We start from the raw sequence: 48,697 nt of genomic DNA, 5'->3' as shown, positions 1-48,697 counted from the left end.
AGATGTTTAAAGGGGTTTCGTGGGGTCGGAGATGTTTATAAGGGCAAGGCCCGTGAACCGGCCCGTAAACCGTTTTGGCGATCCCCCCTCGCATCCCATATCCTGCTGACGCGTCCCGACGGCCGAAGATTCGCCCGGCGGGCCACCCAGCCCTCATCGTCTAGTGGCCCAGGACGCCGCCCTTTCAAGGCGGTAGCACGGGTTCGAATCCCGTTGGGGGCACATACGTCGTCTGCGTCGTCCCGCAGACCATGCGCGTTGGCAGTGCGGCCGGTTCACCGGCGGCGCTGCCTTCCGTGTTTTCCGGGCCGGAACCGGCGCCTCCCCCTCACAGGCCCGCAGGTCACGCGTGCGTGGCACCGCCCGGGGTCTGATACGCTGGTCCAGCGAGATCGGCCCGCCAGTGCGTGTCCGACCGGTCACCGAGAATCACCGACCGGGAGACGTCCACCAACGATCCGTTCCTCGCACAGCGCGGCGGAATCCCGTTGGGAGCACGCACAAACGTGTGGGAGACTGTCTCTCGCGCAGAGCGCAACGCAAGGTCCTGTGGAGCAGTTTGGAGTGCTCGCCACCCTGTCAAGGTGGAGGCCGCGGGTTCAAATCCCGTCAGGACCGCGCTGGCTGGGTAGCTCAGTTGGTACGAGCGATCGCCTGAAAAGCGATAGGTCGCCGGTTCGACCCCGGCCCCAGCCACCAGCAACCCCCGTCGAGTTCCTCGGCGGGGGTTTCGTGTTCCCGGCGGCCGGCCCTCCCGGCGGGCCCCGCAACCGACCCCACGCGCGGGGGAGTCACGCCGGCCGTGTCGGTGCCGTCGCGAACACCACCCGCACCACCGTCGCCCACCGGGCCGCCGGGCCGGTCCTCCGGGGCGGGGATCGCCGGGGGTAATGCGTTCGCCCGGGGGGCGCGGCGGATGCGATGCTGGAACGCGTATGTCTACGCAGCCCCCCTCCCCCGCATTCGGCGAGCTCGGCGCACGGCTGGCCGAGCTCACCCTGCGCGACGCGCAGCGCCTCGGCCGTCGCCTGGACGGCGCACGCCGCATCCGCAAGCCCGAGGCCCGCTCGGCCGTGCTGACCGAGATCGGGGCGGAGATCGACAAGGCCGCGCTGAAGGCCGACGCGCGGCGCACCGCCATACCCGCGATCAGCTACCCCGAGCAGCTGCCGGTCAGCCAGAAGAAGGACGACATCCTCGAGGCGATCCGCGACCACCAGGTCGTGATCGTGGCGGGCGAGACCGGCTCCGGCAAGACGACGCAGATCCCCAAGATCTGCCTGGAGCTGGGCCGCGGCGTCCGCGGCCTGATCGGTCACACGCAGCCCCGCCGCATCGCCGCCCGCACGGTCGCCGAGCGTGTGGCGGAGGAGCTGCGCACCCCGCTGGGCGGGGCGGTCGGCTGGAAGGTCCGGTTCACCGACCAGGTCGGCGACGGCACGCTGGTCAAGCTGATGACGGACGGCATCATGCTGGCCGAGATCCAGACGGACCGGGATCTCCTCCAGTACGACACGATCATCATCGACGAGGCCCATGAGCGCAGCCTCAACATCGACTTCATCCTGGGCTACCTCGCCCAGCTGCTGCCCCGCCGGCCCGACCTCAAGGTCGTGATCACCTCCGCGACGATCGACCCCGAGCGCTTCTCCCGGCACTTCGGCGACGCGCCGATCGTCGAGGTCAGCGGGCGTACGTATCCCGTCGAGGTGCGCTACCGGCCGCTGCTGGCCGAAGGGGGCGGCGAAGCCGACGAGGCCGACCGCGACCAGATCACCGCGATCTGCGACGCGGTCGACGAGCTCCAGGCCGAGGGCCCGGGCGACATCCTGGTCTTCCTCTCCGGCGAGCGCGAGATCCGCGACACCGCCGACGCCCTGAACAAGAGGCAGCTGCGCCTCACCGAGGTCCTGCCGCTGTACGCGCGGCTGTCCTCCGCCGAGCAGCACAGGGTGTTCCAGCGCGGCACGGGCCGCCGCATCGTGCTGGCCACCAACGTCGCGGAGACCTCGCTCACCGTCCCCGGCATCCGGTACGTGATCGACACGGGCATGGCCCGCATCTCCCGCTACAGCCACCGCACCAAGGTGCAGCGGCTGCCGATCGAGCCGATCAGCCAGGCCAGCGCCAACCAGCGCAAGGGCCGCTGCGGCCGCCTCGCGGACGGCATCTGCGTCCGGCTGTACTCCGAGGACGACTTCCTGTCCCGCCCGGAGTTCACCGACGCCGAGATCCTCCGCACCAACCTGGCCTCCGTCATCCTGCAGATGACCGCCGCGGGCCTGGGCGACATCGCCCGCTTCCCCTTCATCGACCCGCCGGACGCCCGGAACATCAAGGACGGCGTCCAGCTGCTCCAGGAACTGGGCGCGCTGGACGGCCAGAAGCTCACCCAGACCGGCCGCAAGCTCTCCCAGCTGCCGGTGGACCCGCGGCTGGCCCGCATGGTGCTGGAGGCGGAACGCAACGGCGTGGTCCGCGAGGTCATGGTGATCGCGGCCGCCCTGTCGATCCAGGACCCGCGCGAACGCCCCCAGGACAAGCAGCAGCAGGCCGACGAGAAGCACCGCCGCTTCGCCGACGAGACCAGCGACTTCATGGCGCTGCTCAACCTGTGGCGGTACGTGCGCGAGCAGCAGAAGGCGCTGTCCTCCTCCGCCTTCCGCCGGATGTGCCGCACGGAGTTCCTCAACTACCTGCGCATCCGCGAGTGGCAGGACATCTACAGCCAGCTGCGCACAGTCGCCAAGACGATGGGCATCCACCTCGCCGAGGGCGACCACGAGGTCAACCTCCAGCACGTGCACCAGTCGCTGCTGGCGGGCCTGCTGTCGCACGTCGGCCTGAAGGACACCGACAGCAAGAACGAGTACCTGGGCGCCCGCAGCGCCAAGTTCGCGGTCTTCCCCGGCTCCTCGCTCTTCAAGAAGCCGCCGCGGTGGATCATGTCGGCCGAACTGGTGGAGACCTCGCGGCTGTGGGCGCGGGTCAACGCCCGCATCGAGCCGGAGTGGATCGAGCCGCTCGCCCAGCACCTGGTGAAACGGTCCTACAGCGAACCGCACTGGGAGAAGGACCAGGCCGCGGTCATGGCCTTCGAGAAGGTGACGCTGTACGGCGTGCCGGTCGTGGCCGACCGCAAGGTCAACTACGGCAAGATCGACCCGGAGACCAGCCGGGAGCTGTTCATCCGCAACGCGCTGGTCGAGGGTGACTGGCGCACCCACCACCAGTTCTTCCACGACAACCGCAAACTGCTCGCGGAGGTCGAGGAGCTGGAGCACCGGGCGCGGCGCCGCGACATCCTCGTGGACGACGAGACGCTCTTCGACTTCTACGACCGCGTGGTGCCGGAACACGTCGTCTCCGGCGCGCACTTCGACTCGTGGTGGAAGCAACAGCGCAAGGAGCAGCCGGAGCTGCTCAACTTCGAGCACTCCATGCTGATCAACGAGAACGCCGAGGCCGTCACCAAGGACGACTACCCCGACTCCTGGCGCCAGGGGAAGCTCAAGTTCCGTGTGACGTACCAATTCGAGCCGGGCGCGGACGCGGACGGCGTGACGGTCCACGTCCCGCTGCAGGTGCTCAACCAGGTCACCCCGGACGGCTTCGACTGGCAGATCCCGGGCCTGCGCGAGGAGGTCGTCACCGAGCTGATCCGCTCGCTGCCCAAGGCGATCCGCCGCCACTACGTGCCGGCGCCGAACTACGCGAAGGCCTTCCTGGACCGCGTCGTCCCCGTGCAGGACCCTCTTCCCGAGACCCTCGCGCGGGAGCTGCAGCGGATGGTGGGCGTGCCCGTCACCGCCGAGGACTTCGACCTCGCCAAGGTCCCGGACCATCTGAAGATCACCTTCCGGGTGACCGACGAGCGCCGCCGCAAGCTGGCCGAGGACAAGGACCTGGAGGCGCTCAAGCTGCAGTTGCGGCCGAAGACCAAGGCCGCGATCAGCAAGGCCTTCGACGCCGCGGGCTCCATCGGCATCGAGCGGCGCACGGGCCTGAAGCAGTGGACGGTAGGCGCCCTGCCGCGCACCTTCGAGACGCGGCGGTCCGGGCAGCCGGTCAAGGCGTACCCGGCGCTGGTCGACGAGGGCGAGAGCGTGGGCGTACAGCTCTTCGACACCGAGGCCGAGCAGGCCGCGGCGATGTGGCGCGGCACCCGCCGGCTGATCCTGCTGAACGTGCCCACGAACCCGGCGAAGTTCGCCGCGGACCGGCTGTCCAACCAGGACAAGCTCGCGCTGTCGCGCAGCCCGCACGGCTCGGTGACCGCCCTGTTCGACGACTGCGTCACCGCGGCCGCCGACCGGCTCATGGCCGAGCACGGCGGCCCGGCCTGGGACGAGGAGTCGTTCCGGAAGCTGTACGACTCGGTGCGGGCCGACCTCGTCGAGCTGACCGTCAGGACGGTCGCCCAGGTGCGCCAGGTGCTGGCCGCCTGGCAGGCCTGTGAGCGCCGCCTGAAGGCCGCCCAGAGCCTCGCCCTGGTGGCCAACCTCGCGGACGTCAAGGAACAGCTGGGAGCCCTCGTGGGGCCCGGTTTCGTGACCGCCACGGGGGTGCGCCGGCTGCCGGACCTGCTCCGCTACCTGGTGGCCGTCGACCGGCGGCTGCAGCAGATGCCCACGGGCGTCCAGCGCGACACCACGCGCATGGAGAAGGTCCGCGAGATCCAGACCGAGTACGCCGAGCTGCTGGCCGCCCAGCCGGCCGGGCGCCCGGTCCCCGAACGGGTGCGCGACATCCGGTGGATGATCGAGGAACTGCGGGTCAGCTACTTCGCGCACGCCCTCGGGACGGCGTTCCCCGTCTCGGACAAACGCATCTTCAAGGCCCTCGACGAAGCCTGGGGCTGATCGGGTTCGCAATCACCCTCTGACCTGCTGTACAGTCTTCCTCGCGGCCAGGGAACGACGGCCGCGAAACCTGGTCCTGTGGAGCAGTTTGGAGTGCTCGCCACCCTGTCAAGGTGGAGGCCGCGGGTTCAAATCCCGTCAGGACCGCAGTGAAAGCAAGGCCCGCGTCCAGCGAAGGACGCGCGGGCCTTCTTGCTGTGCGCGGGCCTTCTTGCTGTGCGCGGGCCTTCTTGCTGTGCGCGGGCCTTCTTGCTGTGCGCGGGCCTTCTTGCTGTGCGCGGGCCTTCTTGCTGTGCGCGGGACGGACGGCGTGGCCGGGACGCGGTTGCGGAGGGTGCGGGTCCCCTGGTTCCGGCCGTTCCCGCGTGGTACGCCTGGCACATGAGCGCGACGCCGAGGGACCCGGGCCCGCCGCCCCGGGACGTGACGCGGGCGCTGCTGCGCGCGCACCTGGCGGCCGCAGCGGGGGGCGGACGGCGGCACCTGACCCGGCACTGCCCGGTGTGCCACCGGCTGATGCGGCTGACGTTGCGGCGCACCGCCGTCCCACTACCGCACGAGTCCGGAGGGGAACAAGACTCCGGCATGTGACGGGAGTCACGTGAAGAGTTCCGGCTCTGAGGGAACTTGGGGGCTCCTGTGGGACCGTCAATTTAATATGTGCAATTGCACTCATGACAGAGGGCCCAGTCCTCACAAGACGGACACACCACACGCACAAAAAAGATCGCACCGGAGCCGGCGGACTCCGGTGCGATCGACGTTTCCTACGGGCGTCCCTGATGGGGGCAGGGACCCTTCGGAGCGGGCGTTGCGGCGGGTTGGGGGCCCCGCGTGGACGCCCGTTTGTTCAGGTCAGGCCTCGCTGCGCTGCTGCGGAATGCCCGCGAGCAGTGCACGGACCTCCGCCTCGCGGTAGCGGCGGTGCCCGCCGAGCGTGCGGATGGACGTGAGCTTGCCAGCCTTGGCCCAGCGCGTGACCGTCTTCGGGTCCACGCGGAACATCGTGGCAACCTCAGCGGGGGTCAGCAGCGGCTCGGCATCAGGGGTGCGAGCGGTCATGAGCGGCCTCCTCGAGAGAACCGAACCAACACGGTTCTTTCCTCTAAATTCTGCACCTTGACCCGCGTTGCCCGAAATGGCGGACGCGGGCCGAGTCGGTAATAGGACGAACGGCTTGTCCTTGGCACTACAACTACACCATCTGTCCAGCCGTGTCGGCCAAACCGATGGATTTGCCCTCTGAGGTGTCTAAGCTCGACGGAAGCCGATGGACCGGGCCATAACGGACAGTCACGCTTGAGTGACGATCAGTCACAGCCAACCCACGAGCCACAGCCCCACCTCAAGGGGATGCAATCCCGGACATTCCACCCAGAGCGAGTGGAAAGAGGTCCTTCCGGACCCGATGTCCCATATTGTCATGGGGGGTGGGGATGAGGGCAAGACCCCTAAACGTGCTTTAGGTCACGCTTAGGCCAAAGGTACCGGTCGGCCGGACTCAGGACCAAAGTCCCTCCCCCACGACCGGCTCCCGACGGACCCTCAACTCGCGTACAGCAGTTCCCTGACGGCCCGCCAACGGTCGCTGAGCCGCTCGTAAGCCTCCCCGGCCCGGGTGCTGTCCCCGTCCCGCAGCGCGGCCAGCGCCTCCGCCACGTCGGCGGCGGACCGGTCCCCCGCGAGGGAGTCCGGGGCGATGGCGTGGACGAGCCCGCCGTAGTCGAGTTCGACCAAGGAGCGCGGGTGGAACTCCTCCAGCCAACGCCCTACATCTACCAGGCCGTCGATCAGGGGTCCCTCTTCGAGTGAATCCTTGAGCACCCGCAGCGCCCGGGCCGTCCGCCGGCGGGCCTGCACCATGGGGGTCCGGTAACGCATCACCGGCTGCTTGGACTCGCCCGCGCCCGCGGGTTCGTACTCACGCTCGGAATCGTCGAACAGCACAAACCAGCGCACCGGGACGTGCCACGTGGCCCCGCGGATCCAGGGCCGCGCATCGGCGTTCTCGGGCTTCTCCGCCCGCCACGCCGTGAAGTCGGCCTCCGCCTGCTCGCGCACGACCGGCGGCAGCACGGCGTCCACCACGGGGGCGGGGAACTCCTCGACCAGTTCGGACAGGGCCAGCCAGCCGCGCAACCGGGTGCGCCAGGGGCAGACGTGGGTCACGCCGTCCACGACGGCGACGAAGGCGTCCCCGCTCTCGCGCACCGGGACGGCGACGGGCGGCACGGACAGCAGACCGGCCAGCGACTGGCGCAGTTCGTCCTGTGCGGACCGCTGAGCGCCCTGGGAGGCATACCGGTACCAGTAGCCGCGATCGGGCTCCGGGAAGGCCGCCAGCGGCTCGTACACCCGCAGATACGCCGCGTACGGGACCAGCACCGATGACAAGCCCACACCCGCTCCCTCGTGACGGCTTCCGCCCTGGCATCGTCCCACGTCGCTTCCGGCACGGGGAGTGATCCACGACACTGGGAGGATGTTCACGGCCGGGTGGTTCTAGTCTTCTGCCAACCGGCCCTCCCCCACCCACCCGGAGGGCGACCTCTGGACATTCGGGAGTCACCACAGTGACCGACGTACGTCAGACACCCGGCATCGTCACCACGCTGTTCCGATCGGAGCAGGGCGGTCACGAGCAGGTCGTCTTGTGCCAGGACCGCGCCAGCGGCCTCAAGGCCGTCATCGCGATCCACTCCACCGCCCTGGGCCCGGCCCTCGGCGGCACCCGCTTCCACGCGTACTCCTCCGACGAGGCGGCGGTCGAGGACGCGCTCAACCTCGCCCGCGGCATGTCGTACAAGAACGCGCTCGCCGGCCTCGACCTCGGCGGCGGCAAGGCCGTCATCATCGGCGACCCGGACATGGACAAGTCCGAGGAGCTGCTGCTGGCCTACGGCCGCTTCGTGGCCTCGCTCGGCGGCCGCTACGTCACGGCCTGCGACGTCGGCACCTACGTGGCCGACATGGACGTGGTCTCCCGCACCGCCCCGCAGTGGACCACCGGCCGTTCGCCCGAGAACGGCGGCGCCGGCGACTCCTCCGTCCTGACCGCCTGGGGCGTCTTCCAGGGCATGCGCGCCTCCGCCCAGGCCAAGTGGGGCGACCCCACGCTGCGCGGCCGCAGGGTCGGCGTGGCCGGTGTCGGCAAGGTCGGCCACCACCTGGTGGAGCACCTACTCAAGGACGGCGCCGAGGTCGTGATCACCGATGTTCGCGGCGAGGCCGTCGACCGGATCACCTCCCGTCACCCTCAGGTAACCGCCGTCTCCGACGCTGACGTCCTGGTCCGGACACCGCTGGACGTGTACGCCCCCTGCGCGCTCGGCGGCGCCCTCGACGACGACTCGGTGCCGGCCCTCACCGCCTCGATCGTCTGCGGCGCGGCCAACAACCAACTCGCCCACCCCGGCGTCGAGAAGGACCTGGCCGACCGCGGGATCCTCTACGCGCCGGACTACGTCGTGAACGCGGGCGGCGTGATCCAGGTCGCGGACGAGCTGCACGGCTTCGACTTCGAGCGGGCCCGCGCCAAGGCGACGAAGATCTTCGACACCACGCTCGCGATCTTCGAGCGCGCCGCGGCCGACGGCATCCCGCCGGCCGCCGCCGCCGACCGCCTGGCCGAGCAGCGCATGGCCGAGCGCACCCCGGCGGAGAGCTGGCTGCGCCCGTGAGCCATGGGGCCGCGGCGGTGCCGCGGCCCCTCCGGCACGCCCCCGTCCGCCCGTGGACGGGGGCGTGTCGTCCATCACAAAGCGGACACCCGCGGGGTGCCGCCGACGTACGGTGTCCGCGCGTCCTCACGAGTCGGGGCGGCTCCCTGCGGGCCTCCGTGACGAGGGCCGCAGGCTGGACATCCGACCGTTACCACGCCCCGGCAGCCAGACCGCGGCGGAAGAAGGTAAAATCGCGATTGACCAGCCAGGACGGGGCCATCGCGGGCCCCTGCTCCGACGCGCGTCGTGCGGGCGACGTACCGTGCGGCCTCGGAAGCAGGTACCGTTGAAGTCCTACGGACCGGGACTCTCATGTGAGGGCCCGTTCCACATCGTGAACGCGTGTCAAGACTCGGGGCCGTCGAGCCCCACCGTTGAGGGGGTCGAGCCAATGGGGCGCGGCCGGGCCAAGGCCAAGCAGACGAAGGTCGCCCGCCAGCTGAAGTACAACAGCGGCGGAACGGACCTTTCACGTCTGGCCGAAGAGCTGGGCGCATCGTCGACACTGCCGGTCAATCCGGAGGTACAGGAAGACGACGATGACGACGAGCTGGAAGACGACCCGTACGCACGGTACGCGGATCTCTACGGCGACGACGAGGACGACGACGAGGACGACGAGTCCCAGTCCTCCTCACAACGCCGTCGTGCTTGACGCAACACATTCCGTTCCAGCTTGACCACTGACCCGGTCCGGGCGCCGCCCGGACCGGGCTTCGTGCTGCCCCGCGCCGGTCAGCCCGCGTAGTCCCCGGTGAGCTCGACGGCCTCGGCGTGCTCGCCGCGCTCCACGACCTCGCCGGCCACCCAGGCGTCCAGGCCCCGGTCGGCCAGCGTGGTCAGCGCCGCGTCCACCGAGCCCTCGGGCACCACGGCGACCATGCCGACGCCCATGTTCAAGGTCTTCTCCAGCTCCAGCCGCTCCACGCCGCCGAGCTCGCCGACCGTGCCGAACACCGCGCCGGGCGTCCACGTCGAGCGGTCCACCGTGGCGTGCAGGTGGTCCGGGACGACCCGGGCCAGGTTGCTGGCCAGCCCGCCGCCGGTGACGTGCGAGAAGCCGTGCACCTCGGTGGTACGGGTCAGCGCCAGGCAGTCCAGCGAGTAGATCCGGGTCGGCTCCAGCAGCTCCTCGCCGAGGGTCCGGCCGAACTCCGGGACCTCCCGGTCCAGCGCCCAGCCGGCCCGCTCGAACAGCACGTGCCGGACGAGCGAGTACCCGTTGGAGTGAAGACCGGAGGACGCCATGGCGATCACGACGTCACCCTTACGGATGCGATCCGCGCCCAGCAGCCGGTCGGCCTCGACCACGCCCGTACCGGCGCCGGCGACGTCGAACTCGTCCTCGCCCAGCAGGCCCGGGTGCTCGGCCGTCTCGCCGCCGACCAGGGCGCAGCCGGCGAGCACGCAGCCCTCGGCGATGCCCTTGACGATGGCCGCGACGCGGTCCGGGAAGACCTTGCCGACGCAGATGTAGTCGGTCATGAAGAGCGGCTCGGCACCGCACACGACCAGGTCGTCGACGACCATGCCGACCAGGTCGTGGCCGATGGTGTCGTAGACGCCCATGCGGCGGGCGATGTCGACCTTGGTGCCCACGCCGTCGGTGGCGGAGGCCAGCAGGGGCCGCTCGTAACGCTTGAGCGCGGAGGCGTCGAAGAGCCCGGCGAAGCCGCCGAGACCGCCCACGACCTCCGGGCGGGTGGCCTTCTTCACCCATTCCTTCATCAGCTCGACCGCGCGGTCGCCCGCCTCGATGTCGACTCCCGCCGCGGCGTAGCTGGCACCGGTGTTCTCGGACATGGCTGTGTTGTGTCCTTGCGTCGAATGCTTACGGGCGACGGAGCGCGTCGGCGGCGTCGGGGCCGCCGGCCAGCTCGGTCTCCAGAAGGTGCTTGCCGAGCAGCTCGGGGTCCGGCAGCTCCATCGGGTACTCGCCGTCGAAGCAGGCCCGGCAGAGGTTGGGCTTGGCGATCGTGGTCGCCTCGACCATCGCGTCCAGCGAGATGTACGACAGCGAGTCAGCGTCCAGGGACTTGCAGATCTCGTCGACCGACAGGCCGTTGGCGATCAGCTCGGCGCGGGTGGCGAAGTCGATGCCGAAGAAGCACGGCCACTTGATCGGCGGCGAGGAGATCCGGATGTGGACCTCGGCGGCGCCGGCCTCGCGGAGCATCCGGACCAGCGCGCGCTGGGTGTTGCCGCGGACGATCGAGTCGTCCACGACCACCAGGCGCTTGCCCCGGATGACCTCCTTGAGCGGGTTGAGCTTCAGGCGGATGCCCAGCTGCCGGATGGTCTGCGAGGGCTGGATGAAGGTCCGGCCCACGTACGAGTTCTTCACCAGGCCCGAGCCGTACGGGATGCCGCTCGCCTCGGCATAGCCGACCGCGGCCGGCGTGCCGGACTCCGGGGTCGGTATCACCAGATCGGCCTCGACGGGGGCCTCCTTGGCCAGCCGGCGGCCCATCTCGACCCGGGAGAGGTAGACGTTGCGGCCCGCGATGTCGGTGTCGGGGCGGGCGAGGTACACGTACTCGAAGACGCAGCCCTTGGGGCGGGCGTCGGCGAAGCGGGAGGCGCGCAGCCCGTTCTCGTCGACGGCGATCAGCTCGCCGGGCTCGATCTCGCGGATGAAGCTCGCGCCCACGATGTCCAGCGCGGCGGTCTCCGAGGCGACGACCCAGCCGCGCTCCAGGCGGCCCAGCACCAGCGGGCGGATGCCCTGCGGGTCACGGGCGGCGTAGAGCGTGTGCTCGTCCATGAAGACCAGGCTGAAGGCGCCCTTGACCTCGGGCAGCACCTGACGGGCGGCGTCCTCGACGGACAGCGGCTTGCCGTCCTCGTCCACCTGCCCGGCGAGCAGCGCCGTGACCAGGTCGGTGTCGTTGGTCGCGGCGACCCTGGTGGCCCGGCCGTTGCCCTGGGGCAGCGCGGCGACCATCTCGGCCAGCTCGACGGTGTTGACCAGGTTCCCGTTGTGGCCGAGGGCGATGGAGCCGTTGGCGGTGGCGCGGAAGGTGGGCTGGGCGTTCTCCCAGACCGAGGCGCCGGTGGTCGAGTAACGGGCATGCCCGACCGCGATGTGGCCCTGCAAGGAGCCGAGGGAGGTCTCGTCGAAGACCTGGGACACCAGGCCCATGTCCTTGAAGACCAGGATTTGGGAGCCGTTGCTCACTGCGATGCCCGCGGACTCCTGTCCGCGGTGCTGCAGGGCGTACAGCCCGAAATAGGTGAGTTTGGCGACCTCTTCGCCGGGGGCCCAGACACCGAAGACGCCGCAAGCGTCCTGGGGGCCCTTCTCGCCGGGGAGCAGGTCGTGGTTGAGTCGTCCGTCACCACGTGGCACGGCACCGAGTCTAGGGCAGGTTCCGGTGTCGTCCGAACGAGGGAACGCGACAAAAGTGCGTTCTATGCGCGTAAACCCATGGGGCACTTGGCCGTGTGACCTTGGTCGTGCTCTCGGTCGAAGCCTGCTCAGGGGCGCAGTCCGGGGTCACGGACCATGGCGGTGAGCTCGGCCGCGGCACGCGTCGCGGCCGACGGGCGGTGCCGCACCCGCTCCCATCCCGGAACGGCGACCGCGCCGAGCCGGAGGTCGTCCAGACCCGCGACGCGGCGGACGATCAGTTCCCCGTCCGCGGTGCGGACGACACGGGTGACCTCCGCCCAGGGCACGTGCCGGGTGCGCAGATGGCGACGGACCCGCAGACCGGTGGCGTCGGCGGTGATCCGCCAGGTGATCATGGACAGCGCCTTGTCGGCCAGCCACAGGCCGCCCAGGACCGGCAGCAACGCGCGCCACCAGGGCCCGCCGGAGAATCCGGAGCCCAGGAACACCACCGTGCCCACCAGGAGCAGCGCGCCCGCCGTGCGGTCGCCCGCACCGCCGTGCCAATGGACGGGGCCCGCGCCGGGCTTCAGGGCCGCAGCCGCCTCGGCGACCCTGGCCTCCGCTTCCCGGCGGTGCTCGGCGTGGTCGGGCGACCCGCTCCCGGACGACGGCGCCACCCACCGCCGCGCCGGCGACTCCGTGGCACCGACCAGGAGGTCGCCGGAAGCCGTGACGGCCGCCAGCACCAGTTCCGCGCCTTCCGCCGGGAGGCCGAAGAGCACGCCCTCGCCGCTGGCCCACGCGCCGGGTCCGGCCGCGCGGTAGGCCAGCACCGGTGCCCCGGCGGCATCGTCCACCGGCCGGATGACGGTCCTGCCGTCCTCGCGCCCCGCCAGCACCCGGAGCACGGGAACGGGTCCTCGGCGCACCGAGCGGGCCCGCAGCGCCGACAGCGCCCCCGACAGCAGCAGGGAGAGGCCGAGGCCGCCCGCCGTGAGCGTCAGGAGCTGCAGGCCCGTGCGGTCCTCGTACGGCTCCGCGGCGAGCCGCAGCCACTCCCCGTCGACGAGCACGGGCACCTCGGTGCCCCGGTCGTGGTCCTCCGGGAACGTCACCGCGACGCGGTGCCGCGTGCCGTCGCCGAAGCGGACGACGATGTGGTCCTCGGCACCGTTGCCGACGACGACCGCCGCGGCGCGGACGGCCGCCGCAGCGTGCGCCCGGTCCGCCCGGTCCCCGGACACGGCGGTCGCCGCGGTCACCGCCGCGACCACCAGGGCCGCCACGCCGACGGCGATCCGGAGCACGCCACGCCGCACCGGCCCGGCCCGCTGCGGCACCGGGAGCGCGACTGCCCCCGCCGCCTCCAGGGCCAGGGCCCGCTGGCGGCGGCGCACCCGCAGCCGCGCGAGGACCGCGGCCCAGCCCCAGCACAGCGCGGCCACGACCACGACGTCCACGCCGCGCTCCGCGGCGCCGCCGGTCCACAGGTCCGGCCGGGTCATCCACAGCAGCAACAGCGGCGCCGACAGCGCCGCAGCTTCGGGCAGGACGAACAACCACAGGGTGTGGACGAAGAAGCCGACGGTGCCGACCGCGTCAAACCACATCGGCCCGCAGGGCGCGGCCACCGTGCAGCCGTCGTCCGCCGCGAGGGCGATCGCCGCGATCACCGCCGCCACCAGCACCGGGGCGCACCACAGCGGGCGCGCCCAGCCGGGAAGCCGTACCGCGGCCCAGCGGTGGGCGTCGGTGGAGAGCCAGGGGCGGGCCGGTGTGCCGGCCGGGGCGTTCGTCGAGGTCACCGGCGCATTATGCGGACGCCGGGACCGCCTCAGCCCAGCAGGGGGAGGTACGGGGCGAGGTCGGCGCGCTCACCGCTCGCGGAGACCGCGGCGGAGTCCAGGGCGGCGGCCCAGGACGTGCGCCCGGTGGCGAGACGGATCCAGGTGAGCGGGTCCGTCTCGACGACGTTGGGCGGGGTGCCCCGGGTGTGGCGGGGCCCGGGCACGCACTGCACGGCCGCGTACGGCGGTACGCGGACCTCGACGGAGTTGCCGGGCACCGAGACCGCGAGGGTGTCCGCGAGGAGCCGTACGACGGCGGCGACGGCCTGCCGCTCCAGGGGGACGGGCACACCCGTCGCCGCGGCGAGGTCGTCGCTGTGGACGACCAGCTCGACGAGCCGGGTCACCAGGAAGTCCGTGGACCGCATCGCGCCGAGCGTGATCGCCACCAGGCGCTCGGGCGCCACCGCCTCGTCCAGCACCCCGGCCAGGCCGTGGGTGGCCTCCTCGAGGCGGGCGGCGGCGTCGGCGGTCTCCGCGGCGGCCTCACGGGTGTCGGCGTCCAGCGGGCCGGCGATGCGCGCCGTGGAGCGCGCCCACGCGGTGAGGTCGAGGTCCGCCTTGGCCGGGGCGGGCGCGGTCACCACCCGGGCGACGGCCTCCACCTGCCGGGCGATGTGCACCACCAGCGTGTGCACGTCCCACCCCGGCAGCCCGGCGGGCGCGGCCAGTTGAGCCGCCGTCAGTCCCCGTGCGGCCCCCAGGACATGGGCGAGCTGGGCGGTGAGCGCCGCGCGGGTCCTGGCGGGGTCGTAGGTGCGGGCCTTGCGGGCGGTGGACGGCATGCGTGCAGCCTACGCGCGGTGCCCGGCCCGCACCCCGACCCCGGGGGTCAGGCCTGGCGCGGGCGCTCGAAGGTGAGCAGCAGCCCCTGCACGGCGCCGGGGCCGATGCGGCCCTTGACGTCGGCGGAGGTGATCGCCTTGAGCTGCCAGCCGTCCTCGGCCTGCTTGTTGAGCGTCTTCTCCAGCTTGTCGTCGTCGATGGCGTCGCCTATCAGCGATTCGCGGAAGCTGACGACCTTGTACTCGTACATCGTTGACACCCCTTGTCGTACCGGTGGTTGCGGGACGCACAGTAGTACCGCCGGTCGCGGGCTACGCGGGGCGGACCGGTCCCGCCGCCCGGCAGACGAGGGTGCCGCCCTCGGTCTCGGCGGACAGCAGCACCAGTTCGGCGCCCTCGTACGGCGCCCCGAACAGCAGGGCGGGGCGCAGCGCGTCCTCCCGGGACCCGGACGGCGGCTCGGGCTCGGGGTCGACCGGACAGGAGAAGAGCGCCGTGCGGCCCGCGTGGTCGTCGGCCGCGAACACCCACGTCCGGGCGTCCTCGTCCACCCGGGTCAGCACGCGCAGCACCGGCTGCGCGCCGCGCCGCAGGGCGCCCGCCCGCACCCGGGCCACCAGGCCCACGGCGAGCAGTGCGCCGCCGGCCAGTGACAGCAGGCGGATCTGCGGTGGGATCGCGGCCGCGCACAGCACCCCGAACGCGATCGTGGCCGGCCCGCGGCGCAGCGGCGGGAGGGGCCCGGGGAGCGGAAGCCGTACGTCCTGGGCGGCGTTCGCGGCGAGCAGCCGCTGCCGGCGGTGGACGCCCGTACGGTGCCGGGCGCCGGCCCAGCACAGCAGCAGCGCGGCGACGGAGGGGAGCGCGGCCTGCGGTTCCACCCGCCAGACCAGGAGCGCGGCGAGCACCGGCGCCGACACGAGGGTCAGCCCGGGCAGTCTGAAGAGCCAGTACACCTGGACGGCGACCAGCCCGTAGTGCACCGTCCCGAACGCCCCCGGGGCCACCGCGGCCCCGACGGCGGCGGCCGCGGCCAGCGCCAGGGCGCCCCAGCGCGGGCGGGCCCACGCGGCGGGGCGGCAGGCCGCCCAGCGCGCTGCGTCAAGGCCGCGCCACAGGGGCGGTTCGCCGGGGGTGTCGCGCTCGCTCACGTCTGGAGTATGAGGCCGTCCCCAACGGAGCCGGTCACCGGCCCCCGGCGAAGCGCCCCCGCGCCTGGCGGCACGGGGGCGCTTCGGGAGGGCGCGCCCGAAGGGCGCGTCGGAAGGGCGGACGGATCAGCCCAGGAGGGCCGGGATCGTGCCCTCGTGAGCCGTACGGAGCTCGTCCAGCGGGATGCTGAACTCGCCCTGGAGCTCGACCGCGTCGCCGTCGACGACACCGATCCGCGTCGCGGGCAGACCGCGCGCACCGCACATGTCGGTGAAGCGGAGTTCCTCGCTGCGCGGCACCGAGACGACCGCCCGGCCCGCCGACTCCGAGAAGAGGAGCACGAACGGGTCGAGACCGTCCGGCACGACCAGGCGCGCGCCGTTGCCGCCGCGCAGGCAGGACTCGACGACGGCCTGGACGAGCCCGCCGTCCGACAGGTCGTGGGCCGCGTCGACCATGCCGTCGCGGGAGGCCGAGATGAGGATCTCACCGAGCAGCTTCTCCCGCTCCAGGTCCACCGCCGGCGGCAGTCCGCCGAGGTGGTCGTGGATCGCCTGGGACCAGGCGGAGCCGCCCAGCTCCTCCTTGGTGTCGCCCAGCAGGTAGAGCAGCTGGCCCTGGTCCTTGAAGGCGACCGGCGTGCGGCGCGTGACGTCGTCGATCACGCCCAGCACCGCCACGACGGGCGTCGGGTGGATGGCGACGTCACCGGTCTGGTTGTAGAGCGAGACGTTGCCGCCGGTGACCGGCGTGCCCAGCTCCAGGCAGCCGTCGGCGAGGCCGCGGCAGGCCTCGGCGAACTGCCACATCGCGGCCGGGTCCTCGGGCGAGCCGAAGTTGAGGCAGTCGGAGACCGCCAGGGGCTTGGCGCCGGTGGTGGCGACGTTGCGGTACGCCTCGGCGAGCGCGAGCTGGGCGCCCGTGTACGGGTCGAGCTTGGCGTAGCGGCCGTTGCCGTCGGTGGCCACCGCGACGCCGAGGTTGGTGTCCTCGTCGATGCGGATCATGCCGGAGTCCTCCGGCTGCGCCAGCACGGTGTTGCCCTGCACGAAGCGGTCGTACTGGTCGGTGATCCACGCCTTGGACGCCTGGTTCGGGTGCGCGACCATCGTCAGGACCTGGGCGCGCAGCTCCTCGCCGCCCGCCGGGCGCGGCAGCTTGTTGGCGTCGTCGGCCTGGAGCGCGTCCTGCCACGCGGGGCGGGCGTAGGGGCGCTCGTACACCGGGCCCTCGTGGGCGACGGTGCGCGGCGGGACGTCGACGATCTGCTCGCCGTGCCAGAAGATCTCCAGCCGGTCGCCGTCGGTGACCTCACCGATGACGGTGGCGATCACGTCCCACTTCTCGCAGATCTCCAGGAAGCGGTCGACGTACCGCGGCTCGACGATGGCGCACATGCGCTCCTGCGACTCGCTCATGAGGATCTCCTCCGGCGAGAGCGTCGCGTCGCGCAGCGGCACGGTGTCCAGCTCCACCCGCATGCCGCCGGAGCCGGCCGAGGCCAGCTCGGAGGTGGCGCAGGACAGGCCGGCGCCGCCGAGGTCCTGGATGCCGGCGACCAGCTTCTCCTTGAAGATCTCCAGGGTGCACTCGATGAGCAGCTTCTCCTGGAAGGGGTCGCCGACCTGGACGGCGGGGCGCTTGGCCGGGCCGGTGTCGGAGAAGGTCTCCGAGGCGAGCACGGAGACGCCGCCGATGCCGTCGCCACCGGTGCGGGCGCCGTAGAGGATGACCTTGTTGCCGGCGCCGGAGGCCTTGGCCAGGTGGATGTCCTCGTGCTTCATCACGCCGACGCACAGGGCGTTGACCAGCGGGTTGCCCTGGTAGCAGGGGTCGAAGACGACCTCGCCGCCGATGTTGGGCAGGCCCAGGCAGTTGCCGTAGCCGCCGACGCCCGCGACGACGCCCGGCAGGACGCGCTTGGTGTCGGGGTGGTCCGGCGCGCCGAAGCGCAGCGGGTCCATGACGGCGACCGGGCGGGCACCCATGGCGAGGATGTCGCGGACGATGCCGCCGACGCCGGTGGCCGCGCCCTGGTAGGGCTCGATGTACGAGGGGTGGTTGTGCGACTCGACCTTGAAGGTGACCGCGTAGCCCTGGCCGACGTCCACGACGCCGGCGTTCTCGCCGATGCCGACCAGCAGGGCGTCGTTGGCGGGGGCCTTCTCGCCGAACTGGCGCAGGTGGATCTTGCTGCTCTTGTACGAGCAGTGCTCGGACCACATGACGGAGTACATGGCGAGCTCGGCACCGGTGGGCCGGCGGCCGAGGATCTCCCGGATGCGCTCGTACTCGTCCTGCTTCAGGCCGAGTTCGGCCCACGGCTGCTCGGTGTCAGGAGTCCCGGTGGCGTGCTTGACGGAATCGAGTGTCATGACGCGTGAACCAGCTTCTTGAGGATCGAGGTGAAGAATCCGAGGCCGTCGGTGCGGCCGGTCCCGATCAGCGACTCGACCGCGTGCTCGGGGTGCGGCATGAGGCCGACGACATTGCCCGCGGCGTTGGTGATGCCGGCGATGTCCCGGAGCGAGCCATTGGGGTTCCAGTCCGCGTAGCGGAACACCACACGGCCCTCGGCCTCCAGCTGGTCGAGGACGTGCTCGTCGGCCACGTAGCGGCCGTCGATGTTCTTCAGCGGGATGCTGATCTCCTGGCCCTGCTCGTAATCGGCCGTCCAGGACGTCGAGTTGTTCTCGACACGCAGCTTCTGGTCCCTGCAGATGAAGTGCAGGTGATTGTTGCGCAGCATGGCACCCGGCAGCAGATGCGTCTCGGTGAGCACCTGGAAGCCGTTGCAGATACCCAGGACCGGAAGACCGTCCTTGGCGCCGGCGATGATCGACTCCATCACGGGCGAGAAGCGGGAAATCGCCCCGGCCCGGAGATAGTCGCCGTAACTGAATCCACCGGGCAGGACGACGGCGTCCACCTGGTGGAGATCCTTGTCACGGTGCCACAGCGGCACCGGCTCGGCGCCGGCGACGCGGACCGCGCGCTGGGTGTCCCGGTCGTCGAGCGTCCCGGGGAAGGTGACGACACCGATGCGTGCGGTCACGACTCCACCTTCACGGTGAAGTCCTCGATCACTGTGTTGGCGAGGAAGGTCTCGGCCATCTTGCGGATACGGGCGAGGGCGGCGTCGTCGACCGGCCCCTCCAGTTCGAGCTCAAAACGCTTGCCCTGGCGGACGTCGGCGATTCCCTCGAACCCGAGGCGCGGCAGCGCTCGCTGCACCGCCTGGCCCTGGGGGTCGAGGATCTCCGGCTTGAGCATGACGTCGACTACGACGCGTGCCACGGTCACTCCCGGTGGTGTGCTGCGGTGAGATGTCCCCACCGTACCCCGCCGAAAAATCTACGCGGGTAGATATTCCAGAATGGTCACGGAATATCCCCCCACCGGATTGCCCTCGGGACACCCGGAGGAATTGGCCGATCGGTTGCGGCGAAAAAATGCGGACCGGTAAATGGAAAAGCATTGACCCCGGCCCTGGGGCTTCGATACAACAACGGGGCCAACGCAGTCCCCAGGCCTTCTCCATTGAAAGGACCGGCATCCATGGCGCAGCGCGTAGTGGTCACGCTCTCCGACGACCTCGACGGCGGTGAAGCGGCGGAAACGGTCACTTTCGGCCTCGACGGGAAGTCGTACGAGATCGACCTGTCCGCCGGCAACGCCGAGAAGCTGCGGGAGGCCCTCGCGCCGTACGTCGAGGCAGGGCGCCGCCGCAACCGGCTCGGCAAGGCCTACAAGCACACCTCGCTCGCCCCCGACCCGGCCGCCGTGCGCGCCTGGGCGCTCTCCCAGGGCTTCGACGTGCCGCCGCGCGGCCGTATCCCCAAGAAGCTCTACGAGGCGTACGCCGAGGCCAGCTGATCCGCCGCCGGGCCCTTCCCGGACGGGCCGGGGCCCCGCCCGGGAATCACCCGGAAGAAGCGATTGGACAGCCACCCCCGTTGATCCGCTAGAGTCTGGAGCACGCCGAGGGCGGGCCGAAAGGCCGAGACCCCCGGGCCACGCGGGTGTAGTTCAGTAGCAGAACATCCCTCTTCCAGGGGGAAGGCGCAGTGTGCGATTCCTGTCACCCGCTCTGATTGCTCGACCGGTCCTGAGGATCGGGTAGGGTAGTCGCCGTGCGGACGTGGCTCAGTTGGTAGAGCATCACCTTGCCAAGGTGAGGGTCGCGAGTTCGAATCTCGTCGTCCGCTCTTTGAGGGAAGGCCCCGGTCGGATCACCGACCGGGGCCTTCTTCGTGCTCCCGGCACCGGTCGGTGTGACGGTGGCCACAGGGCGGAACGCCCGAACTCCCCTGACCGCGGGCGGCGATCGCCCCCGCCCGCCGCCCCTCCCGCGCCCCGGGACCCGCCCGCACCGGGCGCGGCGGCTCTGGGGCACGCCGTGGAACCGGAGTTGACCGGCCGGCCGGGAACGCCGGCGGGGACCGCCCGGAGGTCCGTGACCAGGCCCTCGTCGCTGCCGCGCCCCCGTCGCGTGCGCCGCGGGACACGACGCGGGGAACCCGCCGCGCCAGGGTGTGTGCCCAAGGCCCCCGGCGTTGGCTATAGTGGATGACGCACCGCACGGGAACGCGCGGAGCAGGCGGACGTAGCTCAGTTGGTAGAGCGCAACCTTGCCAAGGTTGAGGTCGCGAGTTCGAGCCTCGTCGTCCGCTCAAGAGAAGGCCCCGGTCGTGACGACCGGGGCCTTCGGTGTTCCTGGGACGGCTGGGCCGTCCGCCGTCGCCGCGGCTGCCGCACTGCCCGCCGGACGGAGGACCGGCGGGCGTGCGGGCCGTGGCGGACTACCAGCCGAGGCCGGTGAGCCGCTCGTACGCCTCGATGTACTTGGCGCGGGTCTGCTCCACCACGTGCTCCGGCAGGGGCGGCGGGGGCTGCTCGCTGCGGCGGTCCCAGCCGGACGCGGCGGAGGTCAGCCAGTCGCGGACGAACTGCTTGTCGTACGAGGGCTGGGCGTGGCCCGGCTCCCACAGCTCGGCGGGCCAGAAGCGCGACGAGTCCGGGGTCAGCACCTCGTCGGCGATGGTCAGCACCTCGCCGTCGAAGCCGAACTCGAACTTGGTGTCCGCCAGGAGGATGCCGCGCTCGCGGGCGATGTCCCGGGCCCGGCCGTAGACCGCGAGGGTGCTCTGGCGCAGCTGCGCCGCGGTGTCGGCACCGACCCGGCGGGCGACCTCCTCGTAGCTGACGTTCTCGTCGTGCTCGCCGACCTCGGCCTTGGTGGCCGGGGTGAAGATCGGCGCGGGCAGCTCGGAGCCGTCCACCAGGCCCTCGGGGAGGGTCACCCCGCACACCGTGCGGTCGGTGTCGTACTCGAGCAGGCCGGAGCCGGCCAGGTAGCCGCGCGCCACGCACTCGACGGGGATCATGTCCAGCGGCTTGCAGACCGTCGTCCGCCCCTCCCAGTCGGCGGGGGCGCCCTCGGGGAGCTCGGTGGACAGCACGTGGTGCGGCACCAGGTCGGCGATCTGGTCGAACCACCACAGCGACAACCGGGTCAGGACGCGGCCCTTGTCCGGGATCTCGGTGGGCAGCACCCAGTCGTACGCGGACATCCGGTCGCTGGCCACCATCACCAGCTCCCCTGCCTCGTTCTGGTACAGCTCGCGCACCTTGCCGGTGTGCAGGTGCACCAGGCCCGGCACTTGCGCGGGCTCGGGCTTGTGGACGAATCCGGACATGGGTCCTCCCCGATCGGCGGTTCGGTTCCCGATTCTCCCGTACGTGCGCCCGGCGGGCGCGACGCGGGGGTCAGCCGTGCTTGCAGATGTGGTCCAGGAGGTTGGCGGTGGCGCGCTGGACACGGGGGTCGACGTGGCCCGGACGGTCCAGCGCCGGGGACCAGGCGAAGGTGCCGGAGGCGAAGACCAGGGCCCCGCCGGGCGCCCGGTACAGCGAGGTCTCCTGGTGCGCTCTGCGGCCCGCCGAGTCCTCGTACGGGGAGTGGGCAAGCAGGATCCGCTCCATGTAGTCGGGCAGCGGCGTGCGCGGGAAGTAACGGTCCGCCTCGCCCGCGACCAGGCCGGGGATCTCGTCGCCCTCCTCGGCGCCGGTGGCCTCCCACAGCCAGTGGCCGGCGTTCCGCACCACCAGCGGGGACGGTTCGGGCACCCGGCCGGAGTACTGCACGCCGATCAGCAGTTGTTCGGGCTCACCCATGTCACGCCACAGGGCGCTGCGGCCCGGCGGGTGGCCGCGGCGCTTGCGGCAGCTGAGCAGCCGGTCGGGGTCGCCCGACGGGGAGGGGCCCAGCTCGGTCTGCCAGTACATGGTGTTGGCCGACAGGAAGACGAGCGAGGTGCCGCCGTCCCGGGCCGCCTCGACGGCGCGCCGCATGGGGACCGTCCAGTACTCGTCGTGACCGGGGAAGACCATGCCCCGGTAGCGCGAAGGATCGATCCGCCCCGCATGCAGGTCGCGCGCGTCGGCGTAGGCCAGGTCGTAGCCGTAGCGCTCGGCCCAGCGGATGAAGTCGTAGGCGTGGCCGACGTGCAGCGGGAGCCCGGCGCCCGCGTACGGGCGGTCGAAGGAGACGGTGACCGCGGCCTCCTCCTCGCCCAGCAGGCGGCCCTTCTCGTCCCAGGCGTGGTAGAGGCTGGCACCCGTGCGGCCGTCCTCGGGGTAGAGGTTGTACGCCTGCCAGGTGACGTCGGGCAGCAGCAGGAGCAGATCGGCCGGCCGGTCGTCGCGCACGGTGAACGGGATGTGGCTGCGGTAGCCGTCCTGCGTGGTGAGGACGGCGACGTAGGCGCCGGACTTCCAGTACGAGGGCACCTGCAGCCGCCAGGACTGCCACCAGTGGTGACAGGAGACGGTGCGCCCGGCGGCGAGCGGCGTCGGCTGCACGATCCCCGACAGCCGGGGGCTGGAGGTGAACTGGGCGGCGCCATCACCGCCGTAGTGCCCGATCCGGTAGACGTCGATGCCGTAGCTCTGCGGCGGGTCGACGGTGATGCGGAAGTCGATGGCGTCGCCGGGGGCCACGGAGGCGCCCGGCGCGAAGCCCTTGATCTGGCACCGCACGTCGTCCGCGGCGCGCGGGCCTGGCACGCGGGGCGTGCGCCCCACGGCGTCGCCCGGCAGACCCCCGGGCTCCCCGCGGCTGGCGGCCAGGTCGACGTACCACGGCACGACCTGGCCGGTGTCGTCCAGATACTGCACCGCGCCACGCAGCCACGGCACCGGGCCCTGCCCGAAGGGGTCGGTGACCCCGTGCGCCAGTGCCCCGGACTGCCAGCGGCGGACCTGCTCCTTCACCACGATGGTCCCCTCCTCGTCGTCCCCCGAGGTGGTGTGCGTGTGCGCACATCCAGCACATCACACAATGCGCTGCCTTGGTTACTGTTCGTGGTGCATTATCGCCAGGAATTCACGCCGGGGCGGACAAACCCCGCCATTTTTCCGTCAGATGAGCCGTATCGGCTTCTCGGGGCGTACGCCCACGGCACTGAGCCAGGAACGCAGCGGGGCGGCGTCGCCGTTCTCCACGAGCCGGAGCACGGGCCAGGCCAGGTCCCCCCGGCGCACCCCGCCGACCAGCAGGGCCGGCCCGTCCAGCCAGTCCAGGCCCGGGGTGGCACCGGCGGTGTCCACCGCGGCACAGCAGATCATCGCGGTCACATGGTCGGTGAGCAGCTCGCGGCCGGTCCGCGGCGGGAGCAGCTGGTAGACGGGCGTGAGGACGCCGCCGGACGGGACCTGGTCGGCGGACTCCTCCCGCGCGGCCGCCTCGCGCACGGCCTCCTCACGGGCGACGTGCCGGGTGATGCGGGCCGCCAGCTCCTCGCTGCCGCCCGCGGAGAGCCGCTCCAGCACCCGGGCCAGGGTCGCGCGCCCCGGCTCGGCGCAGTCGTCCACCGTGCTCCGCGAACCGCCGGAGGCCACGGATATGCGTCGGCTCCCGGCGACCCCCGCGGGCTCGTGCACCTCGTCCAGGACGGTCACCAGGCGGGAGGCGTCGCTGCGCCAGATGCGGTCCACGACCTCCTGCGGGTAGGTGTCCCAGCCGACCGGGGACCATTCGGGGCCGGGTCGCTGCGGACCGCCGTGGAACAGCCGGGCGGCGAGCAGCGAGGCCGCCTCGTCCATCGTGCCGGGCTCCTCCAGCAGGTCGCACGCCGGGCGCTCGCCCAGCCGGGACTCGAAGCCCTCGGCCAGCCGGTCCCGCCGGGACAGCTCGGTCAGGGCCGCCACCACGCCCGCGTCGAGCCGGGAGGGCCAGCGGCCCATGCGCCAGGCCGGCAGCGCCACCCGGGTCAGCAGCCGGTCCCAGCCCGCGTAGGCCAGACCCACCTGCTCCTGGGCGACGATGCGCAGCCCGTAGTCGACCGCCTGGGCCCGCTCGGAGGCGGAGGCGGCCACCGCGCGCTCCATCTCCGCCGCGTGCGCCCGGCAGCCGCGCAGCAGCAGCTTGGCGACCCAGCCCAGGAACCCGTACGCGGGACGGCGCAGGAACCCGACGACCGAGGGCTCCTGCGGGGCGGTGGCCACGCCGACGGCGGCGTCCAGGCCGCGCACGAAGCGGCGGGCGGCCGCGATGTCCGGATCCGCGGCCGGGCCCGTGCCCGCCACGACCGGGGCGAGCAGGGCGCGCAGCTCGGCGACGCGCATCCACCACATGAACGGCGAGCCGATCACCAGCGTGGGCGCCTCGGACACCGCGCGGCGCCGCTGCCGATGGGTGCGGTCCTCCAGCCAGCTGTCGCAGTCCGGAGTCAGTTCTATCGCCGAGGGGGCGGGCACCTGCAGGCGGACGGCCAGGTCACGCACCATGCGGTACAGGTCGGGGGCCGACGCCTCGGAGACGGCCACGGTCGGGCTCTCGGCCGGCCTGGCCCGTACGATCACCGCCGCGACACCGGCCGCGAGCAGCAGCACGAGCAGCGCGCCCGCGACCACCGCCCAGCGCAGCACCTCGGACGCGTCGCCGACGATGCGGCCCGTCGCGCCGCCGACCAGCAGCACGACCGCCAGCGCGGCAGGCAGCAGCGCGACCGTGAGCGCGGCGCTGCGGATGCGCAGGACGGCGAGCGCGCGTGACCGCGCGTGTCCCTCACCTGCTTCCCCGGCCAACGGTGTGCTCACCCCCAAGCTGCTGACGCGACTGCATGCCCCCACTGTCGCACCGCCCACCGACACCGCAATGCCGGTAGGGCCGATAGTGCAGTGCGCGCGGGGTTCCACAGTGCGCTTGCCGGGCACAGTAGTTGGGCTCGGGGCTCACGTCAGCAGGATGGCGAAGGCATCACCCCTTGGAGTGGCCTTGCCCGCCGATTCAGGCTTGGGCGGCCTTCTCTGCGATATCCGAACGGTGGTGCGAGCCCTTCAGCCCGATCCGTCCCACCGCCCGGTAGGCGCGCTCCCTGGCCTTGGCCAGATCGCCACCGGTGGCGGTGACGGACAGTACGCGGCCGCCCGCGCTCACCACACGGCCCTCGGCGTCCGCCTTGGTGCCCGCGTGCAGCACGTAGGCGTGCTCGTCCTGCTCCGCCACCTCGTCCAGGCCCGTGATCGGGTCGCCGGTGCGCGGGGTGCCGGGGTAGTTCTCGGAGGCGATGACCACGGTCACCGCGGCGCCGTCGCTCCACCGCAGCGGCGGGAAGGCGGCCAGCCGGCCGGTCGCCGCGGCGCGCAGCAGGCCCGCCAGCGGGGTCCTCAGCCGGGCCAGCACGACCTGGGTCTCCGGGTCGCCGAAGCGCGCGTTGAACTCGATCACCCGCACACCGCGCGAGGTGATCGCCAGCCCCGCGTACAGCAGCCCGGCGAACGGGGTGCCGCGGCGGCGCAGCTCGTCGACGGTCGGCTGGAGCACCGTGCGCTCCACCTCCTCGACCAGCCGGGGATCGGCCCACGGCAGCGGGCTGTACGCGCCCATGCCACCGGTGTTGGGGCCCTCGTCGGCGTCGTGGGCGCGCTTGAAGTCCTGCGCGGGCTGCAGCGGGACCACCGTCTCGCCGTCGGTGACGGCGAACAGGGAGACCTCGGGGCCGTCCAGGTACTCCTCGATGACCACCCGCTCGCAGGAGTTGGCGTGCGCCCGGGCGGCCTCCAGGTCGTCGGTCACCACGACGCCCTTGCCCGCGGCCAGGCCGTCGTCCTTCACGACGTACGGGGCGCCGAAGGCGTCCAGCGCGTGGTCCACCTCGGCGGGGGTGGTGCACACGTAGGAGCGTGCGGTGGGCACGCCGGCCGAGGCCATCACGTCCTTGGCGAACGCCTTCGAGCCCTCCAGGGCCGCGGCCTGCCCGGACGGGCCGAAGCAGTCGATGCCGCGGGCGCGCACGGCGTCGGCCACGCCCGCCACGAGGGGGGCCTCCGGGCCCACCACGACGAGGTCGGCGCCGAGCCGCTCCGCGAGGTCGGCCACCGCCGCGCCGTCGAGGGCGTCGACCGCGTGCAGCTCCGCCACCTCGGCGATGCCGGCGTTCCCGGGCGCGCAGTGCAGCGACTCCACGTCGAGGTCGAGGGAGAGGGCACGGCACAGGGCGTGTTCGCGGGCTCCGCCGCCGATCACAAGCACGTTCACGTGCCCAGGGTATCGGCTGGCGGCACCCTCCCCGTGGGCCGGTCGTCACGACCCCCAGCTCACTCTTTCGGGTGGCCCGGAGCCGGGCCCCATACCTGATCAAGGAACCCGTAAGGGCGGAAATGGCCCGATGACCCTCGCACGGTCAGCCGTTCGGCGGTAAGAAGGTGCCTCGTCATCGGAAGTCGCGAGGGAGCGTGCAGGTGAGCCAGCCGGACATGTATCCCGAGGAGGTCCCCCGGGAGAAGCCGAAGCGGCGCGCGCTGCACCGGCAGGAGGACCTGCGGACGCCGCCCTTCCCGCTCGGCGACTGGGGGGAACCGGCCGGGCGGCTGGAGGAGCTCTACCGCTGGGTGGAGGCGGACGCCCTGCGGACCGTCGAGTGGTACCTCGCCGACCGTCTGCGCAAGCGCCGCTGGGCCCGGTCGCTGCGGGTCGGCGCGGCCCTGTGCGCGACGACCGGCGCCGTCCTCGCCGTCACGGGGGCGGGCGGGCACATCCGCTGGGCGTACGCCGCCTTGGTGCTGGCCGTCGTGTGCGTGGGCCTGGACCGCTACCTCGGCCTCACGGCCGGCTGGATGCGGGACATGGCCACCGCCCAGGCCGTGCAGCGCCGGCTGGAGGCGCTGCGCTTCGACTGGGCCTCGGAGTCGGTCCGCGAGGTCCTGGGCCCGACGGAGGGCACCGCGGCCGAGGCCGCCGAGCGGTGCCTGACCGTGCTGCGCCGCTTCAGCGAGGACGTCTCGGAGCTCGTGCGCTGCGAGACCGCCGACTGGATGGTGGACTTCCGGGCCGGCGCCGCCCCGCTGCGGACCCAGTCCCTGACCTGGGCGGGGAGCAGCCGGGGCACCGAGGGCGCCGCGACCGGCACCGGCGGCAGGTTCCCGCTGCTGCCCGGCGGCCGGCCGAGCATGCCGCGCCAGCGCCCCCCGGAGGGCCCCCGCGCGAGCTGACCGCCGCCGGGGGGCGCCCGCCGCCCGGTGCTAACTGAAGACGATCATCGAGCCCTGTCCCAGCGCACGCGTCGCCGCCGCGTGCAGCCCCAGCCACACGTGGCGCTCCCGCGCGAAGGGGCTGCCGTCGTGGTGCGCCGGCGGGGCCGCCGGCTCCTCCAGCTCGGTGGGACCGGCCGGCGGCGCCGGGGCGGGCGGCGGGTTGTGCGGGTCGATGCCGATCACCGGGGCGACGAACTCGAGCTCGCGCAGCAGCCCGTGGGCGGAACCCAGGGGGCCGCCGGCGTCCAGGAGTTCGTCGTTGACCAGCGGATGGGGGAAGTCGAGGGGGACGTAGCCGCCCGCGTGGTCGTAGTGCCAGACGAGGTGCGACTGCTGGGCGGTGGTCTCGAACATCTCCAGCAACTGCTCGTAGTCACCCCCGAGTTCGTCGACCGGGGTGACCGCGAGGCCCTGGATGTGGAGCAGGTACGCGCGGCGCAGGAAGTGCAGCGCGTCGTAGTCGAAGCCCGCGACCGGGGCCACGTCGCCGGACAGGCCCGGCATGTAGGAGTAGACGGGCACCGGCGGGAGACCGGCGTCGCTCAACGCCTTGTCATAGCGGGCGATCTCCTCGGCGAACGGGTTGTCGGGGCTGTGGCAGAGCACGTCCACCAGGGGAACCAGCCACAAGTCGCAGGCCACAGGCGCTCCAAGTCCTTCCGTGCGTGGTCGGACCAGCGTAGTGGGCGGCGGTCGTTCCTACCGGCCCGCGGCCAGTCGCCGCATCAGCGCGAGGGAATGGTCGTCGAACTCCTCGACGACGCGCTGGGCCGCCTCCGTGTCCCGCTTCTCGATCGCGGTGACCAGGGCGACGTGGTCGGACCAGCACAGGCCCGCCAGGTCCGGCCGGCCGCGCAGGAAGGGCACCGCGTACACCCAGGTCTGGGTGCGGATCCGGTCGAGGAACTCCCCGACGTGGTTGTTCCCGGCCAGCGCCGTCAGCTCGCGCCAGAAGCGGATGTCGTAGCCGATGAGGACGTCCAGCTCGCCGGCCCGGGAGGCACGCGCCGCGGCCTCGGCCCGGCGCCGTACGGAGGCCAGCTCCATTGGGTCGACCTCGCGCATGCCGCGCGCGGCGATGCGGCGGAAGATCCCCTCGACGACGAGGGTGCGCGCCTCGACCATGGAGCGGAACTCGGCGTCCGTGAAGCGTCGCACCTGGAAGCCGCGGTGGTGCTCGACGTCGAGCAGCCCCTGCGCCGCCAGGTCCACCAGGGCCTCGCGGACCGGGGTGGCGGACACGCCGTACAGATCCGCGATCTCCTTGACCGTGAAGTGCCGCCCGGCCGTCATGCGCCCGGTGAGCACCTCGTCGCGGAGCGCGTCGGCTATCTGCTGCCGCAGACTGCTCCGTCGGACGGGTCCGCCCGCTGGGCCTTCCGGCATGCCGGTGCCTCCCTACAGGTGTGGCGGTGCACTTACGGCTCCGCCACACCTTATGCGAGGCCGGGCCGCGGGTGGTCCACACCTGTGGTGTGGACCACCCGCGGTCCGCGGACGCCCCCCGGGAGCGCTCAGCGCGTGTGCTCGTCGGCCACGGACAGCGCCGCGTCGAGGAGTGCCAGGCCCTCCTTGGCCTCGGCCTCGGTGATGTTGCAGGCGGGCACCACATGGGTGCGGTTCATGTTGACGAACGGCCACAGGCCGCTCTTCTTGCAGGCCGCCGCGAAGGCCGCCATGGGGGCGTTGGCCTCGCCCGCCGCGTTGTAGGGGACGAGCGGCTCCCGGGTCTCCCGGTCGCGCACCAGCTCCAACGCCCAGAAGGCGCCCAGGCCCCGCACCTCGCCCACCGACGGGTGGCGCCCGGCGAGCTCCCGCAGGGCCGGGCCGAGCACGTTCTCGCCGAGCGCGGCGGCGTGTGCGACGACGCCCTCGTCCTCCATCACCTGGATCGTGGCGACGGCGGCGGCGCAGGCCAGCGGGTGGCCGGAGTAGGTGAGGCCGCCCGGGTAGGGGCGGGTGGCGAAGGTCGCGGCGATCTCCTCGCTGATCGCGACACCGCCGAGCGGCACGTAGCCGGAGTTGACGCCCTTGGCGAAGGTGAGCAGGTCAGGGGTGACGTCGAACCGGTCGGCGGCGAACCAGCTTCCGGTGCGGCCGAAGCCGGCCATGACCTCGTCGAGGACGAAGACGATCCCGTACCGGTCGCAGATCTCGCGCACCCCGGCGAGGTAGCCAGGCGGCGGCACCATGATGCCCGCCGTGCCGGGCACCGTCTCCAGGACGATCGCCGCGACGGTCTGCGGGCCCTCGAAGACGATGGTGTCCTCGAGGTGCTGCAGCGCGCGGTCGCGCTCCTGCTCCTCGGTCTCCGAGTGGAACGGCGAACGGTAGAGGAACGGCGCCCAGAAGTGGACGACGCCGGACGAGCCGTTGTCGGAGGGCCAGCGGCGCGGGTCGCCGGTCAGGTTGATCGCGGCCGAGGTGGCGCCGTGGTACGAGCGGTACGCGGACAGCACCTTGGGGCGGCCGGTGTGCAGCCGGGCGAGCCGTACCGCGTTCTCGACGGCCTCGGCGCCGCCGTTGGTGAAGAAGATCTTGTTCAGGTCGCCGGGCGTGCGCTCGGCGATCAGCCGGGCGGCCTCGGAGCGCGGCTCCACGGCGAAGGCGGGCGCGAAGGTGACGAGCTTCGCGGCCTGCTCCTGGATGGCGGCGACGACCGTGGGGTGCTGGTAACCGATGTTGGTGAACACCAGGCCGCTGGTGAAGTCGAGGTAGCGGTTGCCGTCGTAGTCCCAGAAGTACGCGCCCTCGGCCCCGGCGACCGGCAGCGGGTCGATCAGGCCTTGCGCGGACCAGGAGTGGAAGACGTGGGCGCGGTCGGCGGCCTTGACGGCGGCGCCGGTCCCGGGGTCGGCGAAGGGAGGGGTCATGCGCCCAGGCTAAGGAAACGGCCCGGGCGCACGACATTGGCACCCTGTATGACGGTGGGCGCGCGCGCCGACAGGTTGTAGGGCCCGCGCGCCGCCGTCACTCAGAGGAACGAGTTGATCTCGATGGTCTCGGTGCGGCCGGGGCCCACGCCGATGGCCGAGACCGGGGCGCCGGACATCTCCTCCAGCGCCTTGACGTACGCCTGGGCGTTCTTCGGCAGGTCGGCGAAGGTCTTCGCCTTGCTGATGTCCTCGCTCCAGCCGGGCAGGGTCTCGTAGACCGGCTTGGCGTGGTGGAAGTCCGTCTGGCTGTACGGCAGTTCCTCGACGCGCCTGCCGTCGATCTCGTAGGCGACGCAGACCGGGATCTGCTCCCAGCCGGTGAGGACGTCGAGCTTGGTGAGGAAGAAGTCCGTGAGGCCGTTGACCCGGGTCGCGTAGCGGGCGATCACCGCGTCGAACCAGCCGCAGCGGCGGTCCCGGCCCGTGGTGACGCCGCGCTCGCCGCCGATGCGGCGCAGCGCCTCGCCGTCGGCGTCGAACAGCTCGGTCGGGAACGGGCCGGCGCCCACGCGGGTGGTGTAGGCCTTGAGGATGCCGATCACCCGGTTGATCTTGGTGGGGCCGATGCCGGAACCGGTGCAGGCGCCGCCCGCCGTCGGGTTGGACGAGGTCACGAAGGGGTACGTGCCGTGGTCGACGTCCAGCAGGGTGCCCTGACCGCCCTCGAGGAGGACGACCTTGCCCTCGTCGAGCGCGGTGTTGAGGACCAGCGTCGTGTCCGCGACGTAGTCCCTGATCTGCTCCGCGTAGCCCAGGTACTCCTCGACGACCTGGTCGATGCTGATGGCACGGCGGTTGAAGATCTTGATCAGGACCTGGTTCTTGTCGTGGAGCGCCGCCTCGACCTTCTGACGGAGGATCGACTCGTCGAAGAGGTCCTGGACCCGGATGCCCACGCGGTTGATCTTGTCGGCGTAGGCGGGGCCGATGCCGCGGCCGGTGGTGCCGATCTTGCGCTTGCCGAGGAAGCGTTCCGTCACCTTGTCGAGCGTCTGGTGGTACGGCGTGATCAGGTGCGCGTTACCGCTGATGAGGAGCTTGGACGTATCGACGCCGCGCTCGTTCAGCCCGCTCAGCTCGGAGAGCAGGACCGCCGGGTCGACGACGACTCCGTTGCCGATGACCGGGGTGCACCCAGGTGACAGGATCCCGGAAGGCAGGAGGTGGAGCGCGTACTTCTGGTCGCCGACGACGACCGTGTGGCCGGCGTTGTTGCCGCCCTGGTAGCGCACCACGTAGTCCACGGAGCCACCGAGCAGGTCGGTGGCCTTTCCCTTGCCCTCGTCACCCCACTGAGCACCGAGCAGCACAAGTGCGGGCACAGGCGTACACCCCTTCCGGGCGGGGCATGTCCAACGTGGCTCCCCATGGCGGGGAGAGCCGTCGGACCGGTGCCCCGGAAATAGACGAAGCCCCTGGCGCAAGGCAGCGCAAGGGGCTCTTGCACCGAGATGTTACCTGAGGAAGGACCAAGGTGTCGGCTCAGCGACCGTCCGGGCAGCCCCTGCTCGTGGTCATCGACCCCGCTGCCCGCGTCATGGACGGCGAATCCGTACGCATCGCGAAGGACGTGCTGTGCGGGGGAGCCCCCTCCGTGAAGATCGCCCTTCCGGAGTCCGAGGAGGAGGCCGTCCGGGTGCTGGAGCACCGGGGCCGGCGGCGTCCGGTGGTCGTGGGTGACGACGCGGCGCTGCTGCGCACGGTACGGGCGCTGCACTCGGCCCGGGGACTGGGCGAGGCGGTCGTCGGTCTGGTGCCGGTGGGGCGGCGGACCGGCCTGGCGCGGGCGCTCGGCGTACCGGGCGGGGCGGTGAGCGCGGCGCGCGCGGTGCTGGACGGGGCGGAGCGCGAGCTCGACCTGCTGCTCGACGACAGCGGCGGCATCGTGCTGGGCGCGCTGCGCATCGGCTCGGCGACACCCGCCTGGTGGACGCCGGTGGAGCGCCGGGCCCGCTCGCTGGCCCGCACGCTGAGCCTGAACGGCCACACCGCGCACCTGGGGCTGGGGATGCGCGGCGGGCAGCGGCTGCGGATCGAGGCGGACGGGGTGGTCCTGGCCGACCTGGACGACTGCGTCGAGGAGGTCTCGGTCTCCACGGCGGTGCCCGGCCTCGCCGAAGTGCTGGTCCGCAGGGAGGGCGGGGCGCCCGCGGGGCCGGTGCACGCCCGGAGCGTCACCGTCTCCGGACGGGACTTCCGCTACACGGCCGACACCGCGCCGGCCGGCCCGGTCCGGCGCCGTACCTGGACGGTGATGCCCGCGGCCTGGCGGCTGACGGTCCCGCGGTCCGCCTACTAGAGGGTCACAGGACGCCCTGTTCGCGCAGCTCCGCCTTGCGGTCGCGCCAGCGGTCCATCATGTCCACGAGCTCCTCCTGCAGGAAGTCGAAGAAGGCCGCGGTCTCCGCGAGCCGCTGTCCGGCCGCGGTGTCCGGGCCGAGCGCGTCGATGCCGGACCGCAGGGTGTTCTCCCAGCGTGCGAGGACACGGTCGCGGCGGGTGAAGGTCTCGTACCACTGGTCGCTGTGCACCCGGTAGCGCTCCCGCCGTGAACCCGGCTCCCGCTCGCGGGTGAGCATGCCGACCTGCGCCAGGTAGCGGACCGCGCCGGACACGGCGGCCGGGCTGGCCTGCAGCCGGCCGGACAGCTCGGCGGCGCTCAGCACGCCGGTCTCCGAGGCGAGGAGCGCGGCGAACACCCGCGCCGCCATGCGCTGCATGCCCGCCTCGACCAGCTCCGCCGCGAAGCGTTCGACGAACGTCATCGGCTCCGAGGACTCTTCGGCCACCGCCATCACCTCCCGTCCCGAAGTTTATACACTTCCTTAACTTCACAAATTTGTGAATCTACTGTACGTTCAGAAGCATGACGAAGGCAATCAGTGTGGCCGGACTGCACAAGTCCTTCGGCCGCACGCGCGCACTGGACGGCCTCGACCTGACCGTCGAGGAGGGGGAGGTGCACGGCTTCCTGGGGCCCAACGGCGCCGGCAAGTCCACCACCATCCGCATCCTGCTCGGCCTGCTGCGCGCGGACCGGGGTGCCGCCCAGCTGCTCGGCGGCGACCCGTGGCGCGACGCCGTCACCCTGCACCGGCGCCTGGCGTACGTCCCGGGTGACGTCACCCTCTGGCGCAACCTCAGCGGGGGCGAGGTCATCGACCTGCTGGGTCGGCTGCGCGGCGGGCTGGACGAGGTCCGCAGGCGGCAGCTGCTGGAGCGCTTCGAGCTGGACCCGACGAAGAAGGGCCGCGCGTACTCCAAGGGCAACCGGCAGAAGGTCGCGCTCGTCGCTGCGTTCGCCTCCGACGTGGACCTGCTGATACTCGACGAGCCCACCTCCGGCCTCGACCCGCTGATGGAGGAGGTCTTCCGCGAGTGCGTCCGCGAGGAACGCGACCGCGGCCGGACGGTGCTGCTGTCCAGTCACATCCTCAGCGAGGTCGAGGCCCTGTGCGACCGGGTCAGCATCATCCGGGGCGGGCGCACGGTGGAGACCGGGAGCCTGACCGAGCTGCGGCACCTCACCCGTACCTCGGTCACCGCGGAGCTGGCCGGCCGGCCGAACGGCCTCGGCCAACTGCCGGGCGTGCACGACCTCGACGTGCGCGGCAACCACGTCCGGCTCCAGGTCGACACCGACAAGCTCGACGCCGTGCTGAGGCAGTTGAGCGAGACGGGCGTGCGCAGCCTGACCAGCACGCCGCCCACGCTGGAGGAGCTGTTCCTGCGGCACTACGAAGACAGCCCTGCCGACCCTGCCGGCACCACCGGCGCCGTCGCGGCCGACGCGGAGGCCCGACGATGAACGCGCTCACCGGGACGGGCACGCTCACGCGGCTCGCGCTGCGCAGGGACCGCGTCATGATCCCGGCGTGGGTCGTGCCGATCGCCCTGCTGGTCGCGTCCACCGCGTCGGCCTTCGGCGGCCTCTACGACACCCCGGCGGAACGCGCCGGGGTCGCGGCGAGCACGGCGGGCAACGGCTCGCTGCGCGCCCTGTACGGACCGGTGTTCGACACGAGCATCGGGGGCCTGACGGCCTGGCGCATGATGGCCTTCGGTGCGGCGCTGGCCGGACTGATGGCGCTGCTGCTGGTCGTCCGGCACACCCGGGAGGAAGAGGAGGCCGGCCGGCTGGAGCTGGTCGGCGCGGGTGCCGTCGGACGACGGGCGCCGCTGGCTGCCGCCCTGGTCACCGGCACCGGGGCCTCGCTGCTCCTCGGACTGCTCGTCACCGCGGCCCTGCTCGGGCAGGGCGCGCGGGGCGCGGTGGCCTTCGGGATCGCCTTCGCCGGCGCGGGATGCTCCTTCGCCGCGGTCGCGGCCGTCGCGGCGCAGCTGACGGAAAGCGCGCGTGCGGCGCGGGGCATCGCGGGCGCGGTCCTGGGCCTCGCCTTCCTGATACGTGCCGTCGGCGACGCCGGCAGCGGCACCCTGACCTGGCTCTCGCCGCTGGGCTGGGCCGAGAACATACGCCCCTACGCGGACGAACGCTGGTGGGTGGCGGCCCTGTTCGCGGCCTGGGCCGCCGGTCTCGTCGCCGTCGCCTACGCCCTGGTGGCCCGGCGTGACATCGACGCCTCCCTGCTGCCGTCCCGCCCCGGCCCGGCCACCGCCGGTCCCCGTCTGCGTTCCGCCCAGGCCCTGGCCTGGCGGCTGCAGCGCGGCTCCTTGTGGGGGTGGACGGCGGGCTTCGCCGTGGGCGGCGGCGCGCTCGGCGGCCTCGCCAACGGAGCGGCCGACCTCGTCCGGGACAACGAGCAGCTGGCCGATGTCATGCGCGACATGGGCGGCGCCTCCGGGCTGGTCGACTCCTACCTCGCCTCCATGACCGGGGTGATGGGGATGATCGCCGCGATCTACGCCGTCCAGGCCGTGCTCCGGCTCCAGGGCGAGGAGAGCTCCGGCCGCGCCGAGCCCGTCCTCGCCACGCCCGTGGGGCGGGTGCGCTGGGCCGCGGGCCACGCACTGCTCGCCTTCGCCGGTTCCGTGCTCCTCATGGCCGTCTCCGGCCTCACCATGGGAATCGGTTACGGGGCGACGGCCGGCGACACGGGCGGCCAGATGTGGCGGCTGGCGGGGGCGGGCCTGGTGCAGCTGCCCGCGGTCTGGTGCGTGGCCGCGGTGGCGCTGCTGCTGTACGGCGCGGCACCGAAGGCGGCGCGGGCGAGCTGGGGGGTGGCGTCGCTGACGCTCGCCATCGGGCTCTACGGGCCGGCGCTCAAGCTCTCGCCCTGGGTGATGGACCTGTCCGTCTTCACGCACCTGCCGAAGGTGCCGTCGGCGGACGTCACCGTGACCCCGCTGGCGGTGCTCACCGTGCTGGCCCTCACGCTCGCGGCCCTCGGCCTCGCGGCGCTGCGCCGCCGCGACATCACCGCGTGAGCCGCGGGACCCGGCCACCGGGCCGGGTCCCGCAGCGATCCGGAGGACAGGACCTAACAGGTGACGCGCAGTTCGCGCAGACCGCGGATGACGTAGCCCTCGTTCCAGGCGGGCTCCGCCGCGAGCTCCAGCCGCGGGGCGCGGCGCAGCAGCGCCGTGAAGGACGCGGCGAGTTCGATGCGGGCCAGCGGCGCGCCGAGGCAGTAGTGGATGCCGGCGCCGAAGGTGATGTGCGGGTTGTCGGCGCGGGAGAGGTCCAGCCGGTCAGGGTCGGGGAAGCGCTCCGGGTCGCGGTTGGCGGAGCCGAAGAGCAGCGCCACCTCGCTGCCGCGCGGGATCACCGTGCCGCCCACCTCGATGTCGTCCAGCACCCAGCGCTCGAACATCTGCAGCGGGGTGTCGAAGCGCAGCAGCTCCTCGATCGCCGTCGGCAGCAGCTCCTCCGGTGCCGCGCGCAGCTCCGCCAGCTGCTCGGGGTGCCGGAAGAGCGTCCACCAGCCGTTGCCGGTGGTGTTGACGGTCGCCTCGTGGCCCGCGTTCAGCAGCAGCACGCAGGTGGAGACCATCTCCTGCTCGGTGAGCCGGTCGCCCTCGTCGTGCGCAGCGATCAGCGCGCTGATCAGGTCCTCGCCGGGCGCCTTGCGGCGTTCGGCGATCAGCTCGCGCAGGTAGGCGGAGAACTCCTCGCTCGCGCGGACCGCCCGGCGCGCGGCCTCCTCGGAGGGGTTGAGCTCGAACATCCCGACGATGTCGGCCGACCAGGGCCGCAGCAGGTGCCGGTCCGCGGCCGGTATCCCCAGCATCTCGGCGATGACGGCCACCGGCAGCGGTTCCGCGACCGTGGCGATGAGGTCGCCGCCGCCCTCCGCGACCAGCCGCTCCACCAGTTCCCCGGCGAGCCGCTGCACGGTCGGCGTGAGCCGCTCGACCGTACGCGGGGTGAACGCCTTGGAGACCAGCCGCCGGATGCGGGTGTGGTCGGGGGCCTCCAGGTCGAGCAGGCCGTTGCCGTTGAGCGTGGTGAAGGGCTCGTGCTCCGGCGGCGGCGCGGTGCGGCCGAACTCCTCGTGGGTGAAGCGGTGCAGGTACGTCCGCCCGAGGCGCCGGTCCCGCAGCAGCGCGCTGACGTCCGCGAAGTGCGGGATGAGCCACTGCCGGCTCGGCTCGAACCAGTGGGCGCGCCCCACCGCGCGCAGCCGGGCATACGCGGGGTAGGGGTCGGCGACGAACTGCGGCGACCAGGGATCGAAGGCGGTGGCAGTGCTGCTCATGTGCGGAGACTACCCTCCGCCCGTTCAGCCGCCCGGGGTGACCAGCCGCGCCTCGTAGGCGAAGACCGCCGCCTGGGTCCGGTCGCGCAGCCCCAGCTTCACCAGGACCCGGCTCACGTGCGTCTTGACCGTCGACTCGGCGACCACCAGATGGTCGGCGATCTCCGCGTTCGACAGTCCCTGGGCGACCAGCACGAGCACCTCGGTCTCACGCTCGGTGAGCTCCCCGACCCGGTCCTGGGCGGGCGGCCGGGGGGTGCCCAGCCGGTTGAACTCGGTGATCAGCCGCTTGGTGATCGCCGGGGCGAGCAGCGCGTCGCCGGCCGCCACGATCCGCACCCCGTCCGCGAGCTGACGGGCCGAGGCGTCCTTGAGCAGGAAGCCGGAGGCGCCCGCGCGCAGCGCCTGGTAGACGTACTCGTCCAGGTCGAAGGTGGTCAGCACGAGCACCTTCGCGTCGGCGTCCGCGGCGACGATCTCGCGGGTGGCCTCCAGGCCGTTGAGCTCGGGCATGCGGATGTCCATCAGCACGACGTCCGGCCGCAACGCCGCCACCTGCTCGATCGCCTGCCGTCCGTCGACGGCCTCGCCGACGACCTCGATGTCGGGCTGGGCGCCCAGCAGCACCGAGAAGCCCTCGCGGACCATCATCTGGTCGTCCGCGATCAGCACCCGGATGGTGTTCCCGGTCATGCACGCTCCCCGGGGACCGGGATGAACACGGAGACCTCGTAGCCGCCGTCCTCGGTGGGCCCGTCGGTCATCTCGCCGCTCAGCATCGCCACCCGCTCCCGCATGCCTGCTATGCCGTGTCCCGCTCCGGGTGACGGTTTCACCAGGCCGCGCGGCGGACCGTTGACGACGCGCAGCCCGAGCCCGCCGAGGACGTAACTGACCTCGACCCGGGCGGCGGCGCCCGGCGCGTGCCGCAGGCTGTTGCTCAGCGCCTCCTGGATGATCCGGTACGCCGACAGCTCCACTCCCTGCGGCAGCTCGCGCACCGCGCCGGTCACCGTCCGCTCCACCTCCAGCCCCGCCTCGCGCACGTTGGCCACGAGCCGGTCCAGGTCGGCGAGGGTCGGCTGCGGCGCGTCGGGGGCCTGGTAGTCCTCGGCACGTACGACCCCGAGGACGCGGCGCAGCTCGGTCAGGGCGATGACGGCGTTCTCGCGGATGATCGAGAAGCTCTTGGTCAGTTCCTCGGGCGGGTCCTCCACCCGGTACGGCGCGGCCTCCGCCTGGATCGCGATCACGGACATGTGGTGGGCGACGACGTCGTGCAGCTCACGGGCGATGGTCGTGCGCTCCTCCAGCAGCGTGCGCCGGGTCCGCTCGACCTCGGTCACCGCGACCTGGGCGGCGACCTCCTGCCGGGACTGGCGCAGCCCGCGCACCGCCGACACGACGGACAGCACGACGGCGGAGAGGAAGATCATGATGAACGGGTCCGAGCCGTACCCGCTCGACAGCCCCTGGAAGGCCAGCGCCAGAGCGGCGGTCAGCAGCCACATCTCGGCGGCCACCCGCGCCCGGGTGCGCGCCGCCACCACGCCCAGCACCGTCAGGTGCGAGACGAAGCCGGCGTCCGTCCACGGATACGTGGAGGACCAGCCGGAGCTGAACACCCCGGTGAGCACCGCGGCACCGACGGACAGCCACCACGCGCCGATCGGCCGGAACATCGTGGTGAGCAGGGGCACACCGGCCAGCAGCGCCAGCACGAAGCCGCCCGGCCCGCCCACGCTCTCCGTCGAGACGAACATCAGGAAGACCGTGAAGCAGGTCAGCGCCGCGTGCGGCATCCAGCGCGCGTACCCCCGGAGCCTGCGCGGCACCACCGCGAACAGCGGGTGCCCGTCGCGCAGCGGTGCCATCGGCCGGAAGGCGAAGGCATCGGTGATCAGGTCGTGCCGCAGCCCGCTGAGGGCGCCGCGGGCCATGCGGAGCTCGGTCCGCAGCGAGGTCTGGCTTGTCTCGGTCACGCTCTCACGGTAGGCAATCCGCGTGTCGCCGTCGTCACCTGCGAAGACGATGTGGGGGCGTCATCCTCAAGTAGGACCTCCCGCAGGAGGACGCCTCACCAGGCGAGCTGGGCGATCTCCTCGGCGACCACGGCCGCCGCGTCCGCCGCCGGGTCGATCACCGGGAAGTGGCCCACGCCCGCCAGCAGGGTCAGCTGGACCTCCTCCCCCGCCTTCGCCGATGCCGCCGCGAAGGCCTCCGCGACCTGCGGCGGTACGACCTCGTCGCGGTCGCCGTGCACGACGGTCACGGGGATGCCGGTGGGCAGCAGCGCGGCCGGGTCGGTCTCGGCGCGGCGCTCGGCGAGCAGTTCGGGCCCGCCCAGCAGTTCGGCGACCGCCCCGGAGCACACGTCGCGCTCCACGGCGGCCTCGAAGTCGGCGATGGGCGCGAGCGCCACCACCCCGCGCAGCGTGGGCGCGCCGGGGCGGTGCCAGCGCGACCCGGCCGGCAGCACGTGCCGGGCGGCCGCCCACAGCGCGAGGTGGCCGCCGGCCGAGTGACCGGTGAGCACGATCCGCCGGACGTCGACGGTGTCCTCGCCCAGGGCGGCCACGGCCAGCGCCGCGACGGCGTCGGTGGCGGCCGCCACGTCGTCGAAGGTGTCCGGCCAGCGGCCCGCGACCGTACCGCCGTCGCCCCGGCGGTACTCCACCGAGGCCACCGCGAAACCGTGCCGGGCGAGCAGGTCCGCGAGCGGTGAGACGTGCGTCCTGTCGTACGGCGCCCGCCAGGCGCCGCCGTGCAGCAGCACGACCAGCGGCCCCGGCCGTGTGCCGCCCGCCCCGGGCCGCGGACGGTAGAAGTCCACGACCTGGTCCGGGTGGTCGCCGTAGGCGGCCGTGGCGTCCGGGGGGACGGGGGCGTGCGAGAACGCGGACGCCTCCTCGGCCGCGGCCCGCTCCGCGGGGTCCCGCGGAGCGGACCGGGGCCCCACCGCGTCGGCGCGGCCGTCGGCGCCCGCCGCAATGGTGTCGCTCGACGAGGTGGGATCGGACATGCGTTACCGCGTCCCTTCCAGGACCTGGGCCAGCACCCGCGCCGCCCGCTCCGCGTCCGCGAAGCGCGTGTACAGCGGGGTGAATCCGAAGCGGAGGATATCCGGCTCGCGGAAGTCGCCGACGACGCCCCTGGCGATCAGCTCCCCCATCACCGCGCCCGCCCCGGGGCAGCGCAGCGCGACCTGGCTGCCCCGCTCGGCGTGCGCGGCCGGGGTGACCGACCGTACGGCGCCGTCCGGCACGTACGCCGCGACGCACTCCAGGAAGAAGTCGGTGAGGGCGAGGCTCTTGGCCCGAACGGCGTCCAGGGACACGCCGTCCCAGACGTCGAGGGCCGTGTCCAGCGCCAGCAGCGACAGGATCTCCGGGGTGCCGACCCGGCCGCGGACGCTGCCGTCGGCGGGCCGGTAGGCGGCCTCCATCGCGAACGGGTCGCGGTGGGAGTTCCAGCCGGGGAGCGGGGAGTCGAAGCGCGGCTGCAGGTCACGGCGGACGTACAGGTACGCGGGCGCGCCGGGGCCGCCGTTGAGGTACTTGTACGTGCAGCCGACGGCCAGGTCCACGCCGTGCTCGTCCAGGCCGACCGGCAGGGCCCCGGCCGTGTGGCAGAGGTCCCAGACCACCAGGGCGCCGGCCGCGTGCACGGCGGCGGTGGTGGCCGGCAGGTCGTGCAGCCGGCCGGTGCGGTAGTCCACGTGGTTGACCAGCGCGACGGCGGTGCGCGGGCCCGCCGCGGCGGCGACCTCCGCGGCGTCGACCGCGCGGATCGCGCACCCGGTCATACGGGCGGCGGACTCCGCGATGTACCCGTCCGTGGGGAAGGTGGCGGCGTCGACCAGCACCTCGTCACGGGCCGGATCGGTCTGCCGGGCCATCCGGACGGCGCCGACGACGGCCTTGAAGACGTTGACGCTGGTGGAGTCCCCGGCCACGACCTGGCCGGGTCCGGCGCCTATGAGCGCGCCGATGCGGTCGCCGATCCGCTCCGGCGCCGTCCACCAGCCGCTCTCGGTCCAGGAGCGGATGCGCAACTGCCCCCACTCGCGCGCGACCACGTCCGCCATCCGGTCCTGCACCCCGGCGGGCAGCGCGCCCAGCGAGTTGCCGTCCAGGTAGATCACGTCGTCCAGCACGAAGCGGTCGCGGAGCTTGGCCAGCTCGTCGGCGGTGTCAAGGCGGGCGGCCCGCGCCGCCGGGGACTCGGTGGGCTTCATCGCGTCAGACATGGCTGCGGGCCGTCCAGAGCTCGGGGAACACGTTCTTGGTCGCGCGCTTCTCCAGCCAGGAGACCCCGGCGGAGCCTCCGGTGCCGGTCTTGGCGCCCATCGCGCGGCGGGTCGCCACCAGGTGGTCGTTGCGCCAGCGCCACACCAGCTCGGCCACCTCGGTCAGCGCCTCGCCCAGCCGGACGAGTTCGTCCTCCTGGTCACCGGAGTAGACGGCCTGCCAGGCCCGCTCGACCGCCGGGTCGGCCTCGTAGCGCTGCGAGAGGTCGTCGCGCTGCGGGACGTCGTGGCCGCGGCGGGCCAGCAGCCGCAGCACCTCGTCGTAGAGGCTGGGTTCGTGCAGCGCCTTCTGCAGCTCGTCGTGCACCCGCGGCGCGCCGCGGTGCGGGACCAGCATCGACGCGGACTTCTCACCGAGCAGGAACTCCATGCGCCGGTACATCGCCGACTGGAAGCCCGAGCCCTCGCCGAGGGCGGCGCGGTAGGCGTTGAACTGCGCCGGGGTGAGGTGGGCGATCGGCTCCCACGAGGCGTTGAGCGACTGCAGTTCGTAGGTGCTGCGCTTGAGCGCGGCCAGCGCGGTGGGCAGGTCGTCGGCCGCGAGCGCACGGGAGGCGGTCTCCCACTCGTGCACGATGACGGTGAACCACAGCTCCATGACCTGGGTGGTCACCAGGAAGACCATCTCGCCGGGGTCGTCGGAGCGGGGGTGCTGCAGATGGGTGAGGACGTCAGCCTGGACGTAGTCCTCGTACGGGGTGGTCCCTTCGAAGTCCAGGTTCGGGGCCTCGGGGGCCGCCTGGGAAACGTCGGGGCGGTGGGACATCGGTGTCTCCGTGGATACGAGCTACCGGGTAGCGGTCTGTCCCGCGCGCCGTCGCGGCGGGACCCCGGTCCCCTCGGGCCCGCGCCCTACCGGCGCCGGGCCCAACGGGCATCATGCGTGGTCAGAGCACGCTACGGCAAGACCTGCCCGGCGCGCGCGCCGGACAGGTCGGGGGTGGATGCCGTGGTCAGCGGCGGGGCGGTGGCTCAGCCGAGGGTGTCGGCGGCGGTCTGGGAGGAGTCCCGCAGGAAGGTGCTGCAGCGCTCGTACTCCTCCTGCTCGCCGATCGCCTGGGCGGCGCGCGCCAGGGCGTGCAGGGCCCGCAGGAAGCCACGGTTGGGCTCGTGCTCCCAGGGCACCGGGCCGTGGCCCTTCCAGCCGTTGCGGCGCAGCGCGTCCAGGCCGCGGTGGTAACCGGTGCGGGCGTAGGCGTACGACTCGACGACCCGGCCGCCCTCGAAGGCGTCGTCCGCGAGCTGCGCCCAGGCCAGGGAGGACACCGGGTACTTGGCGGCGACCTCGGAGGGGGCCGCTCCGGAGGCGAGCAGCTCGCGCGGCTCGGGGTCGTCGGGCAGGTTCGTCGGGGGCGGTCCCCCGAGCAGGTTCTCGTGAATGGCCATGGGTTCCAGTATGGCCGGGGCCCGGCCCTCCGCGTGGAAGGGCCGGGCCCGGTGCGTACCGCCGTGCGGGGCGGTTACTTGAGCTTGGTGCCGGCGGAGCGCAGGTCCTGGCAGGCCTCGAGGACGCGGGCGGCCATGCCGGCCTCGGCCAGCTTGCCCCAGCTGCGCGGGTCGTAGGTCTTCTTGTCGCCGACCTCGCCGTCGATCTTCAGCACACCGTCGTAGTTGCGGAGCACGTGGTCCGCGACCGGACGGGTGAAGGCGTACTGCGTGTCGGTGTCGATGTTCATCTTGACCACGCCGTTCTCCAGCGCGGTGGCGATCTCCTCCTTGGTGGAGCCGGAGCCGCCGTGGAAGACGAAGTTGAACGGGTCCTGCTTGCCGAACTTGGCGGCCACGCCCTCCGCGAGCTCCTTCAGCAGCTCGGGACGGAGCACGACGTTGCCCGGCTTGTAGACGCCGTGGACGTTGCCGAAGGATGCGGCGAGCAGGTACCGGCCCTTCTCGCCCAGGCCCAGCGCCTCGGCGGTGCGGATGGCGTCCTCGACCGTGGTGTACAGCTTGTCGTTGATCTCGTGGGTGACGCCGTCCTCCTCGCCGCCGGTGGGGGTGATCTCCACCTCGAGGATGATCTTCGCCTTGGCGGCCTCGGCCAGCAGCTCCTGGGCGATGGCGAGGTTGTGGTCGAGGGTCTCGGCGGAGCCGTCCCACATGTGCGACTGGAACAGCGGGTTGCGGCCGGCCGCCACGCGCTCCTGGGAGATCGCCAGCAGCGGGCGCACGTAGCCGTCCAGCTTGTCCTTCGGGCAGTGGTCGGTGTGCAGCGCGATGTTGACGGGGTACTTCTCGGCGACGACGTGCGCGAACTCGGCCAGCGCCACCGAACCGGTGACCATGTCCTTCTTGTACTGGCCACCGAGGAACTCGGCGCCGCCCGTCGAGATCTGGACGATGCCGTCGCTCTCCGCCTCCGCGAAGCCGCGCAGCGCGGCGTGCAGGGTCTGGGTCGAGGTCACGTTGATGGCCGGGTAGGCGAACTTGCCGGCCTTCGCCCGGTCGAGCATCTCGTTGTAGATCTCGGGGGTTGCGATGGGCATCTGTCCGCTCCTTGTGATGTGCGGGTTGTTCGGTGAGTGACCCTGACCTGGGATCGACGTCATCGTCGCCCCCATCTTGGCAGACTTGCGCGAGAGCTCCACACACTGCGCAGCACGGACATACCTCAGGGGTGAAGGGTTTCACGTGAAACCCTTCACCCCTGAGGGAAAGCCCAGGTCAGACGGCCAATCAGCCCAGACCGAGATCGTCCAGACCGAAGGCGCGGACGTACGGGAGACCCGCCTCCGCGATGGCCCCGGCGGCGCCCCGCTCGACGATCACGGCGACGGCCACGACCTCGGCGCCGGCCTCGCGCGCGGCCTCCACCGCGGTCAGCGGCGAGCCGCCGGTGGTCGAGGTGTCCTCGACCACCAGCACCCGGCGGCCCGTGATGTCCGGCCCCTCGATGCGGCGCTGCATGCCGTGCGCCTTCTGCGCCTTGCGCACCACGAAGGCGTCCAGCCGGCGGCCGCGGGCCGCGGCGGCGTGCAGCATCGAGGTGGCGACCGGGTCGGCGCCGAGGGTGAGCCCGCCGACGGCGTCGAAGTCCAGGTCGGCGGTGGCGTCGAGCATCACCTGACCCACCAGCGGAGCGGCTTCGGCGTCCAGCGTGATCCGGCGCAGGTCGATGTAGTAGTCGGCCTCGAGACCCGAGGAGAGGGTCACCTTGCCGTGCACCACGGCCTTGTCCTTGATCTGCTGCAGCAGGGCATCACGCGCGTCGCTCATGGCCACGAGCCTAGCCCAGCGGCTCCCAGGCCCAGGTGGCGCGCATCTCCAACGGGTCGATCGGGGTGACCAGACGCGGCGCGGTGTTCAGCCCGTTCGGGGGGCCCGACTGCGGTTCCACGCAGATGGCCGGGGGCTGTTCGTCGTAGACGACGACCCACTCGGCGGGGCTGGTGATCCGCAGCCGCAGCTCGCCCGGCCACGTCAGGGTGACGTCCACACCGTCGGGCATGCCGAAGCAGTCGTCCCAGGGGCGGGGCCCCGGCTCCACCCGGCGGCCGGTGGGCAGGTGGTCCTCGCCGCGCTCCTCCATCCAGCCGGGGGTGAAGTCGATCAGGGCGTCCTGCCCGCCCCGGCCGAGGTTGCGCAGGAACCAGGGGTGCCAGCCGGCCTGGGCCGGGAAGGAGTCGTCCGTGGTCTCCACGCTCATCGTGAGGTCCAGGCGGTCCTCGGACAGCTCGAAGCGCTGGCTGACCCGGCCCTTGTACGGCCAGGGCTCGGCCAGGTCGTAGTAGAAGCAGACGCTGGTGCCGGTGGCGCCCGGGGCCTTGTGCCAGGCGACGTGCCGGCCGGTGCCGTGGATGGCGTGCGGGCCCGCGTCCCGCGGCATCTGGTGCAGCACCCCGCCGTTGCGGAACTGCCCGTCCCGGGTGCGGCCGCACCACGGGACCATCGGGAAGGACCCGAAGTTGGGGCCCTGCCGCAGCAGCTCGACGCCGCCGACGGTCAGCGAGCCGACACGGCAGCCGAGATCCGGAAGGATCGTCAGCCGCGCCGGTCCGGCTTCGAGTTGGACTGCGTGCTCGTCGTCTCGCCCGTCAGGGGTCTCATCCGTGGCCACGGATGAGACCCTACGGGAACGAGCGCCTGCGCCGCCGCAGCACCCGCCCCGCGACCACGGCCGACAGCAGCAGCGCCGCCGCGGCCGGCGCGTAACGGCGCAGCGACGCGGCCGCGGCGCCGCTCTGCGGTGCGGGCACCGGGGCGTAGCGGCCGCGCGGCGGGGCGTGGTCGACCTCCTCGGCGCTGCGGCCGATCAGGGTGCGGCGGGCGTGCGCGGCCTCCGCGGGCAGGTCGATCCCGGCCGGGTCCTCGGGGACCCTGGCCACCGCCTCCGCTCCGGGCAGCACCTCGCCGACGGCCTCCGCGCCGTCCGCGTCCTCCAGCTCGGGGAGCTCCTCCAGCTCACGCAGCTCCTGGGCGTCGTGCCCGGCGAACTCGTCGAGCTGCGCGGGCAGGTCGTCGGCGAGGTCCTCGACACCGGCTTCCTCCACAACCGGCTCGGGCGCCCCGGCCGGTGCCTGCTCCTCCAGGTCGGAGGTGAGCGCGGCGACGAAACGGTCCAGCAGGCGGTGGCCGGCGGAGGTGACCGTCGCCTCCTCGTACTCGCCGAGCCGCCCGTCGGCCTGCACGGTGCCGGTGAAGGTCAGCAGGGCACCGCCCGACACGGCGTCCACGCCGAGCTCCAGCGCCAGCTTGACCGTGCCCGCGCCGCGCGACTCCACCGCCTCGCCCTCGACGGCCAGCCCGCCGCCGCGCGGGACCAGTCGCAGCGTGCCGCGGTAGGTGATGGTCGAGCCGCCGATCCGGAGCCTCAGCCGGCCGGCGAGCCCCTCCTCGGCGCCGGCGTCCCGCTGGAGGCCGGGCACGCAGCGCGCCACGCGCTCCAGGTCGGCGAGGGACCGGCGAATGGTTTCGGCCGGAAACGGAACGAACACCTCATGCGGCTCCATGCCGCGAGCCTAATCCGCCGGGCGGTGCTTCGGTGCCGATTCACCGCCGGTTCGCCCTCACCCGGAGCGCGGATGCATCAGCGTCGACGGGGGCAGGTCACGCAGCGGGGACCGCGCGGCCCGCCGGACCGCCGAGGCGAGCACGGCGGGGGACAGCGACCGCAGCCGCGGCGCGTCCGCGGGCAGCCGCGGGGCCGGGGCGCGGTGCGGGGCGGCGAGGACGAAGCCCCAGTCCTCGTCCTCGCGGCCGGTGCCGATCCAGTAGTCGGCGGTGCGCAGCCCGGACGCCCGTACCGTCGCGTCGACGGTCCAGAAGCCGCGCCGGGCGGCGCCGGGCGCTCCCGCGTGCACCGCGAGCCGCCCACCCGGGGCGAGCACGCGCCCGGCCAGCCCGTAGAACTCCTGCGAGTACAGCTTGGCGCTGCGCGAGATCCCCGGGTCGGGGAGGTCGGCGAGCACGACGTCGTACCCGCCCGGCGGTCGCGGCGGGCCTTCCTGCCGCAGCCAGTCGAAGACGTCCGCGGCGGCCACCTCGACCCGGGGGTCGCGGTAGGCGTGCCGGTTGAGGCGGGCCAGCGCCGCGTCGTCCCGCGCCAGGGCGACGAGCCGGGCGTCGGGGTCGACCAGGGTCACCGAGCCGACCCCCCGGTAGCGCAGCACCTCGCGCAGCGCGAGCCCGTCGCCACCGCCGAGGATCAGCACCCGGCGGTGCCGGCCCGCCATGGCGGGGTGCACCAGCGCCTCGTGGTAGCGGTACTCGTCCCGGTCGCGGACCCGCAGCCGGCCGTCGAGGAAGAGCTGCAACGGAGCCGAGGTGAGCACGACCTCCTGGACGGCGGTCTGCTCGGCGAACCGCACGTCGCCGCCGTACACCGCCTGCCGGGCCGCCCGCTCGAACGGCCCGGCGGCCCAGGCCGCCGCCGCCAGCACCGCGAGGACCACGAGGTTGGCGGCGATCAGCCGGGCCCTGGCACGTGGCGTGACGTCACTGCGGAAGAGCCAGAGCACGATGGCGCCGCCCGCCACGGCGTTGACCGCGCCCGTGACGAGCGCCCCGGTCAGCTGGCCGTAACAGGGCAACAGCAGGAAGGGGAAGGCCAACCCGCCGACCAGCGCGCCCACGTAGTCCGCGGCAAAGAGGTCGGCGACCGCACCGCCCGCGTCCTGCCGCCGGACCCGCTGGATCAGCGTCATCAGCAGCGGTATCTCGGCGCCGATGAGAACGCCGATCGCGAAGGCGAAGACCGCCATCGCGGGCCGGGACTGGCCGAACCAGGCAAAGCTGGCGTACAGCGCCATCACCGAGAGCCCGCCGACCAGCGCCAGCACGATCTCGACGGCCGCGAAGCCGATCGCCGGCGCGCAGCTGAGCCGCTTGGCCAGCAGGGAGCCGACGCCCATGGCGAAGACCATCACGGACAGCACGATCGACGCCTGCGTCACGGAGTCGCCGACCAGGTACGAGGCGAGGGCGACCAGTTCGAGCTCGTACACCAGGCCGCAGGCGGCGCAGACGAAGACCGCGGCCAGGACCAGCGCCCTGGCCGCGGCCACCGGGACGGGGAGCCGCAGCCTGCAGACGCGCGGGGCGGCCCGGGCCGTACGGGAGGTGGACTGGTCGATCATGCTTGCACGCTATGTCAGGTATGTGGCGGTCCACGTCACCCACAGGGGTGCAATTCGTGGCACTTGGCGGCGCGTTGACGCCGTGTCGGCCACGGGCGTACCACCGCGCTCACGGCTGCGCGCTGAGGGTCGAACGGGTCGCCACCAGGCGTCCTTCCTGGGGGTACGCGTGCCAGGTGCGCCACAGGACGCTGCCGCCGCGGTACTGCACCAGCATCGCGGTGAAGGCGTGCGGATCACCCGGGAACGTCCCCGCGAGGCCATTGGGGTGATCGGCCACCAGCGCGAGCAGCTCCTGCGCCCGCCCCGCGAAGCCTCCCCGGGAGAGCGTCTCGATCCGCGCCGCGAACTCGTAGTCCCAGCCGGCGATCCGCCGCGCCACACCGAACGGCAGCGGCGCGCTGGTGCCCGGCAGGCAGGCGACGGTCTCCGAGCAGCGGCCGCGGGCCGAGTCCAGGATGACCTGGTGGGAGGCGCCGAGCAGCCGCAGCTGAACCTGGACGCCGGGGGCCGCGGGCGCGTCGGAACCGGCGCCCGGGAGCTCGCGGTCGAGCACGGCGAGCGCCGGCAGCTCGTCCTTCCCCAGACACCAGGCCAGGTCGCCGGCGCGGGTGTCGGTGTAGGCGGTCTGAAGCATGGTGAGCATGAAGTCGGCTCCGCAGGCACATCGCGAGCAAGCGAGGGGAGGTCACGGGCATGGTGGGAGAGGACGCGCCGACCCGCGCCTGTGGGGGGAGAACGTCCGTCGGCTCGTGCCCACGAGGGGTCGGTGAATACGCAATCATGAATGGCGCGTCGCCTTCAGCGTTTTTACCCATCTCCACCCCCTTTACATCCGCAAGGGCCCGGACGGGTTCAGGTGTTCACTACAAATGCGCCCGACGGGTGAGTAACCCACCGGGCGCATATGCGATTCGGCACGGGCAATACGCAATTTCGTATCGTCAGCTTCCGCCGCCGCAGCCCCCGCCGCCACAGCC

Annotated in this window: 42 protein-coding genes and 7 tRNA genes; 16 read left to right on the top strand and 33 right to left on the bottom strand. The window is 72.6% G+C overall.

What is annotated here, in order from left to right; genetic code table 11:
- Nucleotides 1–149: 149 nt before the first annotated feature.
- From PV341_RS11865 to PV341_RS11840, 6 genes are all read left to right on the top strand, one after another.
- A tRNA-Glu gene (locus PV341_RS11865) sits at nt 150–222 on the top strand.
- Between the two features lie 321 nt (nt 223–543).
- Nucleotides 544–618 (top strand) — tRNA-Asp (locus tag PV341_RS11860).
- 4 nt (nt 619–622) lie between these two features.
- A tRNA-Phe gene (locus PV341_RS11855) sits at nt 623–699 on the top strand.
- Between the two features lie 236 nt (nt 700–935).
- Complete coding sequence (hrpA, locus tag PV341_RS11850; protein WP_500322615.1) at nt 936–4,862, top strand: ATP-dependent RNA helicase HrpA; 3,927 nt, start codon at nt 936–938, stop codon at nt 4,860–4,862.
- 72 nt (nt 4,863–4,934) lie between these two features.
- Nucleotides 4,935–5,009: transfer RNA gene (locus PV341_RS11845), tRNA-Asp, on the top strand.
- Nucleotides 5,010–5,243: 234 nt separating this feature from the next.
- Nucleotides 5,244–5,453, top strand: coding sequence for a DUF6274 family protein (locus PV341_RS11840; RefSeq protein WP_500322614.1), 210 nt, complete (start codon nt 5,244–5,246; stop codon nt 5,451–5,453).
- Between the two features lie 264 nt (nt 5,454–5,717).
- Here PV341_RS11840 and bldC read toward each other — a convergent pair whose 3' ends face one another.
- Nucleotides 5,718–5,924 (bottom strand): developmental transcriptional regulator BldC, encoded by a 207-nt coding sequence (gene bldC / locus PV341_RS11835; protein WP_003949541.1) that lies wholly within the window; start codon nt 5,922–5,924, stop codon nt 5,718–5,720.
- A 483-nt stretch (nt 5,925–6,407) separates the two neighbouring features.
- Nucleotides 6,408–7,262, bottom strand: a complete 855-nt coding sequence (locus tag PV341_RS11830) for a DUF8083 family protein (RefSeq protein ID WP_500322613.1) — start codon at nt 7,260–7,262, stop codon at nt 6,408–6,410.
- Nucleotides 7,263–7,435: 173 nt separating this feature from the next.
- Here PV341_RS11830 and PV341_RS11825 point away from each other — a divergent pair, with 173 nt between their 5' ends.
- On the top strand, nt 7,436–8,542 hold the full coding sequence (locus PV341_RS11825) for a Leu/Phe/Val dehydrogenase (protein WP_500322612.1): 1,107 nt from the start codon (nt 7,436–7,438) through the stop codon (nt 8,540–8,542).
- Between the two features lie 328 nt (nt 8,543–8,870).
- A complete protein-coding gene (locus PV341_RS11820; protein ID WP_499512619.1) occupies nt 8,871–9,239 on the top strand; it encodes a DUF3073 domain-containing protein in 369 nt (122 codons plus the stop codon).
- Nucleotides 9,240–9,319: 80 nt separating this feature from the next.
- Here the strand turns inward: PV341_RS11820 and purM are convergent, their stop codons facing one another.
- The 9 genes from purM to purS form a co-directional block, all read right to left on the bottom strand.
- The gene (gene purM / locus PV341_RS11815) at nt 9,320–10,387 is read right to left on the bottom strand and encodes a phosphoribosylformylglycinamidine cyclo-ligase (protein ID WP_500322611.1); all 1,068 of its coding nucleotides are present in this window, start codon (nt 10,385–10,387) and stop codon (nt 9,320–9,322) included.
- A 28-nt stretch (nt 10,388–10,415) separates the two neighbouring features.
- Entirely contained in the window at nt 10,416–11,933 is a 1,518-nt protein-coding gene (gene purF / locus PV341_RS11810) for an amidophosphoribosyltransferase (protein ID WP_499512621.1), read from the bottom strand.
- Nucleotides 11,934–12,061: 128 nt separating this feature from the next.
- Nucleotides 12,062–13,723: a hypothetical protein gene (locus tag PV341_RS11805; protein WP_500357616.1), complete on the bottom strand. Its 1,662-nt coding sequence runs from the start codon at nt 13,721–13,723 to the stop codon at nt 12,062–12,064.
- Between the two features lie 29 nt (nt 13,724–13,752).
- Nucleotides 13,753–14,550, bottom strand: coding sequence for a maleylpyruvate isomerase family mycothiol-dependent enzyme (locus tag PV341_RS11800; RefSeq protein ID WP_500357614.1), 798 nt, complete (start codon nt 14,548–14,550; stop codon nt 13,753–13,755).
- Between the two features lie 47 nt (nt 14,551–14,597).
- Complete coding sequence (locus tag PV341_RS11795; RefSeq protein WP_500322608.1) at nt 14,598–14,801, bottom strand: DUF4177 domain-containing protein; 204 nt, start codon at nt 14,799–14,801, stop codon at nt 14,598–14,600.
- Between the two features lie 61 nt (nt 14,802–14,862).
- Entirely contained in the window at nt 14,863–15,702 is an 840-nt protein-coding gene (locus tag PV341_RS11790) for a hypothetical protein (protein ID WP_500357612.1), read from the bottom strand.
- A 126-nt stretch (nt 15,703–15,828) separates the two neighbouring features.
- A complete protein-coding gene (gene purL, locus PV341_RS11785) occupies nt 15,829–18,078 on the bottom strand; it encodes a phosphoribosylformylglycinamidine synthase subunit PurL (protein ID WP_500322606.1) in 2,250 nt (749 codons plus the stop codon).
- Nucleotides 18,075–18,758 carry a phosphoribosylformylglycinamidine synthase subunit PurQ gene (gene purQ, locus PV341_RS11780; protein WP_500322605.1) on the bottom strand — a complete coding sequence of 228 codons (684 nt, stop codon included), beginning with the start codon at nt 18,756–18,758 and terminating at the stop codon, nt 18,075–18,077. Before purQ ends, purL begins: the two co-directional genes overlap by 4 nt.
- A complete protein-coding gene (gene purS, locus PV341_RS11775) occupies nt 18,755–19,000 on the bottom strand; it encodes a phosphoribosylformylglycinamidine synthase subunit PurS (RefSeq protein WP_026250862.1) in 246 nt (81 codons plus the stop codon). The genes purQ and purS overlap by 4 nt, the downstream gene beginning before the upstream one ends.
- A gap of 261 nt (nt 19,001–19,261) precedes the next feature.
- On the opposite strand from purS, the gene PV341_RS11770 reads away from it, so the two are divergent.
- The 4 genes from PV341_RS11770 to PV341_RS11755 all read left to right on the top strand — a co-directional run bounded on the left by PV341_RS11770 (nt 19,262) and on the right by PV341_RS11755 (nt 20,376).
- Nucleotides 19,262–19,579 carry a histone-like nucleoid-structuring protein Lsr2 gene (locus PV341_RS11770; RefSeq protein ID WP_500357611.1) on the top strand — a complete coding sequence of 106 codons (318 nt, stop codon included), beginning with the start codon at nt 19,262–19,264 and terminating at the stop codon, nt 19,577–19,579.
- Nucleotides 19,580–19,721: 142 nt separating this feature from the next.
- A tRNA-Gly gene (locus tag PV341_RS11765) sits at nt 19,722–19,793 on the top strand.
- A gap of 45 nt (nt 19,794–19,838) precedes the next feature.
- A tRNA-Gly gene (locus PV341_RS11760) sits at nt 19,839–19,911 on the top strand.
- Between the two features lie 392 nt (nt 19,912–20,303).
- Nucleotides 20,304–20,376: transfer RNA gene (locus PV341_RS11755), tRNA-Gly, on the top strand.
- Nucleotides 20,377–20,505: 129 nt separating this feature from the next.
- Here PV341_RS11755 and PV341_RS11750 read toward each other — a convergent pair.
- The 4 genes from PV341_RS11750 to purD all read right to left on the bottom strand — a co-directional run bounded on the left by PV341_RS11750 (nt 20,506) and on the right by purD (nt 26,246).
- Entirely contained in the window at nt 20,506–21,402 is an 897-nt protein-coding gene (locus PV341_RS11750) for a phosphoribosylaminoimidazolesuccinocarboxamide synthase (protein WP_500322603.1), read from the bottom strand.
- A 70-nt stretch (nt 21,403–21,472) separates the two neighbouring features.
- On the bottom strand, nt 21,473–22,981 hold the full coding sequence (locus PV341_RS11745; protein ID WP_500322602.1) for a N,N-dimethylformamidase beta subunit family domain-containing protein: 1,509 nt from the start codon (nt 22,979–22,981) through the stop codon (nt 21,473–21,475).
- 144 nt (nt 22,982–23,125) lie between these two features.
- Nucleotides 23,126–24,805 carry a hypothetical protein gene (locus PV341_RS11740; RefSeq protein WP_500322601.1) on the bottom strand — a complete coding sequence of 560 codons (1,680 nt, stop codon included), beginning with the start codon at nt 24,803–24,805 and terminating at the stop codon, nt 23,126–23,128.
- Between the two features lie 190 nt (nt 24,806–24,995).
- On the bottom strand, nt 24,996–26,246 hold the full coding sequence (gene purD, locus PV341_RS11735; RefSeq protein WP_500322600.1) for a phosphoribosylamine--glycine ligase: 1,251 nt from the start codon (nt 26,244–26,246) through the stop codon (nt 24,996–24,998).
- Nucleotides 26,247–26,449: 203 nt separating this feature from the next.
- Between purD and PV341_RS11730 the strand changes: the two genes are divergently transcribed.
- The gene (locus tag PV341_RS11730) at nt 26,450–27,199 is read left to right on the top strand and encodes an SLATT domain-containing protein (RefSeq protein WP_500322599.1); all 750 of its coding nucleotides are present in this window, start codon (nt 26,450–26,452) and stop codon (nt 27,197–27,199) included.
- A gap of 30 nt (nt 27,200–27,229) precedes the next feature.
- Here the strand turns inward: PV341_RS11730 and PV341_RS11725 are convergent, their stop codons facing one another.
- The 4 genes from PV341_RS11725 to PV341_RS11710 all read right to left on the bottom strand — a co-directional run bounded on the left by PV341_RS11725 (nt 27,230) and on the right by PV341_RS11710 (nt 31,499).
- Nucleotides 27,230–27,883 carry a putative DNA-mimic protein gene (locus tag PV341_RS11725; protein ID WP_499512633.1) on the bottom strand — a complete coding sequence of 218 codons (654 nt, stop codon included), beginning with the start codon at nt 27,881–27,883 and terminating at the stop codon, nt 27,230–27,232.
- Between the two features lie 57 nt (nt 27,884–27,940).
- Nucleotides 27,941–28,627, bottom strand: coding sequence for a GntR family transcriptional regulator (locus PV341_RS11720; RefSeq protein ID WP_500357609.1), 687 nt, complete (start codon nt 28,625–28,627; stop codon nt 27,941–27,943).
- Nucleotides 28,628–28,755: 128 nt separating this feature from the next.
- Entirely contained in the window at nt 28,756–30,114 is a 1,359-nt protein-coding gene (locus PV341_RS11715; protein ID WP_500357608.1) for an aspartate aminotransferase family protein, read from the bottom strand.
- Nucleotides 30,115–30,215: 101 nt separating this feature from the next.
- Complete coding sequence (locus tag PV341_RS11710) at nt 30,216–31,499, bottom strand: adenylosuccinate synthase (RefSeq protein ID WP_500357606.1); 1,284 nt, start codon at nt 31,497–31,499, stop codon at nt 30,216–30,218.
- A gap of 188 nt (nt 31,500–31,687) precedes the next feature.
- Between PV341_RS11710 and PV341_RS11705 the strand changes: the two genes are divergently transcribed.
- Nucleotides 31,688–32,476, top strand: a complete 789-nt coding sequence (locus PV341_RS11705) for a diacylglycerol kinase catalytic domain-containing protein (protein WP_499516881.1) — start codon at nt 31,688–31,690, stop codon at nt 32,474–32,476.
- A 4-nt stretch (nt 32,477–32,480) separates the two neighbouring features.
- Here the strand turns inward: PV341_RS11705 and PV341_RS11700 are convergent, their stop codons facing one another.
- The gene (locus PV341_RS11700; RefSeq protein WP_500322594.1) at nt 32,481–32,972 is read right to left on the bottom strand and encodes a GbsR/MarR family transcriptional regulator; all 492 of its coding nucleotides are present in this window, start codon (nt 32,970–32,972) and stop codon (nt 32,481–32,483) included.
- Between the two features lie 71 nt (nt 32,973–33,043).
- Here PV341_RS11700 and PV341_RS11695 point away from each other — a divergent pair, with 71 nt between their 5' ends.
- Nucleotides 33,044–33,985 carry an ABC transporter ATP-binding protein gene (locus tag PV341_RS11695; protein ID WP_500322592.1) on the top strand — a complete coding sequence of 314 codons (942 nt, stop codon included), beginning with the start codon at nt 33,044–33,046 and terminating at the stop codon, nt 33,983–33,985.
- The gene (locus tag PV341_RS11690) at nt 33,982–35,565 is read left to right on the top strand and encodes an ABC transporter permease (RefSeq protein WP_500357605.1); all 1,584 of its coding nucleotides are present in this window, start codon (nt 33,982–33,984) and stop codon (nt 35,563–35,565) included. Before PV341_RS11695 ends, PV341_RS11690 begins: the two co-directional genes overlap by 4 nt.
- A 53-nt stretch (nt 35,566–35,618) precedes the next feature.
- Here the strand turns inward: PV341_RS11690 and PV341_RS11685 are convergent, their stop codons facing one another.
- From PV341_RS11685 to PV341_RS11625, 13 genes are all read right to left on the bottom strand, one after another.
- Nucleotides 35,619–36,836, bottom strand: coding sequence for a cytochrome P450 (locus PV341_RS11685; RefSeq protein WP_500322589.1), 1,218 nt, complete (start codon nt 36,834–36,836; stop codon nt 35,619–35,621).
- Between the two features lie 24 nt (nt 36,837–36,860).
- The gene (locus PV341_RS11680) at nt 36,861–37,529 is read right to left on the bottom strand and encodes a response regulator (protein ID WP_500322588.1); all 669 of its coding nucleotides are present in this window, start codon (nt 37,527–37,529) and stop codon (nt 36,861–36,863) included.
- A complete protein-coding gene (locus tag PV341_RS11675) occupies nt 37,526–38,818 on the bottom strand; it encodes a sensor histidine kinase (RefSeq protein WP_500357604.1) in 1,293 nt (430 codons plus the stop codon). The genes PV341_RS11680 and PV341_RS11675 overlap by 4 nt, the downstream gene beginning before the upstream one ends.
- Before the next feature lie 95 nt (nt 38,819–38,913).
- Complete coding sequence (locus PV341_RS11670) at nt 38,914–39,858, bottom strand: alpha/beta hydrolase family protein (protein WP_500322585.1); 945 nt, start codon at nt 39,856–39,858, stop codon at nt 38,914–38,916.
- 3 nt (nt 39,859–39,861) lie between these two features.
- Nucleotides 39,862–41,085 carry a kynureninase gene (kynU, locus tag PV341_RS11665; RefSeq protein WP_500322584.1) on the bottom strand — a complete coding sequence of 408 codons (1,224 nt, stop codon included), beginning with the start codon at nt 41,083–41,085 and terminating at the stop codon, nt 39,862–39,864.
- A complete protein-coding gene (locus PV341_RS11660; RefSeq protein ID WP_499512645.1) occupies nt 41,078–41,911 on the bottom strand; it encodes a tryptophan 2,3-dioxygenase family protein in 834 nt (277 codons plus the stop codon). The genes kynU and PV341_RS11660 overlap by 8 nt, the downstream gene beginning before the upstream one ends.
- A gap of 206 nt (nt 41,912–42,117) precedes the next feature.
- Complete coding sequence (locus tag PV341_RS11655) at nt 42,118–42,531, bottom strand: DUF3151 domain-containing protein (protein ID WP_499512646.1); 414 nt, start codon at nt 42,529–42,531, stop codon at nt 42,118–42,120.
- A gap of 74 nt (nt 42,532–42,605) precedes the next feature.
- The gene (gene fbaA / locus PV341_RS11650; protein ID WP_499512647.1) at nt 42,606–43,628 is read right to left on the bottom strand and encodes a class II fructose-bisphosphate aldolase; all 1,023 of its coding nucleotides are present in this window, start codon (nt 43,626–43,628) and stop codon (nt 42,606–42,608) included.
- Between the two features lie 190 nt (nt 43,629–43,818).
- On the bottom strand, nt 43,819–44,358 hold the full coding sequence (pyrE, locus tag PV341_RS11645; protein WP_500322582.1) for an orotate phosphoribosyltransferase: 540 nt from the start codon (nt 44,356–44,358) through the stop codon (nt 43,819–43,821).
- A gap of 10 nt (nt 44,359–44,368) precedes the next feature.
- Nucleotides 44,369–45,199: an aldose epimerase family protein gene (locus PV341_RS11640; protein WP_500357602.1), complete on the bottom strand. Its 831-nt coding sequence runs from the start codon at nt 45,197–45,199 to the stop codon at nt 44,369–44,371.
- Nucleotides 45,200–45,209: 10 nt separating this feature from the next.
- Nucleotides 45,210–46,091 (bottom strand): SRPBCC domain-containing protein, encoded by an 882-nt coding sequence (locus tag PV341_RS11635; RefSeq protein ID WP_500357601.1) that lies wholly within the window; start codon nt 46,089–46,091, stop codon nt 45,210–45,212.
- 57 nt (nt 46,092–46,148) lie between these two features.
- On the bottom strand, nt 46,149–47,717 hold the full coding sequence (locus PV341_RS11630; protein WP_500357599.1) for a polyamine aminopropyltransferase: 1,569 nt from the start codon (nt 47,715–47,717) through the stop codon (nt 46,149–46,151).
- A gap of 109 nt (nt 47,718–47,826) precedes the next feature.
- A complete protein-coding gene (locus tag PV341_RS11625; RefSeq protein WP_500322576.1) occupies nt 47,827–48,363 on the bottom strand; it encodes a DUF2617 family protein in 537 nt (178 codons plus the stop codon).
- Nucleotides 48,364–48,697 lie beyond the last annotated feature (334 nt).

Source organism: Streptomyces sp. PA03-1a (assembly GCF_033792805.1).
GTDB lineage: Bacteria > Actinomycetota > Actinomycetes > Streptomycetales > Streptomycetaceae > Actinacidiphila.
This window is presented reverse-complemented; position numbering and strand designations above follow the sequence as displayed.

Bases quoted from the DNA above. Each gene is read 5' to 3' on its own strand.
- PV341_RS11670 (WP_500322585.1), bottom strand. From the start codon at position 39,858: ATGTCCGATCCCACCTCGTCGAGCGACACCATTGCGGCGGGCGCCGAC.
- PV341_RS11840 (WP_500322614.1), top strand. From the start codon at position 5,244: ATGAGCGCGACGCCGAGGGACCCGGGCCCGCCGCCCCGGGACGTGACG.
- PV341_RS11635 (WP_500357601.1), bottom strand. From the start codon at position 46,091: ATGGAGCCGCATGAGGTGTTCGTTCCGTTTCCGGCCGAAACCATTCGC.
- PV341_RS11685 (WP_500322589.1), bottom strand. From the start codon at position 36,836: ATGAGCAGCACTGCCACCGCCTTCGATCCCTGGTCGCCGCAGTTCGTC.
- PV341_RS11800 (WP_500357614.1), bottom strand. From the start codon at position 14,550: ATGCCGTCCACCGCCCGCAAGGCCCGCACCTACGACCCCGCCAGGACC.
- PV341_RS11695 (WP_500322592.1), top strand. From the start codon at position 33,044: ATGACGAAGGCAATCAGTGTGGCCGGACTGCACAAGTCCTTCGGCCGC.
- PV341_RS11720 (WP_500357609.1), bottom strand. From the start codon at position 28,627: ATGCCGGAAGGCCCAGCGGGCGGACCCGTCCGACGGAGCAGTCTGCGG.
- fbaA (WP_499512647.1), bottom strand. From the start codon at position 43,628: ATGCCCATCGCAACCCCCGAGATCTACAACGAGATGCTCGACCGGGCG.
- kynU (WP_500322584.1), bottom strand. From the start codon at position 41,085: ATGTCTGACGCGATGAAGCCCACCGAGTCCCCGGCGGCGCGGGCCGCC.
- PV341_RS11770 (WP_500357611.1), top strand. From the start codon at position 19,262: ATGGCGCAGCGCGTAGTGGTCACGCTCTCCGACGACCTCGACGGCGGT.
- pyrE (WP_500322582.1), bottom strand. From the start codon at position 44,358: ATGAGCGACGCGCGTGATGCCCTGCTGCAGCAGATCAAGGACAAGGCC.
- PV341_RS11750 (WP_500322603.1), bottom strand. From the start codon at position 21,402: ATGTCCGGATTCGTCCACAAGCCCGAGCCCGCGCAAGTGCCGGGCCTG.
- PV341_RS11680 (WP_500322588.1), bottom strand. From the start codon at position 37,529: ATGACCGGGAACACCATCCGGGTGCTGATCGCGGACGACCAGATGATG.
- PV341_RS11700 (WP_500322594.1), bottom strand. From the start codon at position 32,972: ATGGCGGTGGCCGAAGAGTCCTCGGAGCCGATGACGTTCGTCGAACGC.
- PV341_RS11795 (WP_500322608.1), bottom strand. From the start codon at position 14,801: ATGTACGAGTACAAGGTCGTCAGCTTCCGCGAATCGCTGATAGGCGAC.
- purL (WP_500322606.1), bottom strand. From the start codon at position 18,078: ATGACACTCGATTCCGTCAAGCACGCCACCGGGACTCCTGACACCGAG.
- hrpA (WP_500322615.1), top strand. From the start codon at position 936: ATGTCTACGCAGCCCCCCTCCCCCGCATTCGGCGAGCTCGGCGCACGG.
- PV341_RS11655 (WP_499512646.1), bottom strand. From the start codon at position 42,531: ATGGCCATTCACGAGAACCTGCTCGGGGGACCGCCCCCGACGAACCTG.
- PV341_RS11625 (WP_500322576.1), bottom strand. From the start codon at position 48,363: ATGCTCACCATGCTTCAGACCGCCTACACCGACACCCGCGCCGGCGAC.
- PV341_RS11690 (WP_500357605.1), top strand. From the start codon at position 33,982: ATGAACGCGCTCACCGGGACGGGCACGCTCACGCGGCTCGCGCTGCGC.
- PV341_RS11715 (WP_500357608.1), bottom strand. From the start codon at position 30,114: ATGACCCCTCCCTTCGCCGACCCCGGGACCGGCGCCGCCGTCAAGGCC.
- PV341_RS11630 (WP_500357599.1), bottom strand. From the start codon at position 47,717: ATGATCGACCAGTCCACCTCCCGTACGGCCCGGGCCGCCCCGCGCGTC.
- bldC (WP_003949541.1), bottom strand. From the start codon at position 5,924: ATGACCGCTCGCACCCCTGATGCCGAGCCGCTGCTGACCCCCGCTGAG.
- purM (WP_500322611.1), bottom strand. From the start codon at position 10,387: ATGTCCGAGAACACCGGTGCCAGCTACGCCGCGGCGGGAGTCGACATC.
- PV341_RS11660 (WP_499512645.1), bottom strand. From the start codon at position 41,911: ATGTCCCACCGCCCCGACGTTTCCCAGGCGGCCCCCGAGGCCCCGAAC.